The sequence below is a fragment of the Solirhodobacter olei genome (assembly GCF_004010155.1).
GTDB classification, from domain to species: Bacteria; Pseudomonadota; Alphaproteobacteria; order Rhodobacterales; family Rhodobacteraceae; genus Solirhodobacter; species Solirhodobacter olei.
In genome coordinates, this window is the sequence record NZ_RRYH01000024.1 from 1 (window position 1) to 55529 (window position 55529).

Consider the following 55529-nt stretch of genomic DNA (forward strand, 5'->3'; position numbering starts at 1 on the left):
GCGGGCGCCGCGGTGGTGCCGGCCGACTTGGCCGGGGCCTGCGCCGCCGGGGCGGGGCTCGCCGGTTTCGCGGCGGGGGCGGCCGGCGCCGGGGAGGGCACCACCGGCGCGGGCACCTCTGGCGCGGGCCGCGTGGCCTGCCAGCCGGCATATCCCAGCACCGCCACCACGACGACCGCCGCGGCCACGACGCCCGTCCGGCCGCCCGTCCCGAGCTCTTTCCACGCCTTCATTCCAGCCTTCCCTGTGGCCCGGCCGGCTTCGGGGCCGGCGCTTGAGTGCCCCTATCAACCCCGCTATCAGGGGCGATGACAAGCCCTTTCGGCACCGCCATTTCACGAGGTCCTCCACCATGACACAAAGCCCGCGTTCCGTCTGCGTCTACTGCGGCTCGCGCGCGGGCACCCGCCCCGCCTATGCCGAGGCCGCCCGCGCAACCGGCGCCATGATCGCGGCCGAGGGCTGGCGGCTGGTCTACGGCGCGGGCGACGTCGGGCTGATGGGAGAGGTCGCCCGCGCCGCCCAGGGCGCGGGGGCAGAGACCTTCGGCGTCATCCCGACCCATCTCTTCCGCTTCGAGCAGGGCAAGCGGGACCTCTCGACCCTGGTCGTCACCGAGACGATGCACGAGCGCAAGAAGGTGATGTACATGAACTCCGACGCGATCGTGGTGCTGCCCGGTGGCGCCGGCTCGCTCGACGAGTTCTTCGAGGTGCTGACCTGGCGCCAGCTCGGGCTGCACGAGCGGCCGATCTTCCTGCTGGACACAGAGGGCTACTGGCAGCCGCTGATGGGCCTGATCGAGCATATCGTCGCCGAAGGCTTCGCACCGGCCGAGATGGCGGGCTTCGTCCACCTTGTGGCCGACACCGCCGCCCTTGCCCCCGCGCTCCGCGCCGCGATGGCGTAAAGCCAGTCGACCGTAGGGTGCGCATTCATTGCGCACCTTTCCCCCACACCCGCGGACGGGCCCTGCCCCTCCTCACCACCCGGCACCCCGAAACGAAAAGGCCCGCCGGGAGGATCCCGACGGGCCTTTCTTCAAACCGGAACTCCGGGGATCAGAGGCGCGAGGCCACGTTTTCCCAGTTCACGAGATTGTTGAGGAAGTTCGTCAGATAGGCCGGCCGCTTGTTGCGGTAGTCAATGTAGTAGGAGTGCTCCCACACGTCGCAGCCCAGAAGCGCGGTCTGCCCGAAGCAGAGCGGGTTCACGCCATTCTCGGTCTTGGTGACCTTGAGGCTGCCGTCCTTGTCCTTCACCAGCCAGCACCAGCCCGAGCCGAACTGCCCCGCACCGGCGGCGGCGAAGGCTTCCTTGAACTTGTCGACCGACCCGAAGGCCTCGGTCAGCGCCTTTTCCAGCGCGCCGGGGATCCCGGTCTTGCCCGGGCCCATCATCGCCCAGAATTGCGTGTGATTCCAATGCTGCGAGGCATTGTTGAAGATGCCGTTCTGCGCCACGGCGCCAGCCTGGTAGGTGCCGGTGATGATGTCTTCGAGCGACTTGTTCTCCCACTCGGTGCCGGCGATCAGCTTGCTGCCGTTGTCGACATAGGCCTTGTGGTGAAGGTCGTGGTGGTACTCCAGCGTCTCCTTCGACATGCCGTAGGGCGCGAGTGCGTCATGCGCATAGGGAAGATCGGGAAGTTCGAAAGCCATTGTGGTATCCTTTCGCGCTGGATGAACATTCCCGGCGAATAAGAGCGCTCACGGCCGGAAGGTCAAGGGCGGGCGCTCATCTGCCCGGCGAAAGCCAGCCATCCCGCGCCTGTCCCGCGCCCGGTTCTAGCGCTTCCGCTCGGTGCAGTCGTAGACGCCCTGCCCGGGCATGTTGCGGTAGTCGACCACCGTGGAATTGACGATCAACCGATCCGCCGCCTTGACGAAATCGGCCTTGAACCGAAAGTCGGCGGCGACCCGGGCGCCCTGCGTCGTGTGGCCCTCCACTCCGTGCAGCGTCCAGGTCATGCGCAGACGGTCGCTGTCGTCCTCAGTCACTTGGGCGGGGATCGGCTGCTTGAAGTGCTTGTAGATATAACCGTCCTCGACGAAGGCGTGGTGCTTCGACGGCCGGTAGACGACCACCAGGAACGCCGGGATGAACTTCGCCTTCTGCCTGACCTTGCAGCGCCAGATCTGGTCGGTCCGGTAGACCCTCAGCTTGGCCTGCGCCGGCATCGCCGTTCCCAGGGCCAGAGCCACGGCCGCCAGACCGGCGACCCGCATTGCGATCCGTTGCGCCATCGTCACTCTCCCACTCGCTACAAGCACCGGCCACCGTTCAGGCCCGTCCGCACGCTGTTCCGGGGCCTCGCCCCTGTCAACGTAACATGCTGCCGGTGCCGGATAACTTTCCGTGAACAGCGGCGCCGGGCGCCGGCCGGCGGGGGCGGAAACCGGTCAGGGCAGACGGGTGCGCCGGGACGTTGCGCGAAACGCCCGGGCACCGTCCCGATTTACGGTTTGAATACGGTGCGAAAGCGGTGCGGAAACGGTGCTGAATCGGCAGGGCGTTTTTCCTGCCTTCCCAAGGCCTTGCTCCGCCCGGCCAAAAGAAAAGGGCGCCCTTCCGGACGCCCCCGCAAGCTCTCGTCAACGCTCTTCCGGCTACCAGGCGCCGACCTCGCCCCCCGCCGCCCCGGCGTTGGAGAGAAGACCGAAGACATAGCCCGCGACCGAGCGGAAGCAGACCAGCGTGAAGGCCCCCTCCCCGTCCAGCCAGAACGCCGCAGAGACCTGCGCCGCCCGGCTGCGCCGCAGCTCGCCCGGCCCGAAGGCCCCAGGCGAAAGGTCCGTGGGCGTCAGCTTGGCCAGGGCCTCGCGCGCGCCCTCGCCCGTGACCCGGAAAACCGCCCGTGCGTCGGAGACGTCGACCGCAAGGTGATGCTCGCCCGCCAGCGCGGTGTTCAGCGCCGCGACGGTCGCGGGCACCTCGGCATAGGGCAGCACCAGCAGCAGCTCGTCCGGCGACATCCAGCCCACGGCCTTGTCGCCCGCGATCTCGATCCGACGGGGGCCGGGCACGCCTAGCCCCACGGCCGCCTTCACCGCCTGCCCGAGCGTCGCCGAGGCAAGATCCCCGCGCAGGGTGATCATGCCGACCGGACCGACCTCCTCGACCCGGACGAAACCCTCGGCCATTGCGCCGCCGAGCGCGCTCTGGGGCTCAGACATTCTGCTTCTCCCCGTCCTTGTCGAAGAACACCGCGTCCACGATCTTGGCCACGACCGACCCGCCGCCGACCTTCGGAAACTCCACCGTCTCGCCCATCCGCTCCGGACCGCGCCGGATCAGGCCCATGGCGATTCCGCGCTTCAGGGTCGGCGAGTAATAGGTTGAAGTCACACGACCTTCCGTGTTGCGCTGGCCGTTCGCGTTGGTCCCCGGCGCCACCGCATAGGCGCCGTCCGGGATCACCGAGCCGTCGAGCGTCTCGAGCCCGACGAGCTTCCAGCGCTCCGGATCGGTCATATGCACCCGCTCCTGCCCGCGCTTGCCGAGGAAGTCTTCCTTCTTCTTCGAGATCGCCCAGTTCAACCCGAGGTCCTGCGGGATCACCGTGCCGTCCGTCTCGTCGCCGATCATGATGAAGCCCTTCTCGGCCCGCATGATGTGAAGCGCCTCGGTGCCATAGGGCATCGCGCCGAACTCCTCGCCCGCGGCCACGACCGCGTCCCAGAAGGCTGCACCTTCCGAAGCAGGCACCGCGATCTCGTAGCTGAGTTCCCCCGAGAAGGAGATCCGGTAGACCCGCGCCCGGAAGCCGCCCAGCGTGCCCTCCGCCCATTGCATGAAGGGCAATGTCTCCTTCGAGACGTCCATGCCGCCGAGCTTTTCAAGCACCTTGCGCGCATTGGGGCCGACGACACCGATCTGTGCATATTGCTCGGTCAGGTTGGCCACATAGACCTTCCAGTCCCACCATTCGCATTGCAGCCAATCTTCCATCCAGCCATGGATGCGGTCCGCCCCGCCCGAGGTCGTGTGGCAAAGCCACTCGTCCTCCGCGAGCCGCACCACCACGCCGTCGTCGGACAGGAAGCCGTTCTCGTTGCACATCAGCCCGTAGCGGCATTTGCCCACCGGCAGCGTGCTCATCATGTTGGTGTAGAGCATGTCTAGGAAGCGGCCGGCATCCGACCCCTTCACCAGGATCTTGCCGAGCGTCGAGGCGTCCAGAAGGCCGACCTTGTCGCGGGTGTTGAGAACCTCCCGGTTCACCGCCTGCTCGGTCGTCTCGCCCGCACGCTTGTAGCAGAACGGGCGGCGCCAATGGCCGACGGGTTCCCATTCCACGCCATGCGCCTCGTGCCAGTCATGCAGCGGCGTGCGGCGGAGCGGCTGGAAGATCTCGCCCCGCGCCTCGCCCGCCAGCGCGCCAATCGGGACCGGCGTATAGGGCGGACGGAAGGTGGTGGTGCCGACGGCCGGAATGGGCGCGTTCAGTGACTGAGAAAGCACCGCGAGACCGTTGATATTGCTCAGCTTCCCTTGGTCTGTCGCCATGCCGAGCGTGGTGTAACGCTTGGTGTGCTCGACGCTCTCGTAGCCCTCGCGCGCGGCGAGCTGTACATCAGAGACCTTCACGTCGTTCTGATAGTCGAGCCACATCTTCATCCGCAGCGCCGGCGGCGCGCCCTGCGGCATGACCCAGACCGGCATGAGCGGAGCCTCGGCCTCGGCCGTGGCCTTGGCGGCGGCGGAAGCCTTCCCCTTGGCACCAAGCGCCGCGGCAGCCGAGGCGCCCGCGGCCTGCGCGTCCACCATCCCCTCGCCCGCCGCCAGGGCGCCGTTGGCGGCGCCCGCGACGATCACGAAGCCCGCGCCATCTGCGCCGGTCGGGGGTTTGGCGGGATCGGGGCGGAACATGGCGCCCGCCTCGTCCCAGATCAGCTTGCCGCCGCAATGGGACCAGAGATGGACCACAGGCGACCAGCCGCCGGACATGGCGACCGCGTCACAGGCGATCTCCTCCAGAACCGCGCCCTCGCCCGCCTGCAGGCAGAGCGTCACGCCGGTAACCCGGCGCGCGCCCTTGACCTTGGCGATCGCCTTGCCGGTTTCGACCCGGATGCCGGCGGCGCGGGCCTTCTCGGGAAGCTCTCCCGTCGCCTCGGGCCGCGCATCGACGATCACCGGCACGATCAGCCCGGCCGCCTTCAGCGCCAGCGCCGTGCGGTAGGCATCGTCGTTGTTGGTGACAACGACGGTGCGGTCGCCCGGGCTCACCGCCCAGTTCACCACGTAATCGCGCGCCGCCGAGGCCAGCATGACGCCGGGGATATCATTGCCCGCGAAGGGCAAGGGACGCTCGATCGCGCCGGTGGCGGTGACGACACGTCCCGCGCGGATGCGCCACAGACGGTGCCGCGGCCGCCCATCACCGGGGGTATGGTCCGCGAGCTTCTCGTCGGCCAGCACGTAGCCGTGGTCATAGACCCCGGCAGCCATGCAGCGCAGGCGAAGGGTCACATTCTCCATCTTTCCAAGGGCTTCGACCGCGGCGTTGATCCACGCCTCGGCCGGCGCGCCGTCGATCTCCACCCCGTCGACCGGGGCACGGCCGCCCCAGTGCGCGGTCTGCTCGAGAAGGAGGACACGCGCGCCCGTCTCCGCCGCGGCCTTTGCGGCCTGCAGCCCCGCGACGCCGCCACCGACGACAAGCACATCAGTGTAGTAATAGAAATGCTCGTAGCGGTCGGCGTCACGCTCCTGCGGCACCTTGCCGAGACCGGCGGACTGCCGGATGAACGGCTCGAAGACATGCTTCCAGGCCGGGCGCGGGGCCATAAAGGTCTTGTAGTAGAAGCCCGCCGGCAGGAAGCGCGCGGCGGTGTTGTTCAGCACGCCAACATCGAACTCGAGGCTCGGCCAGTGGTTCTGGCTGGCCGCGGTGAGGCCGGCGAAGAGCTCGGTCGTGGTGGCGCGCTGGTTCGGCTCGAACCGGCCGCCCTCGCCGAGGTTCATCAGCGCGTTCGGCTCCTCCGCGCCAGAGGCGACGACGCCGCGCGGACGGTGATACTTGAAGCTGCGCCCGACCATCATCTGGTCGTTCGCCAGCAGCGCCGCGGCGAGCGTGTCGCCGGCAAAGCCCTTCAGCCGCTTGCCGTTGAAGGAAAACTCGACTGCCTTGGAGCGGTCGATCAGCCGCCCGCCGGTGGAAAGCCGCGTGCTCATTTCCAGCCCTCCCAGCCCGGTCGCTTCGCCTTGATCGCCGCGACCAGATCGGCCGGCGGTTCCTTGCTCTGCGCGGGATACGTTCCGAATACCTCGAGCGTCGCGGTACAGCGCGCGGCGAGGAACCACTTGCCGCAGCCATGGGCATGGCGCCAGCGCTCGAAATGGACGCCCTTGGGGTTCTTGCGGGCGAACATGTAGGCTTCGTAATCCTCGTCCGAGGAGCCGGCGCCGTATCGCACCAGATGCGCCTCGCCGCCGGGGGAAAGCTCGGTTTCCTCGGCCTTTACGCCGCAGTAGGGGCATTCAAGGATCAGCATGGGCGGGCCCTCGGGGCTGCGGAGGCCGGGCGGGGACTTTGCCCCCGGACCCCCGGGATATGTTCACCAAGATGAAGGAGGCGGGAGGCCATCAGTGCGCCACCCCGGCCGCGACGCTCTCGTCGATGAAGCGGCCCTCGCGGAAGCGGTCAAGGCCGAATTCGGCGGCCAGCGGCCCGGGCTCGCCCTTGGCCATCAGCTCCGCCATCGCCCAGCCGGAACCGGGGATCGCCTTGAAGCCACCCGTGCCCCAGCCGCAGTCGATGAAGCAATTGCCCAGCGGCGTCTTCGAGATGATGGGAGAACGGTCGCCGGTCATGTCGACGATCCCGCCCCACTGGCGCAGCATCTTCAGGCGCGAGATCATCGGGAAGGTCTCGACCAGCGCGCGGAGCGTTTCCTCGATATGGTGGAAAGAACCGCGCTGGGTGAAGTTGTTGAACCCGTCCGTGCCGCCGCCGATCACCATCTCGCCCTTGTCGGACTGGCTCATGTAGCCATGCACGGTGTTGGCCATGACGACCACGTCCATGCAGGGCTTGATCGGTTCGGAGACCAGCGCCTGCAGCGCCACCGCCTCGATCGGCAGGCGGAAGCCGGCCATCTCGGCCACCTGGCCGGAATGACCTGCGACGACGATGCCGAGCTTCTTGGTGCCGATGAAGCCCTTCGTGGTCTCGACGCCGGTAACCTTGCCGCCCTCGGAGCGGACGCCGGTAACCTCGCATTTCTGGATGATGTGCATGCCCATGGCAGAGCAGGCCCGGGCATAGCCCCAGGCCACCGCGTCATGCCGGGCGGTGCCGCCGCGCGCCTGCCAGAGGCCACCGAGGACCGGGTAGCGCGGCCCCTCGATGTTGATGATCGGCACCAGCTCCTTCACCTTTGCCGGGCCGATCCATTCGGTGGTGACGCCCTGCAGCGCGTTGGCATGGGCGGTGCGCTGGTAGCCGCGGACCTCGTGATGGGTCTGGGCCAGCATGATCACGCCGCGGGGGCTGAACATGACGTTGTAGTTCAGGTCCTGGCTCAGCCTTTCGTAAAGGCTGCGGGCCTTCTCGTAGATCGCGGCGGAGGGGTCCTGCAGGTAGTTCGAGCGGATGATCGTGGTGTTCCGCCCGGTATTACCACCGCCAAGCCAGCCCTTCTCGATCACCGCGACATTGGTGATGCCGAAGTTCTTGCCGAGGTAATAGGCCGTGGCAAGGCCATGGCCGCCGGCGCCGATGATGATCACATCATAGGAGGCTTTCGGCTCGGGCGAGGCCCAGGCGCGCTCCCACCCCTGATGGTAGCGCAGGGCCTCACGGGCAATGGCGAAGACGGAGTAGCGTTTCATCGGCACGAATCCCTCGGGCAGCACCGTCCTGCCCCGTTGCGGTTCTGGCTGAGCGCCTATCTAGAGCCCCCTCCCGAAACGGCACAATCGGGAAGAATGCGACATTGGCGCCAGACTGCGGCAGAACGCCCGCCCCGGCGGGGACGCGCGGCCCCGATTGGCCCTTTTGCAATAAGCGCTTTCGCCGTAAACGGAGGGGGCGAAGGAGGGGCGTATGGTCCTTTGGGAATTCTGGATTACGGCGGCGGTGATCACTGCTCTGGTCGCCGTTCTGATGCTGCTCGCGCTTCGCAGCCGGCACGGGGCGGAGCCGTCGGCCGAGCATGATCTTCAGGTCTACCGCGATCAGATGAAGGAGGTCGAACGCGACCTCTCCCGCGGCATCATCGGGGCCGAGGAGGCCGGGCGGCTTCGGGCCGAGGTGGCGCGCCGGGTGCTTGACGCCGACCGCGCGGCGGCGCGCGAGGCCAAGGCCGGCGCCGCCCCCCGCTGGGCAACGCTGTCGGCGAGCCTGGCGGTGCTCCTCCTCGGACTGGGGGCCCTGGCGCTTTACGACCGGCTTGGCGCGCCAGGCTATGCCGATCTTCCGATGGCCGAACGCCTCGCCGCCTCGCGTCAGGCGATGCACGACCGGCCGAGCCAGGCACAGATGGAGGCCGAGGCACCGAAGCCGCCGGCGGTCAAGGCCGATCCGAAATACCTCGCCCTGATCGCGCAGCTCCGCGCGGCGGTGAAGGATCGCCCCGACGACCTGCAGGGCCAGCGCCTCCTGGCCGAGAACGAGGCGCGGCTGAACCATTACGACGCGGCCTGGAAGGCGCAGGCACAGGTGATCCGGCTGGAGGGCGCGAAGGCCACGGCTAAGGATTACGCCCTGCAGGGCGAGCTGATGGTCCTGGCTGCCGGCGGCCGGGTCTCGCCCCAGGCCGACCCGCTTCTGGCCGAGGCGCTGAAGCGCGATCCGAAGAATGCGACCGCCCGGTTCTTCACCGGACTGCTCTACGAACAGGTCGGACGGCCCGACCTGACCTTCCAGCTCTGGCAGCCGCTGCTGAGCGAGGGGCAGAAGGCCGCGCCCTGGACCGCCGCGATCCGCGGGCAGATCGAGGCCGTCGCCCAGGCCGCCGGCATCAACTACCAGCTGCCGCCCGATCAGGGCACCGCTGGCCCGACCGCCGGCGATATGGCGGCGGCCGCGACGATGAGCCCGGCCGAGCGCCAGCAGATGATCCGCGGCATGGTCGAGCAGCTCTCCACCCGGCTGGAGACGCAGGGCGGCTCGCCCGCCGAATGGGCGCAACTCATCAAGGCCTATGGCGTGCTGGGGGAGACCGACAAGGCCAAGGCCACCTGGCTGAAGGCACAGGCCGCCTTTGCCGGCGATGCAGAGAAGCTTGCCCCGGTCCGGGCGGCAGCCGACGCCGCGGGGGTGGCCGGATGAGCGTCATCGAGGAGATCGAGGGCTTCGCCGCGGCCCTCCCCCGCGGCCGGCCCATCGCCGGACTCGACCTCGGCACCAAGACGATCGGGGTGGCGCTGTCCGACCGCCTTCTTTCCATCGCGACGCCGGTGGAGACGATCCGGCGCACCAAGTTCACCGAGGACGCCGCGGCACTCCTGGCGCTGACGCAGGCGCGGGAGGTGGGCGGGATCATCCTCGGCCTGCCGCGCAACATGGACGGGACGGAGGGGCCGCGCTGCCAGTCGACGCGCGCCTTCGCCCGCAACCTCTCCCGCCTGACAGAGCTTCCCATCGGCTTCTGGGACGAGCGGCTGAGCACGGTGGCCGCCGAAAGGGCGCTGCTGGAGGCGGATGCGACCCGAAAACGTCGCAAAGAGGTCATCGATAAGGTCGCAGCCGGCTATATATTGCAAGGGGTTCTGGACCGTTTGCAATATCTGAGGCGGGAAGGCGACAGGTGAAGGACGATGTCTGGGAAAGGGCTGAAGTGGACAGCCCCTGCGTGAAGGTCTGCGTGGTCCATCCGGAAGCGCGGATTTGCGTGGGCTGCCACCGCACGCTTGACGAGATTGCAACCTGGTCGCGGATGTCGCCCGAGGCGCGCCGCGCGGTGATGGCCGAACTGCCGACACGCGGGCCGATGCTGCGCCAGCGTCGCGGCGGCCGCGCCGCCCGGCTGCAGCGAGAGGACTAGGCCGGGGCACCCCGGCCTGCCTGGCGGCTTTCCCTGGAAATTACAGGCGGCAGGCCGATGGCCCGCTGCCGAAATCGTTCCTGGCTGGCGTCAGAAGCCGAGCGCCTTGCGCAGCATGTTCAGCGCGACCAGGCACAGGAAGAACGCGAAGACCCGCTTCAGCGGCTTCGGATCCATCGCATGGGCCAGCTTCACGCCCCAGGGCGTGGTGATTAGCGTCATGGCAATGACCAGAAGGAAGGCCGGGACGTTCACCAGACCCACCGTCATCGGCGGCGCGCCCGGCACCGTGGTGAACAGGAAGCTGATCACCGAAGGCACCGCGATCAGGATCCCGAAGCCCGCCGCCGTCGCGACCGCCCGGTGGATCGGCCGCGAGTAAAGCGTCATCATCGGCACCCCGAAGGAACCGCCGCCGATCCCCATCAGAACCGACAGGAACCCCACAAGCGGCGAGAGGATCGCGCGCAGAAGGCCCGTGGGCATTGCCTCGCCCAACCGCCAGTCCGCCCGGCCGAGGCCGAGGTAGAAGGACACGACAAGCGCCAGAACGCCAAAGATGATCTGCAGCGCCTCGGTGTGAAGCTGCGCCACGATGAAAGACCCGACGATCGACCCGATCACGATCCCCGGGCCGAAGCCCTTCAGGATGTCCCAGTCCACCGCACCCTTTCGGCTGTGCGCCATGACGGAACGGGCGGAGGTCACCACGATGGTGGCCAGCGAGGTCGCCACGCAGATCTGCAGGATATGCGGGCCGCCATAGCCCAGATAGGAGAAGGCGTAGAAAAAGGCCGGCACAAGGACGATACCGCCCCCGACGCCCAGAAGGCCTGCCAGGACGCCGCCAAAGCCTCCGATGACAACCAATAGGGCTGCCATCGGCAGCAGGGCGGATGCAGCGGGCATGATGGACCTCCGTGTTCACGCGCGCCTCCAGATAGCGCGAGCGCAATTGACATGCCAGCCCTCTGAGATCCGGGCGAGATTCGGGCTCACGCCTTGGTGGTGGCGGGGTCACAGGACCCAACCGTCGCCATGCTCTCGGGGTTAACTCTTCGGGCTAATGGGAAGTCCAGACGTCAGGCCGCGTCGCGCAGAAGCTCGGCCAGGGCAGCGTCGAGAACGTCGAACCCCGCCCCCGGTCGCGTCGCCCGCTCCGACAGCACCCGCCGCCAGCCCCGCGCCCCGGGCTGGCCGTGGAAGAGGCCCAGCATGTGGCGGGTGATCTGGTGCAGCCGCCCCCCGGACTCCAGGTGACGGGCTATATAGGGCCGGAACTCTTCCACGGCCTCATGCGCCGAGATCCCGCGCGGATCGCCCCAGAACCGCCCATCCGCCTCCAGAAGCAGGGCTGGTTCGTGATAGGCCGCGCGTCCCAGCATGACGCCGTCGAGCCCCTGCTCAAGCAGCTCCTCCGCCTGGTCGAGCCCGGTGATCCCGCCGTTGATCGAGATGTGGAACTGCGGAAAGCGGCGCTTCATCTCGACGACCAGCGGATAGTCGAGCGGCGGGATCTCGCGGTTCTCTTTCGGCGACAGCCCCTGCAGCCAGGCCTTGCGGGCGTGGATTGCAAACCGCGTCACCCCCGCGGCGGAGACGGTTTCGAGGAAGGCCGGCAAAACCTCTTCCGGCACCTGCTCGTCGACGCCGATGCGGCATTTGACGGTCACCTCGACCGGGCTCACCGCCCGCATCGCCGCCACACAGGCCGCGACGCGTTCCGGCTCCAGCATGAGAACGGCGCCGAAGCAGCCCGCTTTCACCCGGTCCGAGGGGCAGCCGACATTGAGGTTAATCTCGTCATAGCCCCAGTCCGCGGCGATCCGGACCGCCTCCGCCAGTTCCGCCGGCTCCGACCCGCCGAGTTGGAGCGCCACCGGATGCTCTGTCGCATCGTAGTCGAGAAGCCTCGGACGGTCGCCATGGATCACCGCCTGGGCGGTGACCATCTCGGTATAGAGCAGCGCGTGGCGGGTCAGCGTGCGGTGGAAGGCCCGGCAGTGCCGGTCTGTCCAATCCATCATAGGCGCCACGCTGAGCCGAGCCGCCGCAGCGGTGCCGCCAGCCGATGTATCTGGATGTCCCATCACCTCAAGGCATTCCATTGCTTGTCCGGCCCGTCGCGCTCAAGGAGCCCTCCTCTAGCCGATCCACCCAGCCTGCACAACCGAACCCGACCCGGCCAAAGCAGTGCGTTCGGGCAAGAGAAAGCAAAATACTTCAAACTTAAAGTTTTTTGCTTGAAATGCAGTTTTCCCGATGCAAGAATTACCGAAACGATGGAAGAGGAACGGGAGCGGCATGAAAATCCTCTGTCTCGGCGGCGGCCCTGCCGGGCTTTACTTCGCGATCTCGATGAAGCTTCGCGACCCCGCCCACGAGGTCACGGTGATCGAGCGCAACCGCGCGAACGACACCTTCGGCTGGGGCGTCGTGCTTTCGGACGAGGCCCTCGGCCGCATGCAGCAGAACGACCCGAAATCGACCGAGGCGATCCGCAGCCATTTTGCCTATTGGGACGATATCGCCGTGGTCCATGCTGGCCATCGCACCGTGTCGGGCGGGCACGGCTTCGCAGGGATCGGGCGGCGGCAGATGCTGGTCCTGCTGCAGGAGCGTGCGCGGGAACTCGGCGTCGACCTCCGGTTCGAGACGGAGTTCAAGTCCGCCGAGGCCTATCGCGCCGAATACGACATCGTCGTGGGCAGCGACGGCATCAATTCCCGCGTTCGCGGCGAATATGCCGAGATCTTCAAACCCGGCATCGACACCCGGCGCTGCAAGTTCATCTGGCTCGGCACGCATCAGAAATTCGACGACGCCTTCACCTTCATCTTCGAGAAGACCGAGCATGGCTGGGTCTGGGCGCATGTCTACCAGTTCGATGCAGAAACCGCGACCTTCATCGTCGAATGCGGACCGGAGACCTGGGAGCGCTGGGGCTTCGATCAGATGTCCAAGGAGGAGTCGGTCGAGACCTGCCGGCGCATCTTCGAACGCCACCTGGGCGGCCATGGACTGATGTCGAACGCAACGCACCTTCGCGGCTCGGCGGTCTGGATCCAGTTCCCGCGGGTCATCTGCGAGACGTGGTATCACGAGAACGTCGTGCTGATGGGCGATGCAGCCGCAACGGCCCATTTCTCGATCGGCTCCGGCTCGCGGCTGGCCTTCGACTCGGCCATCGCCCTGGCCGATTACCTGCATTCCGAACCGACCCTTTCGGCCGCCTTTGAGCGCTACCAGGCCGAGCGGCGTCTCGAGGTGCTGCGCCTGCAATCGGCGGCGCGGAACTCGCTCGAATGGTTCGAGGAGGTGGAGCGGTACCTCGACATGCCGCCTCTGCAGTTCGCGTACTCGCTGCTGACCCGCAGCCAGCGGATCAGCCACGAGAACCTTCGCTTGCGCGACCCTGCATGGCTTTCCGAGGCCGAAGGTTGGTTCCAGTCTCAGGCCGGCGGCACACCCGGCCGCGCGCCGATCTTCGCGCCCATCCGCCTGCGCGGGATGGAGCTGAAAAACCGTGTCGTCGTCTCGCCCATGGCGCAGTACAAGGCGGTCGAGGGCTGCCCGACGGACTGGCACTTCGTCCATTACGCCGAACGCGCCAAGGGCGGCGCAGGGCTGGTCTATACCGAGATGACCTGCGTCAGCCCCGAGGGACGCATCACCCCCGGCTGCCCGGGCCTCTACGCGCCGGAGCACGAAGCGGCCTGGAGACGACTGACCAATTTTGTTCACGCCGAGACGCAGGCGAAGATCTGCGCCCAGATCGGCCATTCCGGCCGCAAGGGCTCTACCCAACTCGGCTGGGAGGAGATGGACAGTCCCCTGCCCCGCGACAACTGGCCGGTGATCTCGGCCTCCGCCCTGCCCTGGTCGGGCAAGAATTCCGTGCCGCGGGAGATGGACCGCGCCGACATGGACCGGGTGAAGGCAGAGTTTGTCGCCTCGACCGAAATGGCGCTCCGCGCTGGTTTCGACATGGTCGAGATGCACGCGGCGCACGGCTACCTCCTCTCCTCCTTCATCTCGCCCACCTCCAACCGCCGGACGGACGCATATGGCGGCAGTCTCGAGAACCGGATGCGCTACCCGCTGGAGGTCTTCGCCGCGATGCGCGCCGCCTGGCCTGAGGATCGGCCCATGTCGGTCCGCATCTCTGCCAATGACTGGGTCGGCGACGATGGCGTGACGCCAGAGGAGGCGGTCGATATCGCGCGGATGTTCTCTGCGGCCGGGGCCGATATCATCGACGTCTCGGCCGGGCAGACCTCGACCCGGGCGCGGCCGGTCTACGGGCGGATGTTCCAGACGCCCTTCAGCGACCGCATCCGGAACGAGGCAGGGATCCGCACCATGGCCGTCGGCAATATCTACGAGACGGACCATGTAAACTCGATCCTGATGGCCGGGCGCGCCGATCTTGTCTGCCTCGCGCGTCCGCATCTGGCCGATCCCTACTGGACGCTGCATGCGGCGGTGGAGTTGGGCGACACGGGCACGGACTGGCCGCTGCCCTATCTGCCGGGCCGCGACCAGGCGCAAAGGCTGCGCGAAAGGCAACAGGAGGCGATCCGGGCATGAGCGCGGCGGAAACTCAGGCACGGCGGGTCCTCGTCACCGGCGGCGGCTCCGGCATCGGCCGGGAGGTGGCGCGGGATTTCGCGGCGTCGGGCGATGCCGTCACCATCTGCGGCCGCAACGCCGCGGCGCTGGCCGAAACCGATGGCGGGCGCGGCATGACGATCCGCACATGCGACGTGACCGACGAAACGCAGGTCGCGGCCCTTTTCGAGACGCCCTTCGACGTGGTCGTGGCCAATGCCGGCCTCGGCACCTTCGCAAAGATCGGCGCGACGACGCTCGAGATGTGGAACCAAACGCTCGCGGTCACCCTCACCGGCGTTTTCCTGACTTTCCGCGAGGCGCTGCGCGGCATGGGCCCGGGCGGGCGTCTGATCGCCATCGGATCAACCGCGAGCCTGAAGGGCGGCGCGCCCGTCCCGGCCTATGCGGCGGCCAAGCATGGCGTGCTTGGCCTTGTCCGCTCGGTCGCGCAGGACGTGGCGCAGAAGGGCATCACGTGCAACGCGGTCTGCCCCGGCTTCGTGGCGACGCCGATGGCAGACAAGGCGGCCGAGGGGCTGATGGCCCGCTTCGACGTGCCACGCGAGAAGGCCGAGGCGATGCTCTACGGCTCGAACCCGGTCGGCCGGATGATCACCGTCGAGGAGGTCTCCGCCGCCGTTCTCTATCTGGCTTCGCCGGGCGCCGCGATGGTCAATGGTCATGCCCTGGCACTATCGGGAGGAGAGATATGAGGGATACGCCCTGCGATCCCCTGTCCAAACGCCGTCTGAAGGCCTGGATCAGGCTTCTCGGCGCGACGCGGCGGGCCGAGAACCACCTGCGAGAGTACCTGCGGGTGAATCACGACACCACCCTGCCCCGGTTCGACGTGATGGCCGCGCTCTGGCGCCGCCGCGACGGGATCAGCATGACGGAGCTGTCGCGAATGCTGCTGGTCTCCAACGGCAATGCCACCGCCGTGGTCGACCGGCTGGAGCGCGAGGGGCTCGCCAAGCGCACCCCGAACCCGGCCGACCGGCGCACCGTTCAGGTCGCGCTCACCGCGCACGGCCTTGCCGAGTTCGAGTCCATCGCGGCGGCCCATGAGCGCGAGGTTAACCAGCTCTTCAGCGGCCTGACCGATGCCGATCTGGATGCGCTGACGGACATCCTGCGCCGCGCGCGGAAGGGAGCTGAAGCGTGACCGATCTCGCGACCTACCAGGCCCGGCATTTCCTTTGGCAGGTGGAGGGCCGGATCGCCCGCATCCGCCTCGACCGGCCGGAGCGGAAGAACCCGCTGACCTTCGAAAGCTACGCCGAGCTGCGCGACGTCTTCCGCGCGCTCGCCTATGCCGATGACATCGACGTGGTGGTCTTCGCCTCGAACGGCGGGAATTTCTGCTCCGGCGGCGACGTGCACGAGATCATCGGCCCGCTGGTCGGGATGGAGATGAAGGAGCTTCTGGCCTTCACCCGGATGACGGGCGATCTGATCAAGGCGATGCTTCATTGCGGCAAGCCGGTGATCGCCGCAGTCGACGGCATCTGCGTCGGCGCGGGGGCGATCATCGCCATGGCCTCCGACCTGCGGCTGGCGACGCCGGAGGCCAAATGCGCTTTCCTCTTCACCCGGGTCGGGCTGGCCGGCTGCGACATGGGCGCCTGCGCCATGCTGCCCCGTATCATCGGGCAGGGCCGCGCGGCGGAACTTCTCTACACCGGCCGCTCGATGTCGGCCGAGGAAGGCGCCGCCTGGGGCTTCTGGAACGCGCTCCACGCCCCCGAGGCGCTCGACGCGGCCGCCATCGCGCTGGCGGAGCGGATCGCGGCGGGGCCGACCTTTGCCCATGGCATCACCAAGACGCAGCTGAACCAGGAATGGAACATGAGCCTCGACCAAGCGATCGAGGCGGAGGCGCAGGCTCAGGCGATCTGCATGCAGACGCGTGACTTCGAGCGCGCCTACCGCGCCTTCGTGGCAAAGGAAAAGCCCGTTTTTTCGGGCGATTGAGGGCAAAATGCGAGGGTACGCCCGGTGGCCATGGGCGCTCGGCCCAATGGCGCACCGGAGCCCCCCGACGGATTTTTTGGACAGACGATGGCAGATAAGAGCTTCCTGACATGGCCCTTCTTCGACGACCGGCACCGCAACCTGGCGGTGCGGCTCGAGGACTGGTGCGCAGCCAACCTTCCGGTGGATCACGGCGAGGTGGACGAGGCCTGCAAGGCGCTGGTCGCGGCGCTGGGGCGGGATGGCTGGCTCAGGCATTCCGGCGCGGGCGAAGGCGAGGCACTAGACGTGCGCAGCCTCTGCCTGATCCGTGAGACGCTGGCGCGGCATGACGGGCTCGCCGATTTCGCTTTCGCGATGCAAGGGCTCGGGATGGGGGCGGTCAGCCTCTTCGGCACGCCGGAGCAGCGCGAATGGCTGGAGCGGACGCGCGCGGGCAAGGCGATCTCTGCCTTTGCGTTGACCGAGCCGGGCTCCGGTTCCGACGTCGCCAATACCGCCACGCGGGCGGAGCGGACGGCCATCGGCTGGCGGCTCTCGGGTGAGAAGACCTATATCTCCAACGGCGGCATCGCCGATCTCTACGTCATCTTCGCGCGGACAGGCGAGGCGCCGGGCGCCAAGGGCCTCTCGGCTTTCCTGATGCCCGCAACCGCGCCCGGCCTGGAGATCGCTGAGCGGATCGAGACCGTGGCCCCCCACCCCCTCGCCCGGCTCAGGCTCAACGGCGTGGAACTGCCAGAGGCGGCGCTGATCGGCGCGCGCGGCACGGGCTTCAAGATCGCAATGTCGGTGCTCGACGTCTTCCGATCCACCGTGGGCGCCGCTGCGCTCGGCTTTGCCCGGCGTGCGCTGGACGAGGCGCTGGCGCGCGTCACCTCCCGCCGCATCGCGGGCGCGCCGATGGCCGAGCTGCAGATGGTGCAGGGCCAGATTGCCGAGATGGCTCTGCAAATCGACGCCTCGGCGCTCCTCGTCTACCGCGCGGCCTGGGCCAAGGACGCCGGCGCCCCCCGCGTCAGCCGCGAGGCCGCGATGGCGAAGCTCCATGCCACTGAGGCCGCGCAGAAGGTGATCGACGCGGCGGTGCAGCTTCATGGCGGCGACGGGGTGCGCAAGGGCTTCGCGGTCGAGAGCCTCTACCGCGAGATCCGGGCGCTGCGGATCTACGAAGGCGCCAGCGACGTGCAAAAGCTGATCATCGCCCGCGCGGTGCTGACATGATCTGGCACCGTGAGATCCCGGTAGAGTTCAACCACTGCGACCCGGCCGGGATCGTCTTCTACCCGCGCTATTTCGAGATGACCAATTCGGTGATCGAGAACTTCTTCGCCGAGGTCCTCGCCTACCCCTATGCCCGGATCACGATGGACGAGCGCCACGGGGTCCCCACCGTCCGCATCGAGGCGGATTTCCAGGCCCCCTCCCGCCTCGGCGAGAGGCTCGATTTCGCGCTGGAGGTCGCCCGGATCGGCGGCGCCAGTACCACCTTCGCGCTGACCGCCTCGGCGAGCGGCACGACGCGCATGACCGCCCGGCTGACGCTGGTCTGGGTCACCCCGGAGGGCCGCGCCGCGGCCTGGCCGGAGGAGATCCGCACCCGTCTCGAAGCCTTCAGGGAGAAGACCGCATGACGACCCCGCACGAGATCCTTCACCCCAGCCACTGGAAGCGGACGCCGGGCTATTCGAACGGCATCGCGGCCTCGGGCCGCATGGTCTTCACTGGGGGCATCATCGGCTGGAACGCAGCGCAGGAGTTCGAGAGCGACGACTTCACCGCACAGGCCCGGCAATGCCTGGAAAACATACTGGCGGTTCTCGCCGAGGCCGGGGCGCGGCCGGAGCATCTGGTGCGGCTAACCTGGTATGTCACCTCCAAGGCCGAGTACCTCGCCAGCCTCAAGGGGCTTGGAGAGGCCTACAAGGCGACGATCGGCCGCCACTATCCGGCGATGGCCCTGCTTCAGGTCGCAGGCCTGGTCGAGGACCGCGCCAAGCTGGAGATCGAGGCCACGGCCGTGATCCCGGCCTGAAACCGAAAGATCAGAACGACGCGGCCGAATGACCGCGCAATGGGGAGATGAAGATGCAGCTCGGACCGACCGGACACAGCGACAGCTTCTGCCGGGACAACCTTCCGCCGATGGAGCTTTGGCCGGAGATCGACCTCACCGGGTTCGACTATCCGGACTGGCTCAACGCCGGGGTAGAGCTGACGGACGCGATGGTGGCGAAGGGCTTCGGCGACAATGTCGCCCTGATCGGCAATGGCCGGATCCGCACCTACAAGGAACTCGCCGACTGGTCGAACCGCATCGCCCATGCGCTGATCGAGGATTACGGTGTAAAACCGGGCAACCGGGTTCTGATACGATCCGCCAACAACCCGGCGATGGTGGCCTGCTGGCTTGCCGTGATGAAGGCGGGCGCGGTCGCGGTGAACACCATGCCGCTTCTGCGCGCGGGCGAGCTGAAAAAGATAGTCGAGAAGGCGCAGGTGAGCCATGCGCTCTGCGACACGCGACTTATGGAGGAGCTGGTCACCGCCGACAAGAACAGCACGGTCCTCGACCGCATGATCTCCTTCGACGGCACCGCCAACCATGATGCCGAACTCGACCGGATCGCGCTCTCGAAACCCGTGCGCTTCGACCCGGTGAAGACCGGGCGGGACGACGTGGCGCTTCTCGCCTTCACCTCCGGCACAACCGGCGATCCGAAGGCGACAATGCATTTCCACCGCGACCTGCTGATCATCGCAGATGGCTATGCCAGGGAAGTTCTCGGTGTGGTGCCTGAGGATGTCTTCGTAGGCTCCCCGCCGCTGGCCTTCACCTTCGGTCTCGGCGGACTCGCCGTCTTCCCGCTGCGCTTCGGCGCCTCGGCGGCGCTGCTGGAAAACGCCTCGCCTCCGAACCTGATCGAGATCATCCAGAAGCATCGTGCCACGATCTGCTTCACCGCCCCAACCGCGTACCGGGTGATGCTGCGCGCGATGGAGGAAGGCGCGGACCTCTCCAGTCTCCGTGCCGCCGTCTCGGCCGGCGAGACGCTGCCGGCGCCGATCTACGAGGAGTGGATGGAAAAGACGGGCAAGCCGATGCTTGACGGAATCGGCGCGACGGAGATGCTGCATATCTTCATCACCAACCGCTTCAGCGACAGCCATCCGGCCTGCACCGGGCGGCCCGTCTCGGGCTACACGGCGCAGATCGTCGACCGCGCAGGCAATCCGGTGCCGGTGGGCGAGATCGGCCGCCTCGCCGTGCGCGGACCGCTTGGTTGCCGCTACCTCGGCGCGCCGGAGAAGCAGGCGGAATACGTGCAGAACGGCTGGAACCTGACGGGCGACAGCTTTCGGCAGGACGAGGCCGGCTATTTCCACTTCGCCGCCCGGACCGACGGAATGATCGTCAGCGCCGGCTACAATATCGCCGGACCCGAGGTGGAAGCGGCGCTGCTTTCCCATGCCGCCGTCGTGGAATGCGCGGTGATTGGGGCGCCCGATCCGGACCGCGGCGAGATCGTGGAAGCGCATGTTGTTCTGGCGGCAGAGGCCGAAGCCGGGCCGCTGCTCGTCACACTCCTGCAGGATCACGTCAAATCGGTGATCGCGCCCTACAAGTACCCCCGCTCCATCGTCTTCCGCGCAGCCCTGCCGAAGACCGAAAGCGGCAAGATCCAGCGTTTCCGGCTGCGCGACTGACGCCCCGCCGCCTCAGCGGTGAAGCTTGTAGAGCCAGTTGAGGCCGAGCCGCAGCGGCAGGCTGGTGCGGATCGCCCGCGCGGTCGTCGGGTTGACATATTCGCGGTGGAAGAACAGCCGGATCGAGGTGTAGCCCGCCTCCGGCAGGCAGCCCACCACCTCCATGCCTTCCTTGTCCAGGAGGCCCACGCGGTAGCTGCGCGTGTTCTTCCAGCCCCGGTATTCGAGCCGGTGGAAGCGCTCGCGGCGGAACCGGCCCTTTCCCTTGCCCGCGTCCGAGACAAGCTCCGGGATCAGAATGGTGTCGCCGAGCATCGGAGTGCCGAGGAAGAACACGTTCAGGGTGGACCCGCGCTTCACGATCTGGCGCGGCAGGAACGCGTTGGGAAAGCTCGGCAGTTCGAAGAGCGGCGCGAGGCTGAAACGGCCCTGGCTCAGGCCCAGTGTCATGGCCTGGAACAGGCTGCGACGAAGCCGCCGGCCAAGATCGCGCGCAATCACGCCATAGGCGTTCTGACGCAGGTCGCGAAAATCGGCACGGTCAAGGTCGCTCGCCTGGCAGTCCCCGATCGCGGTCGCGGCGAGGATGGCCGGCTGGGGCGCCTGACTGCCGGCGCCGGGAGCGACGCGGCCACGCGCGCTCGGACCCGGTCTGGGCCCGGCCTTCGCCTTCGGTGGTTCCGTCCGCGCCGGGCGCGGCTGCGCCGAAGGCCGGGCCGAGGCGCGCGGAGCGGTCTTGGGCTGCGTCTTCGCGGCCGCCTTGGCGGCCGGGCGCGGAGATCCCTTCGGCATCGCGCTGGCCGAGGCGCGCAGTTTGCGGATCTGGTCATAGGCCGCGTTGATCCGCGCGACATGGGCCATCTTGGTGTCGCGCTCCATTCCCGAAAACCGATCGGGGTGGTGCCGGCGCACCGCCGACTTCCAGGCCCGTTCGACCTGGTCGAAGGGCGCATCTTCGGAAACGGACAGGACACCGTAGGGGTTCATGAGACCGACGCTCCGCGCAACTGCTCTGGTTCGACTTGAGGAATTTAGCGGACCAAATTGTGTCACAATAGTGCCGTAACATGGCTTTTTCGCGGCACCCGCCACGACTTCGCCGCAAAGACGGGGCACGCGCCACATTGTTGACCAAACAGCGCCGCTGCGCAGCAGCGGTAGTGGGCCGGGCCGCACGGACTCGGCCAAACGCCCCACCCCCACCGCCAGGGACGGACGGTGAGTCGCGGCGGGTTCAGTCGGGGGTATGGCGGATCAGGGGGCCGTGATCCTGGCGCGCAGCGGGGCCGTCTCCGCCCGCACGATCGTGTGGTAGAGCGCGTCGGCCATCTGCTGGCCGGTGCGGCTGCCAAGCTTCTGCGGCTCCATCATGTCGACGCGCAGGCTGAACGGCGTGCCCCCTTCCGGGGCGAGTTGGACGGCGGCGAGGTCGGCGTTGATCGCACCCTCGATCGCCTCGCGGTCGTCGTCGCCGAGCTCGGCCGCGTCCGCCACGATGACGAAGACGCCGTAGCCCGCGTAGGAAATGAACGGATGCGGCAGCTTCACATGGGCAAGGATTGCCTTGGCCGTGATCGTCAGGATTCGGCTGAAATCCTCCAGCGCGCAGCGCAGATGCAGGCTCGCGGCGTCGGGCACGCGGAAGGCCACGGCGGCAAGGTCCGTCGCCTCGGACCGGGAGAGCTGCAGCAGGTAGTTCTCCATCGCCGTGAGCTTCAGCGAACGGCGCACCCCCTCGATCTTCACCGGGTCGGAGAAAGCCGCCTGAGTCGTGGCCGGCTGCTCCACCACCGCGGCCTTCTTGCCGCCGGCGGGCTTTTTGCCCAGGTCGCGGGCGAACTGGCGCGCGCGGGAGATCAGTTCGGGCAGGTCGATCGGCTTGCTCATGTAGTCGGATGCCCCCGCGAGGAAGGCGTTCTCGACATCCTCCTTCTCCGAGGTGGCGGTGATCATCAGGATGGCGGTATCGCGATATTCCGGCAGCCGGCGGATCCAGCGGCAGAGGTAATCGCCCTCGATCTCCGGCATCCGCATGTCGATGAAACAGCAATCGAAGGGCGGATGCGCATCGACGATCGTCTGCGCCGCCTCCGGCGCAGAGGTTACCGCAGTGATGTCCTTGAACCCAGCCGAGGCCAGAACGGCCGTCAACAGCGAGAGGAACGTCGGATCATCATCGACGGCAAGGATCTTCATTAGTCGTCTTCTCCAGCGAACCCCGTACGGGGCCTTCTTCTCATTGGCCTCAGCGGCACGTCGGGCGCTTAGACCGTTTTCTGCGCCACCTCACGCGCGTCTGACACAAAACCCGCCGATCTCAAAGCCGATGCACCCATCCCCGGGCACCTATCGCTCCTGGCTGACTCGGGCTCGGACAGCCCCGACCAGCCAATACCGCCCGGCGACATCCCCACCTCGGCCAGGCGCGGCCGTCCCATGAATTTCCCCCTGTCTAGGCGCCGCCACCTGATGCTTGCGATGAATCTGCCACCGCCAGCGCCTGGAAAGCCGCGAAGAGTCGGGCCATCGGCCTACACTTGTAAGAAAACAACTCTCTGTCGTCCATGTCATGCACAATCATCGCCGTATCCGCCTCGAACACCAGAAGTCTGCCATCCGCAAGCTCGGCACAGTCGATACCCCAGTAATCAAGGCCAATGCGCTCCTGCATCGCGGCCAGCGCCCCGGCGTGGCGGCGGGCGAAGCCCGTATCGAAATCCTCGAACCAGGCGGCCTCCACCGCGCGGCGCCCGGCATGCGTCAGCATGCCCGAGGACAGGTAGTGAACGATCCAATCTTCCGACTGGGCGAGGTGGACCGGATAGGGTCTGCCGTCGACCAGCACTACCCGTGACTTCGTGAAAAGACCGTTGCGATCTCGATAGTCGATAAAGGGCGCGGCAAAAAATGCCTGATCCGGGCATTCCGCAAGGGCATCAGCCAGGGCCCCCGGCCCAGAAAGCCGCCGCATCCCGGCCCCGGCATGGCCACCGGCCGGGCGCAGAACGAGCGGCCAGCGCAAACCTGCGCCAAGGTCGGAGAGCGGCGCACCATGTGCCACGCGCGCCAGCGCCGGCCGCTCGGCCCGGACAGTCGAGGGGCACAGGACCCCCTCGATATCGGCGAACATCGCCGCCACCCCGTCCCGCGTCAGCGCCGCGATCCGCTCCGGCCGGCCGTTCAGGATGCGGTCGGGGTAAGCCCGCGCGAGCGTCTCGAACCGCGCCAGAAGCGGGCGGTGCCCGGTCGCCTCGCCCACTGCGAGAAGCGCCGCGTCATGCGCAGGAAGCGCCGGCAATTCGGTATCGGCCGCGTCGAGGTAGACCTGCCAGAGCACCGCGTCGGAGCCCGAGAGCAGGAAATCCACCGGCGTATTGGCCATGAATCCGCCCGGCGCCATGAAGGCGAGAATCCGCGGCCCGGTGCCATCGCCGTGGACCGTGGCAAAGCTGCGCCGGATCGCCAGCGCGTCGCGCTGCACCTGGTCGCCATCTGCCGCCTGCCCCCGACTGTAGAGGATCGAGGCCAGATCCATCAGCGCGCCGGCATCCCGCTCGCAGGCCTCCAGCCGGGCGAGAACCTGGTCGCTCTCCGCCCTGAGGTCCGAATGCTCGAAGGCGCGCCGCGCGATTGCGGCGACACCGATCGTGCGCGCCGCGGCCGGGATCCCGGCCGGGGCTGAGGCCTCGCCCGCGGCCTGGGTGTTTTGAACCGTCTCAAGCACGCTGGTTCCCTTCCGGAAGTTCGATGCCGGCCTCGGCCAGAAGCCTGGCCAGTTCAGCGAAGGCGCGGGCCGGCGGGGTCGCCTCGCCCTTGCGCTGCGACAGGAAGCGGGTGGCCGGGCCGAAGAAGCGGATCGCGGCGTCCACCTCCGGATCCGCCCCCGCGCGGTAGGCGCCGACGCGGATCAGATCCTCCATGTCGGCATATTTTCCCAGCGCCCGCCGCGCCGCCTGCATGATGCGGTACTCCTCCGGATGGTGGCAGTCCGGCAGCATCCGCGAGATGCTCTTCTGCACGTTCACCGCCGGGTAGCGGTCCTGCTCGGCGATACGGCGGTCAAGCACCACATGGCCGTCTAGGATGCCGCGCACGCTGTCGGCAATCGGGTCGTTCAGGTCGTCGCCATCGACCAGCACGGTATAAAGGCCAGTGATGTCGCCGGCGTCCTCGGTCCCCGGGCCGGCACGTTCCAGAAGGTGCGGCAACTCCGAGAAGACCGTCGGCGGATAGCCCTTGGAGGTCGGCGGCTCGCCGCCCGACAGCCCGATTTCGCGCTGCGCCATTGCGAAGCGTGTGACGGAATCGATCAGCAAAAGTACCTGTTTGCCCTGGTCGCGGAAATGCTCGGCAACCGCCGTCGCGGTCCAGGCCGCCTGACGGCGCATCAGCGGTGGCTCGTCGCCGGTCGCCACAACGACCACGGCGCGCGCCATCCCCTCGGGGCCGAGGTCGTCCTGGATGAAGTCCTGCACCTCGCGCCCACGCTCGCCGACAAGGCCGACCACGGCGACATCGGCATTGGTATGGCGCACCAGCATCGCCATCAGCGTCGATTTGCCGACGCCGGAGCCCGCGAAGATCCCCAGACGCTGACCGCGGCAGACCGGGGTGAAGATGTCCATGACCCGCACCTGGGTCTCCAGCTTCGCGCCCACCCGGCGGCGGTCGAGCGCGCGCGGCGGCGCGGCCCGGACCGTGCGGACATGCTCGCCCCTGCGGAACCCGGTGTCCTGCAGCGCCGGCCGGCCCAGCGCGTCCACCACCTGACCGATCCAGCTGTCGTCGGGATGGATCAGGTCCCCGTGCGGCTGCACCTCCACCCGGTCGCCGGCCGAGACGCCGTCCCAGCTCCCGAAGGGCAGGACGTGGGTTCCGTCGGCGCCGAAGCCCACCACCTCACCCAGGACCGGCCCACGACGGCCATAGACGAGGCAGCGCTGCCCGATCCCCATGACCCGCTCCAGCCCCGAGACGGCGAGCGAGAGCCCGGTCACCGAACGGACACGGCCGACTATCCTTGCCCCGTCGACGGAAGCCGCCGCATGGGAGAGGTCGAGAAAGGCGGTATTCACAAGAATAGCCTCTATCAATTCTTGTTCTGCATGCTATGTTAGCGAGGAATGCAAGGATAGGCAAAGATGAAACTCGACTCTCTCTCGCTTTTCCGCTTCGCGTCCGACCGGATGCAGTGGCTCAGCGCGCGTCAGAAGACGATCTCTGAGAATATCGCCAATGCGAACACCCCGGGCTATCGGGCCAAAGACGTCTCGTCCTTCCAGAGCTACGTCGATTCGGTGAACCAGGCGCAGCAAGACGGCCAGAACGCCGCCCCGTTCGGCACCGACGTGCCGGTCTCGACGGTTGACGCGCCCGACAGCTGGTCGACGACCATCAGCGGCAACACGGTCGTGCTGGAGCAACAGACTGTGAAAGCCAGCCAGACCGCGGCGCAGTACCAGCTCGCCGCCAATCTCTACCGCAAGGCCAGCGACCTGCTGACCACAGCGGTCACCGGGCAATAAGTGGACACAGGAGGCAGCACATGGATCCCCTTACCGCCATAGGCAGCATCGCCGCGAGCGGCATGAAGGCGCAGGGCGAGCGGCTCCGCGTGGTATCGGAAAACGTCGCCAACGCGGATTCGACCGGCACCACCCCCGGGTCCGATCCCTATCGGCGAAAGACGATCTCGTTCGGCCAAATGGTCACGGATTCCGGCGGGGACGTCGGGGTGAAGGTGACTGACGTTGGCCAGGACATGAGCAATTTCCGCCTGAAATACGACCCGGGCAACCCGGCGGCCGACAGTTCCGGCTACGTCAAGATGCCCAACGTCAACCCGATCATCGAGATGGCGAACATGCGCGAGGCGTCGCGCAGCTACCAGGCCAACGTGAACATGCTCGAGGCCGGCCAGAAGATGGAACAACAAATGATCGACCTGCTGAAATAGGACCTGAGACATGGCGATTTCCCCCACCATCATGCCATCCGGCCTCATCCAGGGGGCCTACGGACGCGCCCAGGCGCTGACCGGCGGGCCGGACAGCCCCGCGGCCCCCGGCCAGAGCTTCGCCGACATGATCGGCCAGGCGACCGCAAACGCGGTCCACACCGTGCGCGAGGCCGATGCCACCATCCAGGCCGGGCTTCAGGGCAAGGTCGGCACCCAGCAGATCGTCGAGGCAACGATGGCGATGGAGAACACCGTCAAGATGACGGTCGCCGTGCGCAACAAGCTGGTCGATGCCTACCAGCAGATCATGCAGATGCAGATCTAGGCGGCCGGCGGGATGAGCCAGGCCGATGTCTATACGATGCTGTCCGACACGATCTGGACCATCCTGATCGCATCTGGCCCGGTCATGGCATTGGCGCTGATCGTCGGCCTGGGCATCGCGGTGTTCCAGGCGCTGACCCAGATCCAGGAAATGACGCTGACCTTCGTGCCGAAGATCGTCGCCATCCTGATCGGGCTGACGCTCACCCTGCCCTTCATCTATGCCACGCTGCACAAGCTCTCCAACCGGGTCTTCGACCTGATCATGCACGGGGGGATCTGATGCGCCCGCCCGCCCTCCGCCATGCCACGGCGCTTTGCGCGGCGGCGCTGCTTGCCCCCGCCGTCGCGGGCGCGGAGGGCTGGGCGGGGTTCTACACCCCGATCGCGCCCGAGCAACCGCTGCGGCCCGCAGTCACTCTGGCGCCTCCGGCGCGGACGCCCGCGCGCGGGCAGCGCCCGGTCAATGCCTCGGACGCCTGCATCAGCGCGATCCTAGACGCCCAGGCCCGCTACAACATCCCCGACAACCTGCTTCTGGCCATCGGCCTGCAGGAAGCCGGCCTGCGCCGCAACGGACATTACACCGTCTGGCCCTGGTCGGTGAACGCCGCGGGCGACGGACGCATGTTCGGCACAGAGGCCGACGCGATGAAATGGGTGCAGAACCAGCAGTCTGTCGGCATCACCTCCATCGACGTGGGCTGCATGCAGGTGAACCTGCGCTGGCACCCCGATGCCTTCGCCTCGCTCGCCGAGGCCTTCGACCCGGTGGCCAACGTGGACTACGCCGCGCGGTTCCTTCTCGACCTGCGCCAGCGGACCGGGAACTGGATGACCGCCGCGGGATCCTACCATTCGCAGAGCGGGCCGGAGCGGTCGAAATACCTCGCTTCGCTGCAACAGAACCTCGCGGTGGCCAACACGCGCATCGCCACCTCCGCACCGCTCTCGGCGCTGGCCCCGACTGCCGTTGCCGCCCCCGCGCCGAGGCCAGGCAGCCTTCCCGCGCCGACGCTCGCCCTGGCCCCGGCCCCCGCCCCGGAGGAGCAGCCCAACATCGCATGGTCCGCCTCGCTCAGCGCGGCCAAGAACGGCCGGCGCCTGTCGATCTATTCCACCCAGGATCTGCAGCCGATCCTGCCCAAGTTCACCCAGGACTTCTAAGCCGATGAGCACGCAACGCACCAATGTGGGATCGGGCGCGGGAGCGGACCTGATCGAGGTCTGGACCCGGCTCGGCCTGCAGAACCGCGACATCGGCTTCGCCATCGGCGTGGTGATGGTCCTGGGCATGCTCTTCGTGCCCCTGCCGCCGCTCCTGCTGGATTTCGGGCTGGCGATCTCGATCTCGCTGTCAGTGCTGATCCTGATGGTCGCGCTCTGGATCCGGCGGCCGCTCGACTTCAACTCCTTCCCGACGCTGCTGCTCATGGTCACCATGCTTCGGCTGTCGCTGAACATCTCCTCCACCCGGCTGATCCTGTCGCGCGGCCACACAGGCCCGGGTGCGGCCGGCGGCGTGATCGAGGGCTTCTCGCGCTTCATCGTCTCGGGTGACTTCGCCATCGGGATCGTGATCTTCGCGATCCTGGTGGTGATCAACTTCATCGTCATCACCAAAGGCTCGACCCGCATCGCCGAGGTCTCTGCCCGTTTCTCGCTGGATGCCATGCCGGGCAAGCAGATGGCCATCGACGCCGATCTCGGTGCCGGCATCATCACCGAGGAGGAGGCGCGCCGCCGCCGCAAGACGCTGGAGGACGAGAGCGGTTTCTTCGGCGCGATGGACGGCGCCTCGAAATTCGTGCGCGGCGATGCGGTCGCCGGGTTGATCATCACCCTGATCAACATCGTCGGCGGGATCCTGATCGGGGTCATTCAGCACGGGCTGACGATCACCCAGGCGATGCAAAACTACACCACGCTGACCATCGGCGACGGGCTCGTGACCCAGATCCCTGCGCTGGTCGTCTCGCTCGCCGCGGGCCTGATCGTCACCAAGGGCGGCACCGAGGGCGCGACGAACGAGGCGGTGCTGGGCCAGCTCACCAGCTTCCCGAAGGCGCTCTACATGGCCTCGGCCCTGCTCGTCGGCATCGGCCTTCTGCCAAGCTTCCCGCTTCTGGTGTTCCTCGCCCTTGCCGCGCTGATGAGCGGGCTCGGCTACATGATGCAGCAGCAGACGGTGCGCAAGCAGGAGGAGGAAGAGACCGCCGACGCCCGCCGCAAATCAGGCGAGGCCGACCGGGCTGAGGAGTCGACCCAGAGCCTGCTGAAGCTCGACGACCTGAAGCTGGAACTCGGCAGCGGCCTTGTGCCGCTGATATCCTCGATGGACGCGGCCCTGCCGGGCAAGATCAAGAGCCTGCGCAGCCTCTTCGTGAAGGATTTCGGCTTCGTGCTGCCTTCGGTCCGGATCAAGGACAGCGCCAGCCTGCCCGGCAACACCTACGCGATCCTCGTGCAAGGGGTGGAGGCCGCCCGCGGTGAGGTTCGACCGACGGGCATGATGGTAATCGACCCGGCCGGCGGCACCATCGACCTGCCGGGAGAGCGCACGAAGGAGCCGACCTTCGGCCTTCCAGCACTCTGGATCGACCGCGCCCGCGCCGGAGAGGCCGAGAAGCGCGGCCATACCGTGGTCGACCCCGAAAGCGTCATCACCACCCATATGACCGAGGTCATCAAGGAGCATATGCCCGAGCTTCTGAGCTATGGCGCCACGCAGGAGCTCATCAAGAACCTCGATCGGGACTACCAGAAGCTCGTCACCGACATTACCAATCCCTCGCCGACGATCCTTCTGCAGCACGTGTTGCAGCGGCTCTTGGCCGAGCGGATCTCGATCCGCAACCTGCCGCTGATCGTGGAGGCGGTGGCGGAGGTCAGCTCCTCCACCACCAATGTGGCCACCATCACCGACCACGTGCGGGCGCGGCTGGCCAACCAGATCTGCAACGCGCTGACCGACGGTTCGGGCTTCGTGCCGGTCCTCGTCATGTCGGCGGCCTGGGAGAACGAGTTCACCGAGGCGATCAAGATCAACGGAAGCGAGCGCAGCCTGCTGATGTCGCCGCAGCGGGTGCAGGATTTCGTGCTCGACGCGCGCAAGGTGATCCAGCAATTCGCCGCGAAGGACGAATGGCCCGCGCTGCTCGTCACGCCCGAGGTGCGCAGCTTCGTCCGCTCCATGCTGGAACGCGTGAGCCCGATGACCCAGATCATCTCGCATAACGAGATCCACCGGAAGGCCGCGCTCCGCACGCTCGGCACGATCGGGGCATGAGGCGTGCTGCTGCAGGCCTATCTGGACGGCCAGCTCTTTGGCTTCCTTCTCGTCGTGGCACGGCTCGGCTCCACGTTGATGTTCATGCCGGGCTTCGGCGAGACGATGGTGCCGATGCGGGCGCGGCTGGCGCTTGCGCTGGTGATCTGCCTCGCGCTCTACCCCGCGACGCCGGTGCCGCCGATCGAACCCGCGAAGATCCGCTTGATGGTCGGCCTGCTGGCGGCGGAGGTCACCACCGGCCTCTGGATCGGGCTGGCGGCGCGGGCGCTCTATTCCACTCTGCAATTCGCGGGCTACCAGATCGGCCAGATCTCGGGGCTGGCCAATGCCTTCTCTCCCAGCCTAGGCTCGTTCCAGGGCTCGACCATGGTGGCCGAGGTGCTGATGGTCGCGGGGATAGCGTTGATCTTCGTGACCAACACGCATTTCCTGATCATCCGGGCGCTGCTGTTCTCCTACCAGGTGTTCCCGTTCGGTCACTTGATCCTGTCGGACATGGCCCAGCAGATGGTGAAGGCGGTCGCGGCAAGCTTCTACATCGGGCTGACGATCTCTGCGCCCTTCCTCATCATGGGGCTGCTTCTCAACCTCGGGCTCGGGCTCGCCAACCGGATGATGCCCAACCTGCCGGTGTTCTTCGTCGCCGGCTCCTCGCTGATCGCCGCCGCGCTGATCGTCTTCGCCATCGCGGCCCCCAGCATGCTGCGCGTCTTCCTCGGCCATTTCACCGACTGGCTGGGGACATTCACCCTGTGAGGCGCCATGGCTGAAGGCGACACCAGCGACCGCGAGTCAAAAACCGAGGCACCAACCCCCCAGAAACTGCGCAAGGCGCGCGAACAGGGTGACGTGCCGATCTCGCGCGAGACCGGAACGATGATGTCGGTATTCGCGCTCTTCGCGATCACCGTCTTCCTGCTGCCACAGATCGCGTCGCGGATCACCACCGGGCTTTCCGGGATCTTCGCCGATGCCGGACAGATCACCATCGGGGACGGCCATGCCGGGGTTGTCGATACCGGAAAGGTACTGAGCGCGCTTGGCACGACACTGGCATGGCCGCTTCTGCCGGTCTTCGGCACGCTGCTTCTGGCCGGCCTGGTCGGCGTGCTGATCCAGGGAGAGACGGTTGTCGCCGCCGAGCGGATCCAGCCGAAGTTTTCCAAGATCTCGCCCATGGGGGGGCTGAAACGGCTGTTCTCGCCCTCCGGCCTGGTCGAATTCGCCAAGAGCATCGCCAAGGTCACGATCGTTGGCCTCATCGCGCTGGCCGTCGCCCGCCGCGCGGTCACCGGCATCTGGCAGGGCCCCGGCATCCCGCCGGAGGCGCTCGCCCCCTACATCGCGCGCTACGTCAGCTATGCACTGCTGGCGACCACGGCCTTTCTGCTGCCGCTCGCGCTCGCCGACATGCTCTGGACCCGCTTCTCCTGGCTGCGCAACCAGCGCATGACCTTCAAGGAGATCCGCGACGAGCACAAAGAGAACGAGGGCGACCCGATGCTGAAGGGCCGCCGCCGCAACATCGCCCGCCGCCGCGCCCGCCAGCGGATGGCCCAGGCAGTGCCCAAGGCCACGCTGATCCTGACCAACCCGACCCATTTCGCCGTGGCCCTGCGCTACGAGCACGCGGTGGACGCCGCCCCCGTCTGCGTCGCCAAGGGCGCCGACCTCACCGCCCGCCGGATCAGGGAGATCGCACGCGAGAACGACATCCCGATTATCGAGAACAAGCCCCTCGCCCGGGTTCTCTACGACAAGGTGGAGGTGGACGAGACGGTGCCGATCGAGCACTGGCAGGCGGTGGCAGAGATCGTGGGCTACGTCCTCGACCTGCGCCGCAACATCCGCCGCAAGCCACCCGCCGGATCCGAGCTGCGCCGCGAGGCCTGAGCGCCCCGACCGCGCTTGACAGCGCCTGCCGCGTCATGGCTGGCTCGGGTGTCCGATCGAGAGGAGCACCCCCGATGTCCTTCCACCTCTGGCTCGCCTTCGCCGCCGCGGCGACGGCCCTTCTGATGATCCCGGGGCCGACGGTCCTTCTCGTGATTTCCTACGCGATGACGCAGGGGCGCCGCATTGCCGTTGCCATGGCGCTTGGCGTGGCACTCGGGGATTTCATCGCGATGACGACCTCGCTCCTCGGTCTCGGCGCGCTGGTCATGACCTCGGCCGAGGTCTTCATGGTGCTGAAATGGGCCGGCGCGGCATACCTCGTCTGGATGGGGATCAAGCTTCTGCGCAGCCCGCCGCGGCTGGGCGAGGTCGAGACCCCCGCCCCAAAGGCGGCCCGCGCAGTCTTCCTTCACGCCATGACGGTCACCGCGCTCAATCCGAAGTCGATCGCCTTCTTTATCGCCTTCGTGCCGCAGTTCCTCAGCCCGGGCGCGCCGCTCGGCCCACAATTCGCCACGCTCATCGCCACCTTCGTCAGCTTAGCCTGCATCAACGCGCTCCTTTACGCGTTGCTCGCCGACCGGCTGCGCCAGCAGATTCGCCGCCCGGTGATTCTCAAATGGATGAACCGTTTCGGGGGCACGGCACTGATCGGGATGGGCGCGATGACGGCAAGTCTCACCCGCGTCTAAGATTTTTTTCATCCGGTCCGGACCATCCCCGCCGAAGGCCTGCCCGGCGGCGATGGAATCGCGCACCCCGTCCATTTCCGTAAAGAAAAAGTTAACAGATAAAAGGACTTGCCCACCTTTGCGCCCGGGGCGCCGCAGTTCGCAATGTCATGGTTGCCTTCCGACCGCCACATTATGGCCGGGCTTCGCCGCCGAAAAATCGCTAAACCCCCAAATACACGTAAGGATTGACGAGCATGCGAGCTATTCCGCAGAGTTGCCGCAATGCCCTCAAACTGCTGCCACCGGCCGCCGCGAGGGTCAGCGCCGGCAGGGATAAGGAAAGAAGAAACCGATGATCGACAACGCGACCACCCCGGATGCGGGCGCGGCCAAGACGCGTGACGAATGGTTCGCGGCGATCGAGGAAATCGGCGAAGATCTGGGCTATTTCGAACCGCTCGGGCGTGATCACAGCGCGGTCTTCCACGATGACGGCCCGGTGCTTTTGGTCAGCTTCGAGACGGTCGCGCAGGTCCGCGGCGCGCGGGAGGGGCAGATGCCCTGGGGGGTCACCCTCGCGCGAAATTTCGGCTGGTCGGCGCTGACCATCCTGGCGGAGGGCGACACCTGGTACCGCGACCCGGCAGTCTACGGCTATTTCGACCGCCTCGTCGACGACGCCTTCTTCGAGGATTTCGACCGCGTCGTCTTCTACGGCGCGGGCATGGGCGGCTATGCCGCCGCGGCCTATTCGGTCACCGCGCCCGGTTCAACGGTGATCGTGGTGCAGCCGGTCGCCACGCTCGACCCGCGCATCGCGGAGTGGGACAAGCGCTTCGCCAGCCATCGGCGTCTGAACTTCACCGACCGCTACGGCTACGCCCCCGACATGATCGAGGGCGCGGGTGAGGTCTTCGTGATCTACGACCCGGAAGAGACCTTCGACGCGATGCATGCCGGGCTGTTCACCCGATCCTTCGTGAACAAGCTGCCCTGCCGCAACCTTGGGGGAGAGATCGAGGGCGCGCTGACCCAGCTCAACGTGCTGCCCGAGATGATCACCGCCGCGCAGGATGAGCGCCTGACCCCCGAAACGTTCTGGAAGCTCTACCGAGCGCGCCGCAACCACCCGCCCTACCTGCGCCGGCTTCTGGCCCGGCTCGACAGCGAGGAGCGCCCGCTGCTGGCCGCCCTCCTCTGCCGCAACATCGCCGGTCGCATGTCCGCCCCCGCCTTCGAGCGGCGGCTGGCAGACCTGATCGACGCGCTTCGCAGCCAGGGGATCGAGCTTCCCGACACCCGCGTGGCGCAGGCCACGGCGGGCTGATCAGAGCCCGCCGGCCTCCCTCAGAAAGGCCACGATCTCTGCCACGCCGCGCCCGGTGCGGAGGCTTGCCATCACATAGGGCCTCGGGCCGCGCGCGGCCTTCGTATCAGCCTCCAGCAGCTGCGGGTCGACGCCAACATACGGCGCGAGATCGGTCTTGTTGACCACCAGCAGATCCGAGCGGGTGACGCCCGGGCCCTTCTTTCGCGGGATGTCCTGACCAGCGGCGGTATCGATCACGTAGATCGTCAAGTCCGCAAGTTCGGGGCTGAAGGTGGCGGCGAGGTTGTCGCCGCCGGATTCGATCAGGATCACGTCGAGATCGGGGATCGCGGATCGCAGGTCCGCCACCGCCGCGAGGTTGATCGAGGCATCCTCGCGGATCGCGGTGTGCGGGCAACCGCCGGTCTCTACCCCCCTTATGCGCTCGATCGGCAAAGCCTGGGCGCGCATCAGGTATTCGGCATCCTCGCGGGTATAGATGTCATTGGTGATGACGGCGACGGAGTAGTCGGCGCTCAGCGCACGGCAGAGCTGTTCCGTCAGGGTGGTCTTGCCGGCGCCTACGGGGCCGCCGATGCCGATGCGGAGGGGGCCGTGGGGGGAGCTCATGTGCGGAAGATCCTGACATCCATGGTTTCATGCTGCATCGCGGCGAGATCGGAGGCAAGGGCGCCCGAGCCGAGATCGGACGGGCTGGCCCCTGCGGCCTCGGCAGCGAGGCGCAGGATCAGGGGGCGGAGGGCGGCGAGGACCTTCTGCCCCTCGGTCTGGCCCAGCGGCAGGAAGCGCACCCCGGCCTGGACGAGGTTGCCCGCGAAGGCCTGAAGGTAAAGCGCCGCGATCTCCTCCGGCGTGGCCTCCAGACTGCGGGCGGCAGCCCCCACGGCAACCGGCAGCGGCATCGCCGGCCAGTCGGCACCGGTGAGCGCGTTGGTTGTGGCGCTGAAGGCCGCGCCCTGCTCCATCGTCTCCAGAAGCCGCTCGCGGGAGGGGGCAAGGGCCCGGGCCAGTTCGGAAATCTCCGCCGGGTCGACAGTCAGCGCCTGGACCAGCAGGATCGCATCGGTGCGTCCGCTGCCCTCGGCCAGAACGCCCTCCAGCCAGGCGCGCAGGCCTTCGGCGTCCTTCACCCGACCCTCGGCGATCGCCCATTCGAGGCCGTGGGAATAGGCGTAGCCACCGACCGGGAAGGCCGGCGACAGCCATTGCGCCAGCGTCAGAAGCGCCGTGGCGTCAGCCATCGACCTCCTCCGCCAGCGCGGCGTAGCGGCCCATGCGCAGGAATTTCAGCTCTCGCAGCAGCCTGATGGTGGGCTTCATTCCGAAGAAGATGGAGCCGACAAGGAACATCCATGTCGCCGCGTATGTTGTTGATTTATAGAAGAACAAGATCGATCCCACCACGAAGAGGCCGGCGGCGGAGAAATCCACCAGCGTATGGGCGATCTCATAGGCGGCCCAGACCTTGGCATGTTCTGGTGAGAGGCGGGAATTATCGGGGTGAAACAGGCTCAACGGATCGGCTCCGGCTCGGCGTCGTCGCCGGCCCCGTCCCCGGCGTCGTCCTCCTCGACCTGCCCGTGGGCGGAGACGTGGTGGTGGACATGGTCGTGACTGTGGCCGTGGTGAGGGTCATGGCCATGATCATGGGCGGGCCCGTGGTCATGGCCCATGGTGCGGCCGTGGCCATAGGCGCCGCCCTCGGGGGTGAAGGGGCCGGTGGTCTCGACCAGCTCCGCGCCCAGACCGCGGAGCATGCCGGCGAGCACCGGATCGCGGCGGATCACCAGCGACTCCGGGCCGATCTGGCAGGGGGTATGGCGATTGCCGATGTGCCAGGCGAGGCGGGCGAGATCGCCGCGGACCTCGATCAGCGGCTCGGCGGCGGCGGAGACGGCGATGAGGCGGCCGTCCTCCAGCTCAAAAGCGTCGCCGTCATCGAGGCTCGTGGTCTCAGCCAGGTCTACGAGGAAGGCCGTTCCCCCCGCGCTCTCCAGCCGTTTTCGCCGCAGGAAACGTTCGTCATATCCGAGGGTTACGCGGTCCGTCGCGGTCACGCCCCCGGCTTTTCGGCGGATCCTTCGGGCGGCTGGCAGCTCTGGCATGGTCTCTCTCGCGTCGGTCTGGGTCTTGCGGGGCATCCCCGCCCTTCATAGCGCCGAATGGCCCCCTGCGTCAGCCCTTGGCCGGGCAGTCATAGGCCGTGGCGCTCAGCGGCGCCGCGCTTTGCGCGGTGGGACGGGCGGTGCCGAAGACGATCGCGTTGGCCCCTGCCTGGGCGGCCTGCAGGATCATCGCCTTGCGGGCGTAGGCGAGCGCGCCGGCGGGGGGCGTGGCGGGGTTTATCGTGTCGTGCAGGTCCATGACATAAGTGCAGTCCCTGGCCTCGGTCTGGGTGAGGATGCGGACCTGCGGGCCGGGCGGCGGCGGGGCGGCGCAGCCGGCGGCGGTGAGGAGGAGCGGGAGCAGGCAAAAGGGGTGTTTCATCATGGCTCTGCCCGGGTTTGTTCAGGGTCGCGGGAATCCTGCGCCCGAATGGCGCCGCCTGCAAGACCCGGCTGGCAGCGGGCTGCGGAGGATGCCGCAGCGCAGCGGAGGAGTGGATGAGGGGCGGGCGGCAAGGGTCTGAAAAGGTGACAAAATACGGGTACCGATTCAACACCGCTTTGGCACCGCTTTCGCACCGTAAGGTACCGTATTTCGGGACGGTGGGGCAGGATTTGCGCAACGCCCCGGGGACGCCCTACGTGGGGAAGAGGGCTGGCGCCCGTCCGCGGGTGGGCGCTGACGGCAGCTGGGGTCTGTCCGTTTACGGTGTCGCGAATCCCTTCGGTTTGCCGGGGGGCGGACTCACCAATAGCGCCCGCTGTTTCGGGCCGGGGATGGTGGGTCGTGGTGCGCAATGAATGCGCACCCTACGGCGGGCCGCCTGCTGTCAGAACAGGAAATAGCGCTGCGCCAGGGGCAGTTCGGTGGCAGGCGCGCAGGTCAGAAGCGCGCCGTCGGCGCGGACCTCGTAGGTCTCGGGGTTAACCTCGATCGCAGGCATCGCGTCGTTCAGCTTCATGTCGGCCTTGCCGATGCCGCGGGTCTGTTCCACCGCCACCACGTCCTTGGCGAGGCCGAGCCGGGCGCGCACGCCGTCGGCCTCGGCCGCGGCGGAGGTGAAGACCACGGCGGAGCGTTCCACCGACCGGCCGAAGGCGCCGAACATCGGCCGGGAATAGACCGGCTGCGGCGTCGGGATCGAGGCGTTGGGATCGCCCATCTGCGCCACGGCGATGGTGCCGCCGATCAGCACCATCTCGGGCTTCACGCCGAAGAAGGCCGGGTTCCAGAGCACGAGGTCCGCCCGCTTGCCTTCCTCCACCGAGCCGATGTGGCGCGACAGGCCATGCGCGATGGCCGGGTTGATGGTGTATTTCGCGATGTAGCGGCGGACGCGGAAATTGTCGTTCTCGCCGGTCTCTTCCGCCAGCCGCCCGCGCTGGACCTTCATCTTGTGCGCGGTTTGCCAGGTGCGGATGATGACCTCGCCCACCCGGCCCATCGCCTGGCTGTCAGAGGCGATGATCGAGAAGGCCCCCATGTCGTGCAGGATGTCCTCTGCCGCGATGGTCTCGCGCCGGATGCGGCTTTCGGCGAAGGCCACGTCCTCGGGGATCGCCTTGTCGAGGTGGTGGCAGACCATGAGCATGTCGAGGTGCTCCTCGATCGTGTTCACGGTGTAGGGCATGGTCGGGTTGGTCGAGGACGGGATGACGTTGGGCGCCGCGCAGACCTTGATGATGTCGGGCGCATGGCCGCCGCCCGCGCCTTCGGTATGGAAGGCGTGGATGGTGCGGCCTTTGAAGGCGGCAAGCGTGTTCTCGACAAAGCCGCTTTCGTTCAGCGTGTCGGTGTGGATCATCACCTGCACGTCCATTGTGTCGGCGACCGACAGGCAGCAGTCGATTGCGGCGGGGGTGGTGCCCCAGTCCTCGTGCAGCTTCAGACAGGCGGCGCCGGCGTGGATCTGCTCCTCCAGCGCCTCTGGGAGGCTCGCGTTGCCCTTGCCGGCGAAGGCGAGGTTCATCGGGAAGGCATCGGCCGACTGCAGCATCCGGGCCAGGTGCCAGGGGCCCGGCGTGCAGGTGGTCGCCAGCGTGCCATGCGCGGGGCCTGTGCCGCCGCCGAGCATCGTCGTCAGCCCGGAATGCAGCGCGTCGTCGATCTGCTGGGGGGCGATGAAGTGGATATGCGCGTCCATCCCGCCCGCTGTGAGGATCTTGCCTTCGCCCGCGATGATCTCGGTGCCCGGGCCGATGACGATATCGACGCCGGGCTGGGTGTCGGGGTTGCCGGCCTTGCCGATCTTCAGGATGCGGCCCGAGCGCAGGCCCACGTCGGCCTTGTAGATCCCGGTCCAGTCGACGATCAGCGCGTTGGTGATGACGGTATCGGCCGCGCCGCCGCCGCGGCTGACCTGGGACTGGCCCATGCCGTCGCGGATCACCTTGCCGCCGCCGAATTTCACCTCTTCGCCATAGGTGGTCAGGTCGCGCTCGACCTCGATGATCAGGTCGGTATCGGCGAGGCGGACCCGGTCGCCAGTGGTCGGCCCGTACATGTCGGCATAGGCGGCGCGGGAAATGCGGGCGGGCATGGCGGGCTCCTCGGAAGGGTCAGGTTCGGATCGGTTGGCGGGGGCGCGTCAGAGCGGCCCCATGACGGACTGGTTGAAGCCGAAGACCCGCCGCGCGCCGCGGTAGGGCACGAGGCGCACCTCGCGGCGCTGGCCGGGCTCGAATCGGACGGCGGTGCCGGCGGGGATGTCGAGGCGGTAGCCGCGGGCCTTCGCCCGGTCGAAGGAGAGGCCGGCGTTGGCCTCGGCGAAATGGTAATGCGAGCCGATCTGCACCGGGCGGTCGCCGGTGTTGGCGACCTCCAGCGTGATGGCTTCGGCCCCGGTGTTGAGCTCGATCTCGCCCTTGCCTGTCAGGATCTCTCCCGGAATCATCGGCTCCCCCGTTCCCATTGGTTCAAATGTCCTGGCCGGAGGCCCCTGCCCTCGGCCGCCTGCTCAGCGGATCGGATGGTGCACGGTGACGAGCTTCGTTCCGTCCGGGAATGTCGCCTCCACCTGCACGTCATGGATCATCTCGGCCACGCCCGCCATGCAATCGGCGGCGGCGACGACATGGGCGCCGGCCTCCATCAGATCGGCGACGGAACGGCCGTCGCGCGCGCCCTCGACGACGTAATCGGTGATCAGCGCGATCGCCTCGGGGTGGTTCAGCTTCACCCCGCGCGCCTTTCGGTTCCGCGCCACCATGGCGGCGAGGCTGACCAGCAGCTTGTCCTTTTCGCGCGGCGTCAGGTTCATCCCGCCTCCCCCTCAGATCTGCCAGACGCGCGGCAGCGCACGCCCCGTTGCCATCACTACCGCCGCCATCGCCCGTTTCAAGGGAAAGGCATCCGCCGCCATGAGCCGCACGATGAGCCGCCCGTCCCAGCCGGAGGCGGCAGCCTCGACCTCGGCGAGCGTTGATAGGAGATCTCGCACGGGCCCCAGCGCGTCCTCCGCCCCGTCCGCCACCAGCGCCAGCGTCGCCACCGCGCGATGGGGGCCGAGGCAGGCCGGCCCCGCGCCGAGCGTCGCCCTGGTCAGGCGGAGAGGCTCGAGAAAGACCGGCCGGCCCTCGCGCCGCACCTCACGCCAGTCGCAGAGCGTGGTCTGTGCCACCCGTTCGCCCATCGCGGCGCGGCCGAGGACGACCGCCTCGGCCAGCATCAGCCGGGCACCGGGGCCGAGATCGGCCGTGGTGCGGCGGGAAAGCGCGGAGCGGTCGAAAAGGATCGTCTCCTGTGGCAGCCAGTCGAGCGTGGCGCCCGCGCCGAGGCTCAGATCCACCGTCACCCGCGCCTCGCCGCCGGCGGAGGCATAGGCGCGCTCTGCCGTCTGGGTGGTGGCCAGCGCGCTGACGCCGGGCGCGAGGTCGACGGCGAAGGAGAGCCGGTCGCCGCCGGTCAGCCCGCCCGAGGTGTTCAGGAAGACGACCTCGGGCACCGGGCCGTGGACGCGCGGCAGGAAGGCCTTGGCCGAGCCCTGCTGGCCGAGGCGCAGGAGCTTGCCGTCGGGGCCGAGGGCCACCCGCGCGGCGCCCCGCGCCCGCTCCAGTCCAAGAAGATCCGATCCGTCGGCCATGCGCCCTTTTACCCTGCCCGCCGCAGGGCGCGAGACTGCGGCCGATCCCGCGCCGCGGCAAGCCCCGGCGACACGGGAGCTGCCCATTTGCGCGGCCGTCCCGCCCGAATTTTGGGCAGCGCGCGAAGCCTTCACCGGCCCCTAGCCATCGGCCCGCGAAACGTGTAACGCCAGCGCCATGACCGACAGCCTGACCCTCCGCCGCCCCGACGACTGGCACCTGCACCTGCGCGACGGCGCGATGCTGGAGGCCGTGCTGCCGGAGACCGCGCGCCACTTCGCCCGCGCCATCATCATGCCGAACCTGGTGCCGCCCGTGGTCACCGCCGCGCAGGCCGCGGCCTATCGCGAGCGGATCCTGAAGGCGCTGCCCGAGGGGATGGATTTCACCCCGCTGATGACGCTCTACCTTACCGAGGAGACGGATCCGGAGGACGTGACCGCCGCCTATGCCAACGGGATCGCGCAGGCGGTGAAGCTCTACCCCGCCGGGGCCACCACGAATTCCGCCTCGGGCGTGCGCGACTTCGACCGGGTCCGGCCGGTGCTGGAGGCGATGGCCGCGATCGGCATGCCGCTTTGCGTGCATGGCGAGGTGACCGATCCCGAGATCGACATCTTCGACCGCGAGGCGGTGTTCATCGACCGGGTGCTGGACCCGATCCGGCGGGCCACACCGGGGCTGCGGGTGGTCATGGAGCATATCACCACGGCCGAGGGCGTGGCCTATGTCCGCGCCAACCCGACGGGCCTGGGCGCCACGATCACCACCCATCACCTGGTGATCAACCGCAACCATATCCTCGTCGGCGGCATCAAGCCGCATTACTACTGCCTGCCCGTCGCCAAGCGCGAAAGCCACCGGCTGGCGCTGCGCGAGGCGGCGATGTCGGGCGATGCGCGGTTCTTCCTCGGCACCGACTCGGCGCCGCATGTCGACCCGCTGAAGGAATGTGCCTGCGGCTGCGCCGGCTGCTTCACCGCGACGAACACGCTTTCGATCCTCGCCGAGGTCTTCGAGCAGGACGTTAGGCTCGACCGGCTCGAAGGCTTCACCAGCCTCCACGGCCCGGCCTTCTACGGCCTGCCCCCAAACGAGGCGCGGATCACGCTGACGAAGGGCGCGCTCGTCGCCTACCCCGCCAAGATCGAGACGGGCGCCGGGCCGGTCACCGTCTTCGACCCCGGTTTCCCGCTTCACTGGCACGTATCGTGACATTTTCCTGGCCCAAATACTCCCGCCGGAGGCGGCTGGCTCCGCCGCAGAGCGCCTCCGGCGGGGGAGTATTTGTGCCAAGAAGAAACCCGCACTGAGAAAGGACCCCGCCGATGCTTCTGCCTTCCGCCTATCCCCCGCCCGAGGAGATCGCCCGGCTGACGGCGCGGATGCTGCTGGAGATCAAGGCGGTGCATTTCAACGCCGCGGAGCCGTTCACGCTGGCCTCCGGCCTGCCCTCGCCGACCTATATCGACTGCCGCAAGCTGATCAGCTTCCCGCGGATCCGCTCGACCCTGATGGATTTCCTGGCCTGCACGGTGCTGCGTAACGCGGGCTTCGAAGCCTTCACCAATGTCGCCGGCGGCGAGACGGCGGGTATCCCCTTCGGCGCCTTCATGGCCGAACGGCTGGGCCTGCCGATGACCTACGTCCGCAAGAAGCCCAAGGGCTATGGCCGCAACGCCCGGATCGAGGGCGTGATGGGCGAAGGCGACCGGGTGCTGCTGGTCGAGGATCTGGCGACGGACGGCGGATCGAAGGTGAGCTTCGTCGAGGCGATCCGCACCACCGGCGCGACCTGCGCCCATACCGCGGTGATCTTCTTCTACGACATCTTCCCCGGCGCGGAGGAGGCGCTGGCCGAGCAGGGCGTGACGCTGCACCGGCTCTGCACCTGGTGGGACGTGCTGGCCGAGGCGCGGACGCAGGGCGCCTTCGATGCCGGGACCCTCGCCGAGGTCGAGGCCTTCCTGAAGGCGCCGCGCGCCTGGCAGGAGGCCCGGAGCAAGGGCTGAAATATTTCTGTGGAGAAGCCGGGGTCGGCTGTGGATGGCCGGTGGAGTTTCACGGCGTCGTGACGTTGGAAGAATCGCCAGCCTCAGCGGGACCCGCGACAGAGCCCACAAGATGTGGTAGGCTCCGAGTCACCCACAAATCATCCACAACGGCCGGACACGCTTATCCCCCATCCGTCCACAGGGTTGTTCCCCTTGCCGGACAATCGTGACGCGATATGCAGGGGGTCGAGGGACGGGACAAAACAGATGACAGAGATTACGCCAATCCGCTCCGGGTTGCCCCAGGCGCCCGGAACGGAAGGTGCTTCGGAAACGGCACCGCATAACATCGAGGCCGAGCAGCAGCTGCTTGGCGCGATCCTGACCAACAACGATATCTTCGACCGGATCTCCTCGCTGGTCCGGGCCGAGCATTTCTACGAGCCGGTCCACCGGCGCATCTTCGAGGTCGCGTCGGCGCGGATCCAGAAGAACGCGCTGGCCTCGCCGGTCACGATCAAGGCCTTCCTCGAGGATGACGCCGGGCTGCAGGAGCTGGGCGGCGCGGCCTATCTCGCCCGTCTTGCCGGTGGCGCGATCGCGGCCTACGCGGCGCGCGATTACGCGCAGATGATCTACGAGCTGGCCGTGCGGCGCGAGCTGATCGCGCTGGGGCAGGACATATCGGCCCGGGCGGCGAAGCTCGATGTCGCCTCCGAGCCCAAGGACCAGATCGTCGAGGCGGAGCAGCGGCTCTACCAGCTTGGCGAGCAAGGCGTGGCGGAGCGCGGGTTCCAGAGCTTCCTGAAGGCCGTGACCGATGCGGTGAACGTCGCCAATGCCGCCTATCGGCGGGACGGCGGGCTGGCGGGGATTTCCACCGGGCTGGTCGATCTCGACAAGAAGCTGGGCGGGCTGCATCCGTCGGACCTTCTGATCCTCGCCGGGCGCCCCTCGATGGGGAAGACCTCGCTGGCCACCAACATCGCCTTCAACGTCGCCAAGGCCTATCGCCGCGGGATGACGGCGGATGGAACCGAGGGCGCGGTCGATGGCGGCGTCGTGGGCTTCTTCAGCCTGGAAATGTCGGCCGAGCAGCTTGCCGCGCGGGTGCTTTCGGAGGCCGCCGAGGTGCCTTCGGAGCAGATCCGCAAGGGCGACATGAACGAGGGCGAGTTCCGCCGTTTCGTCGAGGCCGCGAAGGCGCTGGAGGCCTGCCCGCTTTACATCGACGACACGCCGGCGCTGCCGATCAGCCAGGTCGCGGCGCGGGCGCGGCGGCTGAAGCGGACGCATGGGCTTGACGTTCTCATGGTCGACTACCTGCAGCTTCTGCGCGGCTCGACGAAGGAGAACCGGGTTCAGGAAGTCTCTGAAATCACCCAAGGCCTGAAGGCGATCGCGAAGGAGCTGAACATCCCGGTGATCGCGCTCAGCCAGCTGTCGCGTCAGGTGGAGAACCGCGACGACAAGCGGCCGCAGCTCAGCGACCTTCGGGAATCGGGTTCGATCGAGCAGGACGCCGACGTGGTGATGTTCGTCTACCGCGAGGAGTACTACAAAGAACGCGAGAAGCCCGGCGAGGACAACCTCGAGGCCATGGCGAAGTGGCAGGAGGTGATGGAGCGCTGCCACGGCAAGGCCGAGGTCATCATCGGCAAGCAGCGCCACGGGCCGATCGGCACGGTGGAGCTGAGCTTCGAGGGCCGCTTCACCCGCTTCGGCAACCTCGCGCGGCCCTGGCAGGGCGGCAGCGAAGGGTTCTGAGGGGCCGGCGCGGCGGTGAACGGGGCGCAATGAATGCGCACCGTTCGGGGCGGTAGGGCCAGCGCCCGTCCGCGGTTGGGCGCTCGCTGCGGTGTGGGTCTGTCCGTTTATGGCGCAAGGAACCCCTTCGGTTTGGCGGGGAGCAGACTCACAAGATGCGCCCATCCGTCCGGGCGGACGGGCGCTGGCCCGGCGGGCTTTGCCCGCTGTTTCGGGCCAAGTGGGGCGGAGCTGGCCGCACACCCTTGCACCCTGCCCCGCCGCCCGCTAGGGATCGCGGGACATCCGCAAGCGAGGCCCCCATGAGCGATCCCGTTTCCGACGCCACGAGCACCGTCGCCGCCGAAGAACTGCGCCAGTTCATCGAGCGTTACGAGCATCTGGAGGCGGAGAAGGCCGACATCGTGGAGCAGCAGAAAGAGGTCATGGCTGAGGCCAAGGGCCGCGGCTACGACACCAAGGTGATCCGCAAGCTGATCTCGCTCCGCAAGCGCGACAAGGACGATGTCGCCGAGGAAGAGGCGATCCTGGAGCTTTACAAGGCCGCGCTCGGCATGGGCTGAGGCCGCGCCGCCGGCGCCAGCGGCCAGGGGGTGATGAGCCGAACCCCCTCCATGGCGGCGATCTCCTCCACATCCGCGTCGTAGCGGCGGCTGAGATCCTCGATGAGGGCCCCGGTCCAGCCGGGCAGATCCAGCTCCATCTCCAGCGCCCCCTCCAGCGCGTATTTGTCGAGGAAGGCCGCCACGGCACGGTGCCGCTGCGCAGGCGGCATGGCGGGCCGGGCGGCGAGGTAATCGGCCAGCCGCGCCGCGCCCTCGGGCGACATCAGGCCGGCGAGCCGCGCGCCCTCGCCCGCAAGCGCCGTGCCCGGTGCCGCACCCGCCACGGCGCGCAGCACCTCGGGCCAGATCAGCGGCGTGTCCTCGTCGCACCAGACGGTCAGCGGCACGTCGGGCCGCTCAGCGCGAATCCGGCCCACCATCTCTGCCCAGGAAAGCGCCAGCGGATCGGCCCCGCTGAGAAAGGCCTCGAAGCTCTCCCATCTGCCGGACTGGTAGAGCGCCGGCAGGAAGGTCGCCGGGTTGCGGATGGCAAAGGCCATCTCTGCCGCGCAGGAGGGCAGAAGGTTGGCCAGCGCCGAGACCTTCCCGCCCGCGTTGGGATAAAGCCGGCCGCGCCCCAGCACGTGGGCGCGGACGCAGAGGAACGCCTCGTTGGAGAAGACGAGACGGGCGGCCTCGTCCTGGATCATCACAGCGTCGAGGATCGTTTCCTCGGTCTGCGGACTGGAGGGCGCGCCCTGCATGGCGTTCACGACATTGCGCAGGATCGGGCCGCAGACCTTCGGATCGGGGATCACGATCCCCTGGGCGGCCAGCGCCGGGGCGTTCTGACGGAGACAGGTCTCCAGCCGGTGTTCATCGGTGCAGTGAAGCCCGAGGTGGTAGACGATATTCATCATGCCTGCGCCGTCCCTCACGGCACCCCGGGGGAGATTATACGGGGACCGGCAGATATTTGAACCGCTTTCCTCAGGTGGATGCGGTGGCGGGGCGGCGGAGGAACGGCGGCGGCCCGGCACCGCTGCGGCCGGCGGCCGCGGCTATCGTGCCGGGCCAGAATAGGCCTTGACCTCGGCCCCGTTTCAAACGATTTCGGGCCGGTGGCGCCGGTTTAGCTCAGCTGGTAGAGCAGCGGTTTTGTAAACCGAAGGTCGCGGGTTCGATCCCTGCAACCGGCACCAATCCCCCCTTCCCCCTCGACGATACGACGGGCGGCGGTACGCCCGCCCCGGGGCCCCTAGTAGAGGCCGCCGGAGCTGACGGTTCCGAAGTTGGCCGCGCCGGACGGGGCGGTGGTGGTGTTGCCCTGCGAATCCGTCGACGTGGTGCCGCCGGTCTGCGGCTGGCCGGCCGCATTGCTGCCGCCCGCCGCGTCGGGATTGTAGAGCGGCAGGTTGGAACCCATGGCGAAGCCGCCGTCGACCATGCCCGCCATGCCGAAGACCGGGTTGGAGCCGTCGCGGAAATATTCGGCCTGCACGTCCTTGGGCGGCGTGTCGGGCGTCGCGGGCTCGCCGGTCCAGCGGTTGATGTTGATGAAATGGCCCCCCGGCGGAACCTTGAACGGGCCGCCGCCGTATTTCTTGATCGCGGTCTCCATGAACTGCTGGAAGACCGGCGCGCAGAGGGTGGAGCCATAGGCGTGCCGGCCAAGGTCCTTCGGCGTGTCGAAGCCGATGTAGCAGCCGGCGACGATATTGGAGGTGAAGCCGGTGAACCACACGTCCTTCGGCCCGTTCGTCGTGCCGGTCTTGCCGGCGACCGGCACCGGCAGGTTCACGACGCCCGCCGCCGTGCCGCGCTGGATCACGCCCTGCATCATCGAGATCAGTTCGTAATCCGTGATCGGGTCGATCACCCGCTCGCGGTGCGAGACGATCTGCGGCGCCTGGCCGGCGGGCAGGTCGCGGACCGAGCAATCGGTGCAGCTGCGGTCGTCATGGGTGTAGATCGTCTTGCCGAAACGGTCCTGCACCCGGTCGACCAGCGTCGGCGTGATCTTCTCGCCGCCGTTGGCGATCATCGCGTAGGCGGTCACGATCCGGTAGAGCGAGGTCACCTGCGACCCGAGCGAGTTCGCCAGATAGGGCTGCATCGGGTCGTAGACGCCGAAGCGCTCGGCATATTTCGCCACCGTGTCCATGCCGACGGCCTGGGCGATGCGGATGGTCATCAGGTTGCGGGACTGTTCCAGCCCCACGCGCATCGGGACCGGACCGTAATACTGGTTCTCGGCGTTCTTCGGGGTCCAGAGGCCCTGCGGCGTGTTCACCGTGATCGGAGCGTCGATCACGATCGTCGCCGGTGTGAAGCCCGAATCGAGCGCCGCGGCATAGACGAAGGGCTTGAAGTCCGAGCCCGGCTGACGCTCGGCCTGGGTCGCGCGGTCGAAGGCGGAGACCTGGTAGGAGAAGCCGCCCTGCAGGGCCAGCACGCGGCCGGTGTGGACGTCCATCGCCATGAAGGCGCCCTCGATCTTCGGCACCTGCTGCAGCGACCAGTGCGTCTTGCCGGACTTGTCCTTGACCTGCTTGACCAGCACCACGTCGCCGACATCGACGAGATCCGACGGCACCCGCGCCCGGGGCCCGAGCTTGCCGTCCTTGAGCTTCTTGCGGGCCCAGGTCACGTCCTCGGGCAGGATCACGTCGGAGGCGTTCTGCGGATGGTTCGCGATGCCGATCCGGGCTTCCTTCGCGGTCAGGCCGAGGACCACCGCCGGGTACCAGCCCGTGATGTCCGTCGGCACCTTCGCGTCGGACAGCGCCTTGCGCCAGGCGGCCTCGGTCTTGAGGTCCTTGAGGGGGATGGTCTCGCCCGTGCCGCGCCAGACGCCTTCGGCGCGGTCGTATTTCACCAGACCGTCGCGCAGCGCCTGGGTGGCGGCCTTCTGCATGTCCGGGTCCATCGTCGCCCGGATCGTCAGGCCGCCCCCGAAGAATTCCTGCTTGCCGAAGGTCTGGCTCAGCTGGCGGCGGATCTCGTCGGTGAAATAGCTGCGCGGGGGCAGCTTCTCGCTGAAGGCGGGGAAATCGCCGCCCTGCACGGTGAGAAGCGGCGCGTTGATCGATTTCTCGTAGGTCGCCTTGTCGATGTACTTGTTGTCGTACATCTGGCCCAGCACGTAGTTGCGCCGGCCGATGGCGGCGGCCTTCTGGGTGACCGGGTTCAGGTCGGACGGCTTCTTGGGCAGCGCGGCGAGATAGGCGGCCTCGGGCGGGGTGAGCTGGCTCAGCGTCTTGTTGAAATAGGTCTGCGCCGCGGCCGTCACGCCGTAGGAATTGGCACCGAGGTAGATCTCGTTCAGGTAGAGCTCCAGCACCCGGGCCTTGGAATAGGCCTTGGTGATCCGGTAGGCGAGGATCAGTTCCTTGATCTTGCGCTCGATTGTGCGGTTCGAGGTCAGAAGGAAGTTCTTGGCCACCTGCTGGGTGATGGTGGAGCCGCCGCGGATGTAGCGGCCGCGCGAGCGGATCGCCTGCCAGATCGCCCCTGCGATGCCGCGCGGGTCGAAGCCCGCGTTCTTGTAGAAGTTCTTGTCCTCGGCCGAGATGAAGGCCTCCTTCACCAGCGGCGGGATGTCCGCGATCGGGGTGAAGAGGCGCCGCTCGGTGGCGAATTCGTCGATGATCTGGCCCTGGCTGGAATAGATCCGGCTGATCGTGGGCGGGGTGTATTGCGCCAGCAGGTCATAGGACGGCAGGTCGCGCGAATACATCCAGAAAAGCGCGCCGACGGTCAGCGTGCCAAAGAAAAGGGCCATCGTGACCCAGGTGAAGATCGCCCCGAAGAACGAGAGTATTGGCCGGATCAACCGAGGCCCCCTTGCTGCTCGCCCATCCTTCTACGCGTGCGCCGGAGCAGGGTCAAAACAACTCCCGCTCGCGGCCCGGGGAAATCGGCCGATCCGCGCCGGGTCTTCGGCAGGGGCCGGCGCAGCCTTTGGGCCGCGCCGCCCGGATCGGACCGTTTCGCGGGCTCAGCCGACGAGTTCGAGGCCCGAGAAGAAATAGGCGATCTCGACCGCCGCGGTTTCCGGCGCGTCGGAGCCGTGGACCGAGTTCTCGCCCACGGAGAGGGCGAATTCCTTGCGGATGGTGCCGTCGGCGGCATTGGCCGGGTTGGTGGCGCCCATCACTTCGCGGTTCTTCGCGATGGCGCCTTCGCCTTCCAGCACCTGCACGACGACCGGCTCGGAGGCCATGAATTCGCAGAGCTCGCCGTAGAAGGGACGCTCCTTGTGGACCTCGTAGAACTTGCCGGCCTGCTCGAGGCTCAGCTTGATGCGCTTCTGGGCGACGATGCGGAGGCCCGCTTCCTCGAACTTGGCGTTGATCTTGCCGGTGAGGTTGCGCCGGGTGGCGTCGGGCTTGATGATCGAGAGGGTCCGTTCAATGGCCATGGTCTGTACTCTATGTCCTCATCGGGTCGGGCCCCTGCCCGCCCCTGGTTTCCGGGCGCCCCGTTAGCATGGGGCGGCAGGCTTGGCTACCCCGGGCGAATGCGTCGGGCCGGGGCGGGCGGGCGTGATCGGGCGCCCGGCATGGGGCGGGAGCGATCTGGCGTCGGCTAGCTGGGCGAACCCTAGCCGCCCGTCCCCCGGCCCGAAACAGCGGGCGTATGCCCGCCGGGCCAGCGCCCACCCGCGGACGGGATCTGGCCCTTCTCTGCACGGGGATGGCACCTCGCCCTTCGCCGCCCGTTGACCTTGCCTGCGCCTTCGGGCAATGGCTCGGCATGCTGACAATCGCCGATATCACCTATTCCATCGAAGGCCGGCCGCTTTTCGAGGGCGCCTCGGCCCGGATCCCCGCCGGCCACAAGGTCGGCCTCGTCGGGCGCAACGGCGCCGGCAAGACCACGCTCTTCCGCCTGATCCGGGGCGAGCTTGCGCTCGAGAGCGGGGCCATCACCCTGCCCGCGCGCGCCAAGATCGGCGGCGTCGCCCAGGAGGCGCCGGCGAGCCAGGCTTCGCTGCTCGACACGGTTCTGGCCGCCGATACCGAGCGGGCGGAGCTGCTGGCCGAGGCCGAGACCGCCAGCGACCCGCACCGCATCGCCGAGATCCAGCACCGGCTGGCCGATATCGACGCCTGGTCGGCGGAGGGCCGCGCCTCCGCCATCCTGCGCGGCCTCGGCTTCACCGCCGAGGAGCAGCTGCGCCCCTGTGCGGATTTCTCCGGCGGATGGCGGATGCGGGTGGCGCTGGCAGGGGTGCTTTTCGCCCAGCCGGACCTGCTGCTTCTCGACGAGCCGACCAACTACCTCGACCTCGAGGGCGCGCTCTGGCTGGAAAGCTACCTGCAGCGCTATCCGCATACCGTGATCATCATCTCGCACGACCGGGAACTGCTGAACCGTTCCGTCGGCGCGATCCTGCATCTCGACAACCGCAAGCTGACGCTCTGGCAGGGCAATTACGACACCTTCGCCCGCTCCCGCGCCGAGCAGCGCGCGGTGCAGGCGGCCGAGGCCAAGAAGCAGGAGGCGCGGCGGGCGCATCTGCAGAGCTTCGTCGACCGCTTCAAGGCCAAGGCCTCCAAGGCGCGGCAGGCGCAGTCGCGGGTCAAGATGCTGGCGAAGATGACCTCGATCACCCCGCCCGAGGAAGCCGCGAAGCATGTCTTCTCCTTCCCCGCGCCGGAGGAGCTGGCACCGCCGATCGTCAACCTCGACGGTGCGGCGGTGGGCTATGACGGCCCGCCAGTGCTGCGCCGGCTGAACCTCCGGATCGACCAGGACGACCGCATCGCCCTTCTCGGCCGCAATGGCGAGGGGAAGTCGACGCTTTCGAAGCTGCTCGCCGGAAAGCTGGAGGCGTCGGAGGGCCGGATCACCCGCTCCTCGAAGCTGCGGATCGGCTATTTCGCCCAGCATCAGGTGGACGAGCTGCGCCGAGAGGAGACGCCGCTGCAGCACCTGCTCCGCCTTCGCCCGGGCGAAGGACAGCCGAAGCTGCGCGCCCGGCTCGCGGGGTTCGGGCTCGGTGCCGATCAGGCCGAGACGCCGGTGGAGCGGCTTTCCGGCGGACAGAAGGCGCGGCTGTCGCTGCTTCTGGCCACGCTCGATGCGCCGCATCTGTTGATCCTCGACGAGCCGACCAACCACCTTGACATCGAAAGCCGCGAGGCGCTGGTCGAGGCGCTGACCACCTATTCCGGCGCTGTGGTCCTCGTCAGCCACGACATGCATCTGCTGAGCCTGGTCGCCGACCGGCTGTGGCTGGTGAAGGACGGCCGCGTGGAGCCTTACGAGGAGGATCTGGAGGCCTATCGCAAGATGCTCCTTGCCCCGGACGAGCCGCCGAAGGAGAAGGCCAAGCCTGCCAGGCGGCAGGCGAGCCGCGACGAGCTTCAGGCCTTCCGCGCCGAGGTGCGCAAATGCGAGGAGCGGATCGGCAAGCTGAACGAGATGCGCGACCGGCTCGCCAAGAAGCTCGCCGACCCGGCGCTCTACGAGCCGGAGCGGATCGGCGAGATGGAGACATGGCAGAAGAAATATGCCGAGGTGATGGACGGGCTGGACCGGGCCGAGGCATTGTGGATGACGGCCCTGGAAAAGCTCGAGACCGCGGAGGCCTGAATGGATCGCGCCCAGCTCGTTACGGCCTTCGTCACGCTCTTCGTCGTGATCGAGCCGATCGGCATCACCCCGATGTTCATCGCGCTGACGCGGGGCATGTCCACGCGGCAACGGCGGACGATCGGGCTCAGGGCCTGCGTGACGGCGGTGGGGATTCTGACGGCCTTCGGGCTTCTGGGGCAGTCGCTTCTGAATTTCGTCGGGATCTCGATCCCGGCCTTCCGGATCTCGGGTGGGATCCTTCTCTTTCTCACCGCGCTCGACATGCTCTTCGAGCGCCGCACCCAGCGCCGCGAGGGCCAGGTGGAGAAGGAGGAGGACGATCACGACCCCTCGGTCTTCCCGCTGGCCATGCCGCTGCTGGCGGGTCCTGGGGCGCTGACGACGATGATCCTTCTCGTCGGCCAGGTGAAGGGCGGCTGGGTGGCGATCCTGGAGCTGCATATCGCCATGGTCGCCGTGGTCGGCATCGCTTTCGCGCTGTTCCAGGTGGCAGGGCCGCTCGACAAGGCGCTGGGGCGGACCGGCAACAACGTCATCACCCGGCTTCTGGGAATGCTGCTGGCCGCGCTTTCGGTGCAGTTCGTGATCGACGGGGTGCGCGCGGCGGGCGTTCTGCCGGGGCTGTGAGCCCCGGGACGGTGCCCCGGGCCTAGATTGCGGGCCGGGGTCGCGGGCTGAAAACTGCGGGGAGACGCCCTAGATACCAGCTATCGGAGGGCGCCCATGTCCAGTGACCAGATCGCGCAGGTTCTTTATCTCGTCGTGCTTGGCGCGGCGGTGCTGGGATCGCTCATCCTGCAGTCGCGCCGGCGGCGGGGGGAGATGCTGCAGCAGCTCTCGATCTGGGCCCTGATCTTCGTCGGCGTGATCGCGGGCGTGGGGCTGTGGTCCGACATCTCGAAATCGGTGCTGCCGCAGGAGGCCTCCTTCGGGCCGGGGGGCAGCGTTTCCGTGCCCCTGGGCCAGGACGGGCATTACCACGTGACGCTGAAGATCCATGGCGTGCCGGTGCGGTTCATGATCGACACCGGGGCGTCGAGCCTGGTTCTGAGTCCGCAGGACGCGCGACGGGTGGGGATCGATCCGGCCCGGCTGGCCTATGTCGGGCGCGCGACGACGGCGAATGGCGATGTGGCGACGGCGCGGGTCAGGCTGCGCGACGTGTCGCTGGGGCCGATCGTCGACCGGGCCGTCTATGCTGATGTGAACAAGGCGCCGATGGACAGCTCGCTTCTGGGCATGTCCTACCTCAAGCAGTTCGGCAAGATCGAGATCAGCGGCGGGAAGATGGTGCTGACGCGGTAGGGGGAGTGGGGACTTTCTACCCGCCCCCGACCCGAGGCAACGCTGCGCAGCCGGCCGGCCCAGTGTCCGGCGCCGGGGGGGACGCTTACACTTTCCCCCCGGCCTGAAACAGCGGGCGCTGGCCCTCCTCGGCGCGTGAGGCGTGCGCGTTCATGGCGCGCCGCCCCTCAGTGCCGCAGCAGGGCGGCCTGGGCGGCGTCCTGCCGGGCCCAGGCGCTCATGGCCGAGGCGATGGCGGTCTCCATCTTCGCCCGCCAGGCCGGGTCCTGCAGATTCTTCAGGTCGGAGCGGCTGGACAGGTAGCCGAGCTCGATCAGCGCCGAGGGGATGTCGGGCGATTTCAGCACCGAGAAGGCCGCCTCCTGATGCGGGCGGGAATGCATGCGCAGGCCGGCGGCGCTGATCGTCTTTACGAGGTCGGCCGCGAACATGTCGGACCGCGGCTGGTTCTCGGTCCGCGCCATGTCCATCAGCACGGTGGCGATGCGGTCGTCGGTGTTGGTGAGATCCACGCCCGCCATGATGTCGTCGCGGTCGTGCCGGGCGGCCAGCTCGGCGGAGGCCTGGTCGGTCGCGCCGGTGGCGAGCGTATAGACGGTGGCGCCGCGCGCCTCGCGCGAAGCCTCTGCATCGGCGTGGATCGACAGGAACAGGTCCGCCCCCGCCGCCCGCGCGATCGAGAGCCGCGACTCCAGCGGCACGAAGCTGTCATCGGTCCGCGTCATCACCACCTGCATGCCGTCGCGGATCAGCACCTCCCGAAGCGCCCGGGCGAAGGCGAGCGTGATCTCCTTTTCCTCCACCCTGCCGTCGATCGAACCGGGGTCGATCCCGCCGTGGCCGGGGTCGAGCACAACGGTCAGCGGCCGGTCGCCGGTCTGGCGGCGCTTGGGCGGGCCGACCATGGCCGGGACCGGCAGCGCCCAGAGGCCGGAGGACGGCGCGCCGGCGGAGGCATTGAAGGCGCTCGCGCTTTCGGGCGTGAGGTTCAGCTGCACCAGCGCCCGCCCGTTGAGATCGCGCGTCGCCATCTCGGCCTGCGCGACGGCATAGGGCCCGTCAAGCGCCAGAACGAGGCGCGACCAGCCGGGCGCGAGCGCGCCGGCGCGAAGCTCGGTCACATGGGTGCCATGCGGGAATCGGGCCGGGTCGAGGGCTGCGAAACCGACCTCGCGGAAATCGAGGACGAGGCGCGGCGGGCCGGCCAGCGTCGTGATGCGGTAGGGCACCGGCTGGCTTATCGTGAGCGAGATCTGGATGCCCTCGACGGTGTCGCGGATGAAGGAACTCTGCGGTTCGAACTGCGCGAGTGCGGTCAGGCCGCCCCGCCCAGACGCCTGCCCCGCCGCCTGCGCAGGCGTGGAGGATCCGGCGAAAAGCGCCGCCAGAACGATGAAGATCCGCCCGATCAGACCGGCCATGCCCCTGCCCTTTTTCCACAGGCTACGGGATTCGCGCGCGTCCGTCACCGCCTGTCTAGCGCCGGTTGGCGAAGGCGCGCAGGCGCTCCAGCCCCTCGGCGATATCGGCCGTCGCGCGGGCATAGGAGAAGCGCAGGGTCTGGTGGCCGCGATGGGGGTCGAAATCGAGGCCCGGGGTGACGGCGACGCCGGCCTCGGCGAGGATCTCGGCCGCGAAGGCGCGGCTGTCCCGGGTCAGGTTGGAGACATCGGCATAGATGTAGAAGGCGCCGTCGGGCGGGGCGATCTTCGTGAAGCCGGCCTTGGGCAGGCCGTCGAGCATCAGCCGGCGGTTCTCGGCATAGACGGCGAGGTTCGCCTCCAGCTCCGCCGTGCAGTCGAGCGCTGCCAGCGCGGCGATCTGGCTGGCGTGCGGCGGGCAGATGAACATGTTCTGGGCCAGCCGTTCCACCGTGCGGACGTGGTCGGGTGGGACCACCATCCAGCCGATGCGCCAGCCTGTCATCGAGAAATATTTCGAGAACGAGTTGATGACATAGGCCTCGTCCGTGATCTCCAGCGCCGAGACGGCGCGGTCGCCGTACTGGATGCCGTGGTAGATCTCGTCGGAGATGAAGGCGATGTCGCGGGCGGCGCAATGGTCGACGAGGGCGGAGAGCGCCGCGCGCGAGAGCATGGTGCCCGACGGGTTGCCGGGAGAGGCCACGATGAGGCCCTTGAGGTCGGGGATGTCGGCGAGATCGGCGGGCACCGGCTGCAGCCGGTTCTCGGGCGCCGCGGGCAGGCCCACGGGTTCAAGAGAGAGAGCGCGCAGGATCTGGCGGTAGGACGGGTAGCCCGGCTCGCCGAGGCCCACACGGTCGCCCGCGTCGAAGAGCGCGGTGAAGGCCAGAAGGAAGGCCGCCGAGGAACCCGAGGTGATGACCACCCGGGCCGGGTCGAGCGTGACGCCGTACCATTTGCGGTAGAGCTCCGCGACGCCGGCGCGCAGCTCCGGCAGGCCGAGCGCGACGGTGTAGCCGAGCGATCCCGCCTCCATAGCGCGCACCAGGGCCGCGCGGGCGCCGGCGGGGGCCGGGGTGCCGGGCTGGCCGACCTCCATGTGGATGATGTGGCGGCCGGCCTCTTCCGCGGCGCGGGCCGCCTCCATCACGTCCATGACGATGAACGGGTCGACGGCGCTGCGCCGGGATGTCCGCATGGGGCAAGGCTCCTTCAGGGGTCGTGCGGGTCATCTCAGGCGGGGCGCCGGGGGTCAAGGCCCGGCGGTGGTGGCGCGCACGGTCGGGGCGGATCGGGTGCGACGCGGGGCGCGCTTGCCTCGTCCGCCGGATGTGCGACACTGGCCGTACACGAAGCCGTCAAGAGGTCTTTGGGATGTTACGCCTGATCGCCGCCCTCTGCCTGTCGCTTCTCTGCGCCCTGCCCGCGGCGGCGGTGGACCAGCACAGCTTCACCCCGGCCGAGAAGGCCGCGATCGACGCCGAGGTCCGCGCCTACCTTCTGGCCCATCCGGAGGTGCTGGTGGAGGCGATGCACGCGCTCGACGCCAAGCAGGCGGCGGCGCAGGCGGCCTCGGACCAGGCGCTGGTCAAGGCCAATGCCAAGGCGCTCTTCTCCGATCCCGCCTCCTGGGTGGGGGGAAACCCCAAGGGCGACGTGACGGTGGTGGAGTTCATGGACTACCGCTGCCCCTATTGCCACGAGGCTTATTCGCAGGTCTCCCAGCTGGTCGGCTCCGACGGGCATATCCGCTTCATCGTGAAGGAGTACCCGATCCTCGGGCCGCAGTCGGAGCTGTCCGCCCGCTTCGCCATCGCCGTGCTGCAGAGCGCGGGGGCCGCGGCCTATGGCAAGATCCATGACGCACTGATGACCTATCGCGGGGAGTTCACCCGCGCCTCGCTCGCCGCGATCGCCGGCAAGGAGGGGCTGGA

General features: G+C 68.0%; 57 protein-coding genes and 1 tRNA gene (1 of these 58 running past the window's edge). 31 read left to right on the plus strand and 27 right to left on the minus strand.

Features of this window, described 5'->3' with window-relative positions; genetic code table 11:
- A partial coding sequence (locus tag EIP85_RS23040) for a hypothetical protein (protein ID WP_206615558.1) occupies window positions 1-233 on the minus strand: 233 nt, incomplete at its 3' end.
- Between the two features lie 119 nt (window positions 234-352).
- Between EIP85_RS23040 and EIP85_RS16270 the strand changes: the two genes are divergently transcribed.
- A complete protein-coding gene (locus EIP85_RS16270) occupies window positions 353-910 on the plus strand; it encodes an LOG family protein (RefSeq protein WP_127903277.1) in 558 nt (185 codons plus the stop codon).
- A gap of 151 nt (window positions 911-1061) precedes the next feature.
- Here the strand turns inward: EIP85_RS16270 and EIP85_RS16275 are convergent, their stop codons facing one another.
- The 6 genes from EIP85_RS16275 to EIP85_RS16300 form a co-directional block, all read right to left on the minus strand.
- Window positions 1062-1661 (minus strand): superoxide dismutase, encoded by a 600-nt coding sequence (locus EIP85_RS16275; RefSeq protein ID WP_127903278.1) that lies wholly within the window; start codon window positions 1659-1661, stop codon window positions 1062-1064.
- Between the two features lie 126 nt (window positions 1662-1787).
- Window positions 1788-2246, minus strand: coding sequence for a hypothetical protein (locus EIP85_RS16280; RefSeq protein WP_127903279.1), 459 nt, complete (start codon window positions 2244-2246; stop codon window positions 1788-1790).
- A 363-nt stretch (window positions 2247-2609) separates the two neighbouring features.
- The gene (locus tag EIP85_RS16285) at window positions 2610-3176 is read right to left on the minus strand and encodes a sarcosine oxidase subunit gamma (RefSeq protein WP_127903280.1); all 567 of its coding nucleotides are present in this window, start codon (window positions 3174-3176) and stop codon (window positions 2610-2612) included.
- The gene (locus tag EIP85_RS16290; protein ID WP_127903281.1) at window positions 3169-6180 is read right to left on the minus strand and encodes a sarcosine oxidase subunit alpha family protein; all 3012 of its coding nucleotides are present in this window, start codon (window positions 6178-6180) and stop codon (window positions 3169-3171) included. Before EIP85_RS16290 ends, EIP85_RS16285 begins: the two co-directional genes overlap by 8 nt.
- On the minus strand, window positions 6177-6500 hold the full coding sequence (locus EIP85_RS16295) for a sarcosine oxidase subunit delta (protein ID WP_127903282.1): 324 nt from the start codon (window positions 6498-6500) through the stop codon (window positions 6177-6179). The genes EIP85_RS16290 and EIP85_RS16295 overlap by 4 nt, the downstream gene beginning before the upstream one ends.
- 91 nt (window positions 6501-6591) lie before the next feature.
- Entirely contained in the window at window positions 6592-7839 is a 1248-nt protein-coding gene (locus EIP85_RS16300; protein WP_127903283.1) for a sarcosine oxidase subunit beta family protein, read from the minus strand.
- Between the two features lie 214 nt (window positions 7840-8053).
- On the opposite strand from EIP85_RS16300, the gene ccmI reads away from it, so the two are divergent.
- From ccmI to EIP85_RS16315, 3 genes are read left to right on the plus strand one after another with little or no spacing between them, the layout of a single operon-like run.
- Window positions 8054-9280: a c-type cytochrome biogenesis protein CcmI gene (gene ccmI, locus EIP85_RS16305; protein ID WP_127903284.1), complete on the plus strand. Its 1227-nt coding sequence runs from the start codon at window positions 8054-8056 to the stop codon at window positions 9278-9280.
- The gene (gene ruvX / locus EIP85_RS16310) at window positions 9277-9762 is read left to right on the plus strand and encodes a Holliday junction resolvase RuvX (protein WP_127903285.1); all 486 of its coding nucleotides are present in this window, start codon (window positions 9277-9279) and stop codon (window positions 9760-9762) included. Before ccmI ends, ruvX begins: the two co-directional genes overlap by 4 nt.
- On the plus strand, window positions 9759-9995 hold the full coding sequence (locus tag EIP85_RS16315; protein ID WP_127903286.1) for a DUF1289 domain-containing protein: 237 nt from the start codon (window positions 9759-9761) through the stop codon (window positions 9993-9995). Before ruvX ends, EIP85_RS16315 begins: the two co-directional genes overlap by 4 nt.
- Window positions 9996-10085: 90 nt before the next feature.
- Here EIP85_RS16315 and EIP85_RS16320 read toward each other — a convergent pair whose 3' ends face one another.
- Both EIP85_RS16320 and dusA read right to left on the minus strand, forming a co-directional pair.
- Entirely contained in the window at window positions 10086-10904 is an 819-nt protein-coding gene (locus tag EIP85_RS16320; RefSeq protein WP_127903287.1) for a sulfite exporter TauE/SafE family protein, read from the minus strand.
- Between the two features lie 173 nt (window positions 10905-11077).
- Entirely contained in the window at window positions 11078-12085 is a 1008-nt protein-coding gene (gene dusA / locus EIP85_RS16325) for a tRNA dihydrouridine(20/20a) synthase DusA (protein WP_127903288.1), read from the minus strand.
- Window positions 12086-12299: 214 nt separating this feature from the next.
- Here dusA and EIP85_RS16330 point away from each other — a divergent pair, with 214 nt between their 5' ends.
- The 8 genes from EIP85_RS16330 to EIP85_RS16365 all read left to right on the plus strand — a co-directional run bounded on the left by EIP85_RS16330 (window position 12300) and on the right by EIP85_RS16365 (window position 20291).
- Window positions 12300-14585 carry a bifunctional salicylyl-CoA 5-hydroxylase/oxidoreductase gene (locus tag EIP85_RS16330; protein WP_127903289.1) on the plus strand — a complete coding sequence of 762 codons (2286 nt, stop codon included), beginning with the start codon at window positions 12300-12302 and terminating at the stop codon, window positions 14583-14585.
- Window positions 14582-15322 (plus strand): SDR family NAD(P)-dependent oxidoreductase, encoded by a 741-nt coding sequence (locus EIP85_RS16335; RefSeq protein WP_127903290.1) that lies wholly within the window; start codon window positions 14582-14584, stop codon window positions 15320-15322. Before EIP85_RS16330 ends, EIP85_RS16335 begins: the two co-directional genes overlap by 4 nt.
- The gene (locus tag EIP85_RS16340; protein WP_127903291.1) at window positions 15319-15774 is read left to right on the plus strand and encodes a MarR family winged helix-turn-helix transcriptional regulator; all 456 of its coding nucleotides are present in this window, start codon (window positions 15319-15321) and stop codon (window positions 15772-15774) included. Before EIP85_RS16335 ends, EIP85_RS16340 begins: the two co-directional genes overlap by 4 nt.
- Window positions 15771-16583, plus strand: a complete 813-nt coding sequence (locus EIP85_RS16345) for an enoyl-CoA hydratase family protein (protein WP_127903292.1) — start codon at window positions 15771-15773, stop codon at window positions 16581-16583. The genes EIP85_RS16340 and EIP85_RS16345 overlap by 4 nt, the downstream gene beginning before the upstream one ends.
- Window positions 16584-16670: 87 nt before the next feature.
- Complete coding sequence (locus EIP85_RS16350) at window positions 16671-17807, plus strand: acyl-CoA dehydrogenase family protein (protein ID WP_127903293.1); 1137 nt, start codon at window positions 16671-16673, stop codon at window positions 17805-17807.
- The gene (locus EIP85_RS16355) at window positions 17804-18217 is read left to right on the plus strand and encodes an acyl-CoA thioesterase (RefSeq protein WP_127903294.1); all 414 of its coding nucleotides are present in this window, start codon (window positions 17804-17806) and stop codon (window positions 18215-18217) included. The genes EIP85_RS16350 and EIP85_RS16355 overlap by 4 nt, the downstream gene beginning before the upstream one ends.
- On the plus strand, window positions 18214-18618 hold the full coding sequence (locus EIP85_RS16360; RefSeq protein WP_127903295.1) for a RidA family protein: 405 nt from the start codon (window positions 18214-18216) through the stop codon (window positions 18616-18618). Before EIP85_RS16355 ends, EIP85_RS16360 begins: the two co-directional genes overlap by 4 nt.
- 53 nt (window positions 18619-18671) lie before the next feature.
- Window positions 18672-20291 carry an AMP-binding protein gene (locus EIP85_RS16365; protein ID WP_127903296.1) on the plus strand — a complete coding sequence of 540 codons (1620 nt, stop codon included), beginning with the start codon at window positions 18672-18674 and terminating at the stop codon, window positions 20289-20291.
- Window positions 20292-20303: 12 nt separating this feature from the next.
- Here EIP85_RS16365 and EIP85_RS16370 read toward each other — a convergent pair whose 3' ends face one another.
- The 4 genes from EIP85_RS16370 to fliI all read right to left on the minus strand — a co-directional run bounded on the left by EIP85_RS16370 (window position 20304) and on the right by fliI (window position 25366).
- Window positions 20304-21278, minus strand: a complete 975-nt coding sequence (locus EIP85_RS16370) for a J domain-containing protein (RefSeq protein WP_127903297.1) — start codon at window positions 21276-21278, stop codon at window positions 20304-20306.
- Window positions 21279-21545: 267 nt separating this feature from the next.
- Complete coding sequence (locus EIP85_RS16375) at window positions 21546-22487, minus strand: response regulator (RefSeq protein ID WP_127903298.1); 942 nt, start codon at window positions 22485-22487, stop codon at window positions 21546-21548.
- A 256-nt stretch (window positions 22488-22743) separates the two neighbouring features.
- A complete protein-coding gene (locus EIP85_RS16380; RefSeq protein WP_127903299.1) occupies window positions 22744-24015 on the minus strand; it encodes an ATP-grasp domain-containing protein in 1272 nt (423 codons plus the stop codon).
- The gene (gene fliI / locus EIP85_RS16385) at window positions 24008-25366 is read right to left on the minus strand and encodes a flagellar protein export ATPase FliI (RefSeq protein WP_127903300.1); all 1359 of its coding nucleotides are present in this window, start codon (window positions 25364-25366) and stop codon (window positions 24008-24010) included. The genes EIP85_RS16380 and fliI overlap by 8 nt, the downstream gene beginning before the upstream one ends.
- A gap of 66 nt (window positions 25367-25432) precedes the next feature.
- On the opposite strand from fliI, the gene EIP85_RS16390 reads away from it, so the two are divergent.
- From EIP85_RS16390 to EIP85_RS16435, 10 genes are all read left to right on the plus strand, one after another.
- Window positions 25433-25816: a flagellar basal body rod protein FlgB gene (locus EIP85_RS16390; RefSeq protein ID WP_127903301.1), complete on the plus strand. Its 384-nt coding sequence runs from the start codon at window positions 25433-25435 to the stop codon at window positions 25814-25816.
- 20 nt (window positions 25817-25836) lie between these two features.
- On the plus strand, window positions 25837-26247 hold the full coding sequence (gene flgC / locus EIP85_RS16395; protein ID WP_127903302.1) for a flagellar basal body rod protein FlgC: 411 nt from the start codon (window positions 25837-25839) through the stop codon (window positions 26245-26247).
- A 10-nt stretch (window positions 26248-26257) separates the two neighbouring features.
- Window positions 26258-26575 (plus strand): flagellar hook-basal body complex protein FliE, encoded by a 318-nt coding sequence (gene fliE, locus EIP85_RS16400; RefSeq protein WP_127903303.1) that lies wholly within the window; start codon window positions 26258-26260, stop codon window positions 26573-26575.
- Between the two features lie 12 nt (window positions 26576-26587).
- Complete coding sequence (gene fliQ / locus EIP85_RS16405) at window positions 26588-26857, plus strand: flagellar biosynthesis protein FliQ (RefSeq protein WP_127903304.1); 270 nt, start codon at window positions 26588-26590, stop codon at window positions 26855-26857.
- Window positions 26857-27741: a lytic transglycosylase domain-containing protein gene (locus EIP85_RS16410; protein ID WP_127903305.1), complete on the plus strand. Its 885-nt coding sequence runs from the start codon at window positions 26857-26859 to the stop codon at window positions 27739-27741. Before fliQ ends, EIP85_RS16410 begins: the two co-directional genes overlap by 1 nt.
- A 115-nt stretch (window positions 27742-27856) precedes the next feature.
- Window positions 27857-29863, plus strand: coding sequence for a flagellar biosynthesis protein FlhA (flhA, locus tag EIP85_RS16415; protein ID WP_241560068.1), 2007 nt, complete (start codon window positions 27857-27859; stop codon window positions 29861-29863).
- 3 nt (window positions 29864-29866) lie between these two features.
- Complete coding sequence (locus EIP85_RS16420) at window positions 29867-30622, plus strand: flagellar biosynthetic protein FliR (RefSeq protein WP_127903307.1); 756 nt, start codon at window positions 29867-29869, stop codon at window positions 30620-30622.
- A gap of 6 nt (window positions 30623-30628) precedes the next feature.
- Entirely contained in the window at window positions 30629-31759 is a 1131-nt protein-coding gene (locus EIP85_RS16425; protein WP_127903308.1) for an EscU/YscU/HrcU family type III secretion system export apparatus switch protein, read from the plus strand.
- Window positions 31760-31833: 74 nt separating this feature from the next.
- Window positions 31834-32454, plus strand: a complete 621-nt coding sequence (locus EIP85_RS16430; protein ID WP_127903309.1) for a LysE family translocator — start codon at window positions 31834-31836, stop codon at window positions 32452-32454.
- A gap of 334 nt (window positions 32455-32788) precedes the next feature.
- On the plus strand, window positions 32789-33763 hold the full coding sequence (locus tag EIP85_RS16435) for a phosphoadenosine phosphosulfate reductase (RefSeq protein WP_206615559.1): 975 nt from the start codon (window positions 32789-32791) through the stop codon (window positions 33761-33763).
- Here EIP85_RS16435 and ureG read toward each other — a convergent pair whose 3' ends face one another.
- From ureG to EIP85_RS16480, 9 genes are all read right to left on the minus strand, one after another.
- Entirely contained in the window at window positions 33764-34375 is a 612-nt protein-coding gene (ureG, locus tag EIP85_RS16440) for an urease accessory protein UreG (RefSeq protein ID WP_127903310.1), read from the minus strand.
- Window positions 34372-35007, minus strand: coding sequence for an urease accessory protein UreF (locus EIP85_RS16445; protein ID WP_127903311.1), 636 nt, complete (start codon window positions 35005-35007; stop codon window positions 34372-34374). Before EIP85_RS16445 ends, ureG begins: the two co-directional genes overlap by 4 nt.
- On the minus strand, window positions 35000-35281 hold the full coding sequence (locus EIP85_RS16450; protein WP_127903312.1) for a YrhK family protein: 282 nt from the start codon (window positions 35279-35281) through the stop codon (window positions 35000-35002). The genes EIP85_RS16445 and EIP85_RS16450 overlap by 8 nt, the downstream gene beginning before the upstream one ends.
- Window positions 35278-35871 carry an urease accessory protein UreE gene (ureE, locus tag EIP85_RS16455; RefSeq protein WP_127903378.1) on the minus strand — a complete coding sequence of 198 codons (594 nt, stop codon included), beginning with the start codon at window positions 35869-35871 and terminating at the stop codon, window positions 35278-35280. The genes EIP85_RS16450 and ureE overlap by 4 nt, the downstream gene beginning before the upstream one ends.
- Window positions 35872-35941: 70 nt before the next feature.
- Window positions 35942-36253, minus strand: coding sequence for a hypothetical protein (locus EIP85_RS16460; RefSeq protein WP_127903313.1), 312 nt, complete (start codon window positions 36251-36253; stop codon window positions 35942-35944).
- 448 nt (window positions 36254-36701) lie between these two features.
- The gene (gene ureC / locus EIP85_RS16465) at window positions 36702-38411 is read right to left on the minus strand and encodes an urease subunit alpha (RefSeq protein WP_127903314.1); all 1710 of its coding nucleotides are present in this window, start codon (window positions 38409-38411) and stop codon (window positions 36702-36704) included.
- A gap of 48 nt (window positions 38412-38459) precedes the next feature.
- Window positions 38460-38765 (minus strand): urease subunit beta, encoded by a 306-nt coding sequence (locus tag EIP85_RS16470; RefSeq protein ID WP_127903315.1) that lies wholly within the window; start codon window positions 38763-38765, stop codon window positions 38460-38462.
- A gap of 63 nt (window positions 38766-38828) precedes the next feature.
- Window positions 38829-39131: an urease subunit gamma gene (locus EIP85_RS16475; RefSeq protein ID WP_127903316.1), complete on the minus strand. Its 303-nt coding sequence runs from the start codon at window positions 39129-39131 to the stop codon at window positions 38829-38831.
- A gap of 12 nt (window positions 39132-39143) precedes the next feature.
- A complete protein-coding gene (locus EIP85_RS16480; RefSeq protein ID WP_127903317.1) occupies window positions 39144-39953 on the minus strand; it encodes an urease accessory protein UreD in 810 nt (269 codons plus the stop codon).
- Between the two features lie 178 nt (window positions 39954-40131).
- Between EIP85_RS16480 and pyrC the strand changes: the two genes are divergently transcribed.
- From pyrC to EIP85_RS16500, 4 genes are all read left to right on the plus strand, one after another.
- A complete protein-coding gene (pyrC, locus tag EIP85_RS16485) occupies window positions 40132-41169 on the plus strand; it encodes a dihydroorotase (protein WP_127903318.1) in 1038 nt (345 codons plus the stop codon).
- Between the two features lie 113 nt (window positions 41170-41282).
- Complete coding sequence (locus EIP85_RS16490; protein ID WP_127903319.1) at window positions 41283-41966, plus strand: orotate phosphoribosyltransferase; 684 nt, start codon at window positions 41283-41285, stop codon at window positions 41964-41966.
- A gap of 249 nt (window positions 41967-42215) precedes the next feature.
- On the plus strand, window positions 42216-43715 hold the full coding sequence (locus EIP85_RS16495) for a replicative DNA helicase (RefSeq protein ID WP_127903320.1): 1500 nt from the start codon (window positions 42216-42218) through the stop codon (window positions 43713-43715).
- Window positions 43716-44017: 302 nt separating this feature from the next.
- Window positions 44018-44278, plus strand: coding sequence for a DUF2312 domain-containing protein (locus tag EIP85_RS16500; protein ID WP_127903321.1), 261 nt, complete (start codon window positions 44018-44020; stop codon window positions 44276-44278).
- Here EIP85_RS16500 and EIP85_RS16505 read toward each other — a convergent pair.
- Window positions 44251-45180 (minus strand): hypothetical protein, encoded by a 930-nt coding sequence (locus tag EIP85_RS16505; protein ID WP_127903322.1) that lies wholly within the window; start codon window positions 45178-45180, stop codon window positions 44251-44253. The two genes, EIP85_RS16500 and EIP85_RS16505, sit on opposite strands and share 28 nt — an antisense overlap.
- A 206-nt stretch (window positions 45181-45386) precedes the next feature.
- On the opposite strand from EIP85_RS16505, the gene EIP85_RS16510 reads away from it, so the two are divergent.
- Window positions 45387-45462 (plus strand) — tRNA-Thr (locus EIP85_RS16510).
- Between the two features lie 56 nt (window positions 45463-45518).
- Here the strand turns inward: EIP85_RS16510 and EIP85_RS16515 are convergent.
- Both EIP85_RS16515 and ndk read right to left on the minus strand, forming a co-directional pair.
- On the minus strand, window positions 45519-48095 hold the full coding sequence (locus EIP85_RS16515; RefSeq protein WP_127903323.1) for a penicillin-binding protein 1A: 2577 nt from the start codon (window positions 48093-48095) through the stop codon (window positions 45519-45521).
- A 165-nt stretch (window positions 48096-48260) separates the two neighbouring features.
- Window positions 48261-48683 carry a nucleoside-diphosphate kinase gene (gene ndk, locus EIP85_RS16520; protein ID WP_097070160.1) on the minus strand — a complete coding sequence of 141 codons (423 nt, stop codon included), beginning with the start codon at window positions 48681-48683 and terminating at the stop codon, window positions 48261-48263.
- Between the two features lie 335 nt (window positions 48684-49018).
- On the opposite strand from ndk, the gene EIP85_RS16525 reads away from it, so the two are divergent.
- The 3 genes from EIP85_RS16525 to EIP85_RS16535 all read left to right on the plus strand — a co-directional run bounded on the left by EIP85_RS16525 (window position 49019) and on the right by EIP85_RS16535 (window position 52171).
- A complete protein-coding gene (locus EIP85_RS16525) occupies window positions 49019-50863 on the plus strand; it encodes an ABC-F family ATP-binding cassette domain-containing protein (RefSeq protein ID WP_127903324.1) in 1845 nt (614 codons plus the stop codon).
- Window positions 50864-51493 (plus strand): MarC family protein, encoded by a 630-nt coding sequence (locus tag EIP85_RS16530; protein ID WP_127903325.1) that lies wholly within the window; start codon window positions 50864-50866, stop codon window positions 51491-51493.
- A gap of 96 nt (window positions 51494-51589) precedes the next feature.
- Window positions 51590-52171: a retropepsin-like aspartic protease family protein gene (locus EIP85_RS16535; protein WP_127903326.1), complete on the plus strand. Its 582-nt coding sequence runs from the start codon at window positions 51590-51592 to the stop codon at window positions 52169-52171.
- 167 nt (window positions 52172-52338) lie between these two features.
- Here the strand turns inward: EIP85_RS16535 and EIP85_RS16540 are convergent, their stop codons facing one another.
- A complete protein-coding gene (locus EIP85_RS16540) occupies window positions 52339-53592 on the minus strand; it encodes an N-acetylmuramoyl-L-alanine amidase (RefSeq protein ID WP_127903327.1) in 1254 nt (417 codons plus the stop codon).
- 55 nt (window positions 53593-53647) lie between these two features.
- Complete coding sequence (locus tag EIP85_RS16545; RefSeq protein ID WP_127903328.1) at window positions 53648-54793, minus strand: pyridoxal phosphate-dependent aminotransferase; 1146 nt, start codon at window positions 54791-54793, stop codon at window positions 53648-53650.
- A gap of 176 nt (window positions 54794-54969) precedes the next feature.
- Between EIP85_RS16545 and EIP85_RS16550 the strand changes: the two genes are divergently transcribed.
- Window positions 54970-55529 carry the 5' portion of a DsbA family protein gene (locus EIP85_RS16550; RefSeq protein ID WP_127903329.1) on the plus strand. Its footprint extends 187 nt past the window's final position, so only the first 560 of its 747 coding nucleotides appear in the window; it begins with the start codon at window positions 54970-54972; its stop codon lies beyond the right edge, outside the window.

Coding starts and splice junctions, on each gene's coding strand:
- EIP85_RS16270 (WP_127903277.1), top strand. CDS start 353: ATGACACAAAGCCCGCGTTCCGTCTGCGTCTACTGCGGCTCGCGCGCG.
- EIP85_RS16275 (WP_127903278.1), bottom strand. CDS start 1,661: ATGGCTTTCGAACTTCCCGATCTTCCCTATGCGCATGACGCACTCGCG.
- EIP85_RS16280 (WP_127903279.1), bottom strand. CDS start 2,246: ATGGCGCAACGGATCGCAATGCGGGTCGCCGGTCTGGCGGCCGTGGCT.
- EIP85_RS16285 (WP_127903280.1), bottom strand. CDS start 3,176: ATGTCTGAGCCCCAGAGCGCGCTCGGCGGCGCAATGGCCGAGGGTTTC.
- EIP85_RS16290 (WP_127903281.1), bottom strand. CDS start 6,180: ATGAGCACGCGGCTTTCCACCGGCGGGCGGCTGATCGACCGCTCCAAG.
- EIP85_RS16295 (WP_127903282.1), bottom strand. CDS start 6,500: ATGCTGATCCTTGAATGCCCCTACTGCGGCGTAAAGGCCGAGGAAACC.
- EIP85_RS16300 (WP_127903283.1), bottom strand. CDS start 7,839: ATGAAACGCTACTCCGTCTTCGCCATTGCCCGTGAGGCCCTGCGCTAC.
- ccmI (WP_127903284.1), top strand. CDS start 8,054: ATGGTCCTTTGGGAATTCTGGATTACGGCGGCGGTGATCACTGCTCTG.
- ruvX (WP_127903285.1), top strand. CDS start 9,277: ATGAGCGTCATCGAGGAGATCGAGGGCTTCGCCGCGGCCCTCCCCCGC.
- EIP85_RS16320 (WP_127903287.1), bottom strand. CDS start 10,904: ATGCCCGCTGCATCCGCCCTGCTGCCGATGGCAGCCCTATTGGTTGTC.
- dusA (WP_127903288.1), bottom strand. CDS start 12,085: ATGGGACATCCAGATACATCGGCTGGCGGCACCGCTGCGGCGGCTCGG.
- EIP85_RS16330 (WP_127903289.1), top strand. CDS start 12,300: ATGAAAATCCTCTGTCTCGGCGGCGGCCCTGCCGGGCTTTACTTCGCG.
- EIP85_RS16335 (WP_127903290.1), top strand. CDS start 14,582: ATGAGCGCGGCGGAAACTCAGGCACGGCGGGTCCTCGTCACCGGCGGC.
- EIP85_RS16340 (WP_127903291.1), top strand. CDS start 15,319: ATGAGGGATACGCCCTGCGATCCCCTGTCCAAACGCCGTCTGAAGGCC.
- EIP85_RS16350 (WP_127903293.1), top strand. CDS start 16,671: ATGGCAGATAAGAGCTTCCTGACATGGCCCTTCTTCGACGACCGGCAC.
- EIP85_RS16355 (WP_127903294.1), top strand. CDS start 17,804: ATGATCTGGCACCGTGAGATCCCGGTAGAGTTCAACCACTGCGACCCG.
- EIP85_RS16360 (WP_127903295.1), top strand. CDS start 18,214: ATGACGACCCCGCACGAGATCCTTCACCCCAGCCACTGGAAGCGGACG.
- EIP85_RS16365 (WP_127903296.1), top strand. CDS start 18,672: ATGCAGCTCGGACCGACCGGACACAGCGACAGCTTCTGCCGGGACAAC.
- EIP85_RS16370 (WP_127903297.1), bottom strand. CDS start 21,278: ATGAACCCCTACGGTGTCCTGTCCGTTTCCGAAGATGCGCCCTTCGAC.
- EIP85_RS16375 (WP_127903298.1), bottom strand. CDS start 22,487: ATGAAGATCCTTGCCGTCGATGATGATCCGACGTTCCTCTCGCTGTTG.
- EIP85_RS16390 (WP_127903301.1), top strand. CDS start 25,433: ATGAAACTCGACTCTCTCTCGCTTTTCCGCTTCGCGTCCGACCGGATG.
- flgC (WP_127903302.1), top strand. CDS start 25,837: ATGGATCCCCTTACCGCCATAGGCAGCATCGCCGCGAGCGGCATGAAG.
- fliE (WP_127903303.1), top strand. CDS start 26,258: ATGGCGATTTCCCCCACCATCATGCCATCCGGCCTCATCCAGGGGGCC.
- fliQ (WP_127903304.1), top strand. CDS start 26,588: ATGAGCCAGGCCGATGTCTATACGATGCTGTCCGACACGATCTGGACC.
- EIP85_RS16410 (WP_127903305.1), top strand. CDS start 26,857: ATGCGCCCGCCCGCCCTCCGCCATGCCACGGCGCTTTGCGCGGCGGCG.
- flhA (WP_241560068.1), top strand. CDS start 27,857: ATGGTCCTGGGCATGCTCTTCGTGCCCCTGCCGCCGCTCCTGCTGGAT.
- EIP85_RS16425 (WP_127903308.1), top strand. CDS start 30,629: ATGGCTGAAGGCGACACCAGCGACCGCGAGTCAAAAACCGAGGCACCA.
- EIP85_RS16430 (WP_127903309.1), top strand. CDS start 31,834: ATGTCCTTCCACCTCTGGCTCGCCTTCGCCGCCGCGGCGACGGCCCTT.
- EIP85_RS16435 (WP_206615559.1), top strand. CDS start 32,789: ATGATCGACAACGCGACCACCCCGGATGCGGGCGCGGCCAAGACGCGT.
- ureG (WP_127903310.1), bottom strand. CDS start 34,375: ATGAGCTCCCCCCACGGCCCCCTCCGCATCGGCATCGGCGGCCCCGTA.
- EIP85_RS16445 (WP_127903311.1), bottom strand. CDS start 35,007: ATGGCTGACGCCACGGCGCTTCTGACGCTGGCGCAATGGCTGTCGCCG.
- ureE (WP_127903378.1), bottom strand. CDS start 35,871: ATGCCAGAGCTGCCAGCCGCCCGAAGGATCCGCCGAAAAGCCGGGGGC.
- EIP85_RS16460 (WP_127903313.1), bottom strand. CDS start 36,253: ATGAAACACCCCTTTTGCCTGCTCCCGCTCCTCCTCACCGCCGCCGGC.
- ureC (WP_127903314.1), bottom strand. CDS start 38,411: ATGCCCGCCCGCATTTCCCGCGCCGCCTATGCCGACATGTACGGGCCG.
- EIP85_RS16470 (WP_127903315.1), bottom strand. CDS start 38,765: ATGATTCCGGGAGAGATCCTGACAGGCAAGGGCGAGATCGAGCTCAAC.
- EIP85_RS16475 (WP_127903316.1), bottom strand. CDS start 39,131: ATGAACCTGACGCCGCGCGAAAAGGACAAGCTGCTGGTCAGCCTCGCC.
- EIP85_RS16480 (WP_127903317.1), bottom strand. CDS start 39,953: ATGGCCGACGGATCGGATCTTCTTGGACTGGAGCGGGCGCGGGGCGCC.
- pyrC (WP_127903318.1), top strand. CDS start 40,132: ATGACCGACAGCCTGACCCTCCGCCGCCCCGACGACTGGCACCTGCAC.
- EIP85_RS16490 (WP_127903319.1), top strand. CDS start 41,283: ATGCTTCTGCCTTCCGCCTATCCCCCGCCCGAGGAGATCGCCCGGCTG.
- EIP85_RS16495 (WP_127903320.1), top strand. CDS start 42,216: ATGACAGAGATTACGCCAATCCGCTCCGGGTTGCCCCAGGCGCCCGGA.
- EIP85_RS16500 (WP_127903321.1), top strand. CDS start 44,018: ATGAGCGATCCCGTTTCCGACGCCACGAGCACCGTCGCCGCCGAAGAA.
- EIP85_RS16505 (WP_127903322.1), bottom strand. CDS start 45,180: ATGATGAATATCGTCTACCACCTCGGGCTTCACTGCACCGATGAACAC.
- ndk (WP_097070160.1), bottom strand. CDS start 48,683: ATGGCCATTGAACGGACCCTCTCGATCATCAAGCCCGACGCCACCCGG.
- EIP85_RS16525 (WP_127903324.1), top strand. CDS start 49,019: ATGCTGACAATCGCCGATATCACCTATTCCATCGAAGGCCGGCCGCTT.
- EIP85_RS16530 (WP_127903325.1), top strand. CDS start 50,864: ATGGATCGCGCCCAGCTCGTTACGGCCTTCGTCACGCTCTTCGTCGTG.
- EIP85_RS16535 (WP_127903326.1), top strand. CDS start 51,590: ATGTCCAGTGACCAGATCGCGCAGGTTCTTTATCTCGTCGTGCTTGGC.
- EIP85_RS16540 (WP_127903327.1), bottom strand. CDS start 53,592: ATGGCCGGTCTGATCGGGCGGATCTTCATCGTTCTGGCGGCGCTTTTC.
- EIP85_RS16545 (WP_127903328.1), bottom strand. CDS start 54,793: ATGCGGACATCCCGGCGCAGCGCCGTCGACCCGTTCATCGTCATGGAC.